Origin of the sequence: Arthrobacter dokdonellae (assembly GCF_003268655.1) — a bacterium.
GTDB classification, from domain to species: Bacteria; Actinomycetota; Actinomycetes; order Actinomycetales; family Micrococcaceae; genus Specibacter; species Specibacter dokdonellae.
Genome location: NZ_CP029643.1, coordinates 57,672 through 115,342, shown reverse-complemented (window position 1 = coordinate 115,342; position 57,671 = coordinate 57,672). Strand labels below are relative to the sequence as shown.

The window sequence follows — 57,671 nt, the reverse complement described above, 5'->3', positions numbered from 1 at the left end:
TGAGAGGGCCACCGTGGGTGCCGATTTTGTTTCCGCCAAGAAACCTAGAAAGCGATCCCACGATGACCCATAATCATTCTGCCCTGACTTCCCTGATCTCGGAACTGCTCGCGGAGCCGGACCTCGCCCATGAGGACGTGTTCCGGCGGATGCTGCAGGCGGGCATGCAGGACCTGGTCGATGCGGAGGCGACCGCGAAGATCGGTGCCGGACGTTACGAGCGCACCCCGGAGCGGGCCACCCGGCGCAACGGCACGCGGGCCAAGCGGCTCGCCACCCCGGCCGGGGAGCTCGAGGTGGCGATCCCCAAGCTGCGGGAGGGCTCGTTCTTCCCCTCCCTGCTCTCCCCGCGCCGCCGGGTCGACAAGGCCTTGTACGCCGTGGTCTGCCAGGCCTGGATCGACGGGGTCTCCACCCGCAAGGTCGACCAGCTGGTGCGTGCACTGGGCAACGACACCGGCATCTCCCGGTCCACGGTCTCGCGGATCTGCTCGGAGATTGACGAGGCCGTGCATGAGTTCCTGGGCCGGCGCCTGGACCACACCTGGTTCCCGTACCTGTTCCTGGATGCGACGTACCTGGACGTGCGCGTGCGCGGCCGGGTCGTCTCCCAAGCCCTCGTGGTCGCCACCGGCGTCAGTGGAGAGGGGCGGCGGGAGATCCTCGGGATGGCCCTCGGAGATGCGGAGACGACCGACTTCTGGACCGAGTTCCTTCGATCCCTGCGTGAACGCGGTCTCAAGACCGCCACGGACGCCGACCCGCTGGGCGTGGCCGTGGTGACTTCCGACGCGCACGCCGGGATCAAGGCCGCCGTCAAAGCAATCCTGCCCGGCGCCGGATGGCAGCGCTGCCGCGTCCACTTCGCCCGCAACGTGACCCAGAAGCTCGGCTCCGCGCACTCCAAGCCGGTCAACGCGCTGATCTCCACGATCTTCGCCCAGACCAGCCAGGAAGCCGTCACCGCCCAGTACGGCCAGGTCACCGCGTCCTTGCGCGCGTCCTTCCCCGAGGTCGCCCAGATGCTCGAGAACGCCGAACCGGACCTGACCGCGTTCGCGGCCCTGCCCCGGGAACACTGGCAAAAGGTCTGGTCAAATAATCCCATCGAGCGACTCAACCGGGAGATCAAGCGCCGCGCCGACGTCGTGCAAATCTTCCCCGACCGGGACTCGGCCACCCGCCTGATCGGCGCGGTCCTGCAGGAACAACACGAGGAATGGCAGTACGGCGAACGCCGCTACCTTTCCGAGACCTCCATGCGTAAACTCATCCACATTCTTCACGACACCGAGCCGGCCCACCCCGGCCTGCTCCTGACCGCCTAAGGGACACCGAGACGATGAACACGACACCGAACTGGCACCCCTTTGGCCGCCCCCGCGCCGAAGACCTCGCCCTACTCGCCGCCGGCGAAGAAACCGGCTGGTGGGACGAAACCGGCCGCCCCGCGCCCTTCCCCGAGGACTTCCTCGACCCCAACGCCGGATGGACCACCGACCAGGACACCGGAATCAACCCCGCCACCAACGACCCCGAAAACCCATCCTTCTAACCACCAAAAGGAAACAAAAAATTACACCACGTAATGGGACTTGACCGTCTCAATTTATCTGGCCAAGCCGCAGGTCAGCATGGCCAAGTAAATTGAGACCGGACATCCCATCTCAGTTTTGTTGGCCAGAATCTCAGTTAATCTGGCCACCTACGGTTCGAGGCTTCCTGTCTCACTCAAGTTGGCCACGGGTAACAGACGACTTCCCGGTCCTCGCAAGGGCGATCAGCTTGCGCCACCAGCCGGAACGCATACGGAATGGCCAACAAAATTGAGACGACTGCGGCGCGACGCGTCTCAATTTATCTGGCCAAGCCGCAGGTCAGCATGGCCAAGTAAATTGAGACCGGACACTGTCACGGCTCATTTATCTTGACGCGTGCTCACCGATCGTGACGTACCCCGGGGTTTTTGCTCAGGTATCGTGACACATGCCGTCAGCGTATCTCATACACCATGACGCAGATTTGCCGAAAGAGAACCCACGGCCCGCCCCGGCACAAGCCTGGTGAACACCGCACCGACCGAGGGACCCCTCGCAAGAAAGCCCAGCCCCTCGGCCTCTGACCCGAACTTAAAGACGCACTGCGGCGGTTTGCGTCATGTTGAATGAGACGACCTTGCCATGATTTCTCATCCAACATGACGCGGCCCCTGGAACCACGTGCCGTGTGCGTCATGATGGATGAGCAATGACACATATTTTTGGCAAAAAACTCAATTGCCATAACGATCTACGGATCATTGAGCACTGGCGTCCGTTTTTTGGTGGCGTAGCCCCAGGCGGTAGTGATCGTCTGGGTAGTTCAAACTCAGGAGCCGTGGTGTCCCCGAAGTGACGGGATCCGGTGTGTGCCGATCGCGGCGAGGTGGCGCTTGCCTGTCGAGGTCCTGCTGCCCGTCATGATGTCTGGCCGTCGCGGCTGGCGTATGGGTCTGCGATGCCGATGTATTGGGTGGTGGTGTACTCCGCGATGCCTTCCATGCCTCCTTCGCGGCCGAGTCCGGATTGTTTGACGCCGCCGAAGGGAGCGGCGGCGTTGGAGATGACGCCGGCGTTGAAGCCGACCATGCCGAAGTCGATCTGTTCGGCCACGCGCAGGAGCCGGTTGAGGTCGCGGCCGTAGATGTAGGAGGCCAGCCCGTATTCACTGGCGTTGGCGAGCCGGATGGCGTCTTCTTCGGTGGTGAAGGTGGTGACAGGGGCGACGGGGCCGAAGATTTCCTGGCGGAGGATTTCGGCATCGTTCGCGACATTAGCCAGGACGGTGGGCGGGTAGAAGTATCCGGGACGGTCAAAGGGCACACCGCCTGTGACGGCTGTTGCTCCGGCGGTAACGGCGGCGGTCACCAGGGCGTGAACGTCGTCGCGTGCTCCGGCGTCGATGAGCGGGCCGACCTGGGTGTCCGGTTCGGTGCCGCGGCCGGTGGTCAGGGCGCCCATGGCGGCGACAAACTTTTGGGTAAACTCAACAGCCACGGACTCCTGGACCAGGAACCTGTTGGCGGCGGTGCAGGCCTCGCCCATGTTCCGCATTTTGGCGGCCATGGCGCCTTCCACGGCCTTGTCCAGGTCTGCGTCCTGGAACACGATGAACGGTGCGTTGCCGCCCAGTTCCATGGAGGTGCGGAGCACGTTTTGTGCGGCGTCGGCCATGAGGCGCTTGCCTACCGGGGTGGAGCCGGTGAAGGAGACTTTTCGCAGGCGCGGGTCCGCAAGCAACGGGCCGGAAATGCCGGCAGCGTTGGAGGAGGACACCACGTTCAGAACGCCCGCGGGCAGGCCGGCTTCGAGCATGGTCTGGGCAAACAGCTGGGAGGTCAGGGGCGTGAGTTTGGCGGGTTTGAGGACCATGGTGCAGCCTGCGGCGATCGCGGGTGCGACCTTGCGGGTGGCCATCGCCAGCGGGAAGTTCCAGGGGGTGATGAGCAGGCACGGGCCCACCGGTTTGTGCTGGACCAGGATCTTGTTCTTGCCCTCCGGGGTGGTGAGGTAGCGGCCATGGTCGCGGACCGTCTCTTCGGAGAACCAGCGCAGGAACTCCGCCCCGTAGGTGACTTCCCCGCGGGCTTCTGCCAGCGGCTTGCCCATTTCCAGGGTCATGAGCAGGGCGAAGTCCTCGGCCCGTGCCGTGACCAGGTCGAAGGCGCGGCGCAGGATTTCGGCCCGTTCCCGCGGCGCCGTCCGCGCCCACGAGGCCTGGACGGCGTCCGCCGCGTCGAGGGCGGCGACGGCGTCTGCGCTGGTGGCAGAGGCCAGGGTGGCCAGGACCTCGCCGGTGGCGGGGTCGTGGACGTCGAAGGTACCGCCTTCGGACGCTTCACGCCACTGTCCGTTAATGAGGAGGCCTGTGGGCACGGAGGCGAGGAGCTTTGCTTCATGCCCGGTGATGACGGTCCCAGTGGTCGTTGTATTTCCTTCAGGCACTTGGCGCTCCTTCTAAAGTCCTTGTGGGTTGGTCATTGTGGCGGCTGCCACGGTCCGGGGCACCGGCACGGTACCGCTCTCGTGCGATTCTGGCGAAAAGTGCCCGGGAGCGTGCCGTTGGGCCCAGTTCCGGGTTGCCGTGACGTCATTGCGCAGTTGCCCGGTCAGGGCGTTCATGCTTGAGAAGCTTTGTTGTTCCCGCAGCTTGGCGGTCAGGGTGACAGTCAGCTGCCGCCCGTAGAGGTCCTCGTTGAAGTCCAGGAGGTGGGCTTCGAGCAATTTCCTTCCGGCCTCGGCATAAAACGTTTGCCGTCGTCCAATGGAAACTGCTGCCAGCCAGGATCTTCCAGAGTCTGTCCGGACCACCGCAGCCCATACCCCGTCCTCGGTTTGGTCGTCAAGGAGCGGGATGTTTGCGGTGGGAAATCCGACTGTCCTGCCTCGTTTGTCCCCGTGTTCGACGATGCCCTGAATGACTGTCATGCTCCTGTTCCGTGCCGGTCTGGTGGTACCGGGGCCGCCCCGAGGACCTGATCCAGCCACGTGACGCGGTTGCTGAATCGCCTGATCTTCGACTGCGCCACCCAGCGGAAGGTGTCGTGTTCGTCATTGACGCTCAGCCTGCGGTTCCGGGCGCTGGCCGTGAAAGTGTGCACCAGCCACGGACTGCCGTGGCTGTCTGGCAGGAGTAGCGGCGTCCCCTGCCGGAAGCCGACCAGGTCGTTCTCGGCAAGCCCTGTTTCCTCCCGAAGTTCCGTGAAGGCCTGCTCTTCAGGAGAGGTTCCAGGCTCAAGGTATCCGGTGACGCAATGCCAGAGTCCGCGGTCGTGTCCGACGGACTGGCTGCGCTTGAAGAGGGCGATCCGTCCCCGCCACTCAACGATGACGGCCACGACGGTGCGGGGCGGGCCTTCCGCGGGTGCGCGCTCTCCGCCTGCCCGTGACAGCGGTGCGATGCTCATGGTCATCCTCGTCCGGTTCGGTTGGTGTTGGGTGGATGCGGCGGTGCTGCATGGCCGTGGTGGCCCATTGCTGTTGTGGATGGGACCGGTGGCTCCCCTCTGCTCGTCGGGGAGCCACCCGGTCTTAGAGGGTTTGCCCGGTGGCGCTTCGATCGAGCATTTTGTGTCCCGAGAGGCGCGGGCGGCGGTGGGTGGCCAGGTAGACGACGGTCGCGATGGCGGCTGCGACGTAGTAGGAGAGGTCGCCGATTTGCGGGAAAGCGGCGGCGATCGGGCCGGTGTAGATCGAGGACATCCAGAACGGGGATGAGAGGACGACGCCTGCGGCCCAGGCAACGAAGCCCCATTCGAATTTTCTGCTCTTGTCGAAGAGTTCACGCAGGCCTCGTTCGGTCCTGCGTCCTCCAAAGAGGTAGTCACATACGAGGACGGCGACATAGGGGGCGATGCAGTAGGCGGTCAGGTTCAGGAAGGCGGTGAAACCTGCGTTGAATCCTTCCTGGCCAAACAAGGCCACGAGGTAGGAGGCCACGCAGATGACGACGACGGCGGTGTGTCGTTTGACGGGTACACCCATAGTCTGGATGGAGATGGCGCCACCGTAGACGTTCAGGAAGTTCTGCGTGAAGGAGGACAGGGCCACCACTCCGAGACCGACGGCGGCCCAGGGGCCCATCAGCTCCTTGAGCGCGCCAATGCTGTCGCTGGCTGTCGCGGTTGATCCAAGGAGGGTGCCAAGGATCCCCATCCACACCAAGGTGATGAAGTTTCCCAGCATCGTTGCCCGGCTGGCGCCACGCCTGTTGCCGGGGGTGTTCGGCAGGTAGCGGGAGTAGTCGGAGGCGAAGGGCATCCAGGCGACGATGAAGGAGAAGAACCAGCCGAAGAAGGTGATCCATCCGCCGATGCCGTCAAAGCCCTTGGCTGAGGGGTTGAAATGGTTGACGATGTGTCCATTGGCGGCTGCCACGACGGTGATGAAGACGAAGCCGATCACCAGGACGAAGGAGAGGATGCGCTGGAGGAAGTGGATCAGGTTGTACCCGATGACAGCCACGCCGAGTTGGATTCCCATGAGCACCAAAGCGGAGAGCCAGAACGGGATATCAGTCAGCAGCGAGATTGCCTTGCCCCCGAGGATCACGGTCACCGCAGCCCAGCCGACGCCGGCGAAGACATTCACATATGCCACCGGGAACAGGTTGCCGATGAATCCGAGGGGTCCCCGGCCCTGCATCTGCTGCGGGACGCCCAGCCGGACGCCCATGGCCGAGAGGTATCCCATTCCCGCCGAGGAAGTCAGGCCCGCGAGGACGATGGCCAGGGCCGCGGCCCAGAAGGGCAGACCGAAATAGGCGGCACTGAAGCCAAGGACGACGATGGGGAAATTCATGCCTGCGGCGAACCAGAGGAAGAACTGGGAGCGGGGCCTGCCATGGCGTTCCACATCCGGGATGTGCTCGATGCCGTAGGGCTCGATCTTGGTGAGACTGTTGCGGTACCCGCGGTCTTCGGCGACACTGTCTTCGCCGGCGGTGCGCATGGTGTCTGCGTTCATTGTTGTCCTAAAGTTGGATGCGCACCCTGGTGCGCTGCTTACGAGCAGTTTGGGCCGGCGCGGCTGGTTCCTGTCCGAGGGTTTGCCAGCCGCGCCGGAACTTAGAGTTCAGCGAGTTCTGCGCTGTCATAAAACCGGCCGGCCTTGTAGACCATGGGTGGCGTGTCGGCGATCTCGGCGTGCCGGACCCGGCAGATAAAAACTGTGTGCGTCCTTGCCTGGAATCGCTCCTGGATCTCGGCTTCAAGGGATGCGGCCGAGCCGTCCAGAAGTGGGCTGCCTTTCGGGCCCTCATGCCAGTCGAGCTCCGCGAACTTGTCCTGGGCCTTGGAAGCGAAGACGCTGACCGTCTCCTTCTGTTCCGTACCCAGAATGTTGATGCCGAGGTGGCTAGAGGAGAACAGCGCCGGGTAGGTGCTCGAGCTCTTCTGCACACAGACGAGCACGAGGGGCGGCTCGATGGAGACTGAGCAGTACGAGTTCGCTGCCAGTCCCTTGGGGGTTTCGCCGTCCATGGTGGTGACCACAGTGACGCCGGTGATGAACTGGCGGTTGAACGCCTTCATCATGTTTACGTCGAGCTCGGGAAAGTCAACGCCGGCCCCACCCTCCGGCGCGGCGATGCCGCGCAGGGGGCGAATCCCGAGGGCGGCCAGCAGTTCGCTCCCGTCCCACGTCACGGTTTCCCTGGTGATCCTTCCCTCTTTGAGAATCAGGATGTTGGAGCCCCTGGTCTGAACGCTAAGTCCTGTTGCGGGGACGCCGAGGTAGTCGCGGGTGTGGGTGCCCGTGGACGTCCAGAAGACGGCCACCGTTTCCGCACCCTCGACGATGTCATCGATCGTCGTGCGCAGGTCCGGGAAGGCTTCCCGCACTGCGGCGATCTCTGCTTTGAGACCAGTAATGTCGACGGTTGCCCCCGTCGCCTTGCTGGTGCGCGTGTAGTCAGCTGCCATGAGGCCGTCTAAAGCGTCGAGTTCTCCCTGGTCCCAAGCGGCGAGCCAGGTTGACGTGATCAGCGGTTGAAGAGTCTGTTGCATACCAATGACCGTAAGGCAGGTCACATCACCACGTCAACCAAAATGAGAAAAAACCCTTAAACAGCGGGATTGTAGAGAAGTTAGAAGAAAGGCACTTTCTCACTTGACGCCCTTCTTGCATGCAACATAGGCTGACATGCATGCAAGAAGAATCGGTACTGACTGTTGAAGTGGACGGGCGCGAGGGCCTTTTGGAGAAAATCCGGAGACTCGTCCTGGGAGGCGACTTCCCGCCTGGCGCGGTGCTGCCGGAGGCTTTCCTTGCCCAGGAATTCGACGTCAGTCGCACTCCGGTACGGGAAGCCCTCAAGCAGCTTCAGAATGAGGGGCTGGTGGAGATACGGCCGAAGGTTGGAACCTTCGTCCGTGAACCGACCCACAGGGAGATCATCGAGCTGTTCCAGCTCAAGGAGTCCCTGGAGGGCCTCGCGGCATCGCTGCTTGCCCGCCGTGGCCAGACACCGGAACTGTCCACCCTCCGCCTGAACCTCGAAGAATCCGAAGCCGCGGTCCTTACGAGCGACAGCGGGGCCTATGCCCGGCTGGTACATGAATTTCACTGGACGATCGTCCGGGGCTCGGACAATCTCAAACTAGCCGAACACTATGAGCGGCTCATGAACCAGCTCGCGTACCACCGGCTGGTCCTGCGCACTATTGAGCATCCGGGCAGGCTCGCAGCATCCACCCGCGAGCACCGCGCCGTCCTGGAAATGATCGAACATAAAGACCCTTTCGGCGCCGAAACCGCCATGAGGGACCACGTCCATGCCTCCTCCCGAGAGGCTCTCTCCGAACCGGAGCGGTCGCTCCGGAACTGAGCCAACCAAGAAAGGAAGCCATGCGCTTCTCCAACTTTCAGGCCCTCGGCGGCTTCAGGTCCGTCCGGCATCCCAACCAGCCCGCGCTGCCCGGGACCAAACGATGAACGATCAGGGCTTGGGTATCCGCAAGATTGCCTATTACAGCGAGGAGATCCTGCTCGAAAACGGCCTCTCCCCCGCCGTCCCGGCCGTCCGTTCCACGGCGGCGGCCGTGGTTGCCAACCCCTGGCTGGGCGGAAAGGCCACCGATGATCTAAACGAGGAAGTCATCCGGCTCGCCCCGGTCCTGGCACGTAAACTCACCGACGTTCTGACCAAGGAACTCGGGGGCGTGGAAGCAATTCAGGCCTTCGGCAAAGCGGCGATCGTCGGCGCAGACGGCGAGATTGAACACGGCGCGGCCCTCATCCACACACCGTACTTCGGCAACCTCGTCCGGGAGTATTTCGACGGAGAATCCATCATCTGCTTCGCCGACGACCGGGCCGACGCCGGCGCCCCGCTCGTGGTACCCCTTTGGCACAAGAACGCCGCCGCCACCCGCACGCACTACCAGACCATCACTGCCCGGATCAGCGACGCGCCCCGGCCCGGCGAAATCGTCGTCATCCTCGGCGCCTCAACCGGGCCCCGCCCGCACTCACGCATCGGTGACCGGATCACTGACCCCGTCGTCAAAGCAGACACCATAGGAGAACTAATTTCATGAGCATCCGCAAAATCGTTACCCTGACTGAAGACATCCTCATCGAAGGCGGCCGGGACGTCACGCCGAACGCACGGGTCGCCGTCGTCGCGGCCATCATCAAGAATCCCTGGGCCGGCAAGGGGTTCGTCGAGGATCTCTCCGCCGGGATCGACGACAACGCCTCCGACCTCGGAGCACTGCTGGCGCCCCGCGTGCTCGAAGCCCTGGGAGCCACGGCCGAGGCGTACGGCAAGGCCGCCATCGTGGGCCTGAACGGTGAAATCGAGCACGGTTCAGGACTCATCCACACTCTTTCCTTTGGAAATCACTTCCGCGACGCCGCAAATGCCACAACGCTCCTGCCGGCCGTGGAAAAGCGCGGGCCCGCCGGTGTTGTGTTTGACATTCCCCTCAAACACATCACCGACGCAACCATCCGCTCCCACCACCAGAGCATCGAGGTCCGGATCAGCGACGCTCCCCATGCCGACGAAATCGTGATCGCCCTCGCCGCCGCGGCCCAGGGACGCCCGCAGCAGCGCCTCGCCGCGTTCACCACCGAATCGAAGTAGGCGGCGCACCGGTGAGCCGCGCCCGTGTAGCACTGATTCACGGCGTCGGTCTCGACGCGACGATGTGGGCGCCCCTGCGCGAATACCTCGAACCGGAATACGACGTTCAGGTCCTCGAGCTCCTGGGGCACGGAAGCCGAGAGGCTGCGCCCGAAGGACTGACCCTGGCCGATCTCGCTGCGGACGTCGCCGAGCGCCTCGAACCGGGCACCCATGTGGCGGGTTTCTCACTGGGCGCCCTCGTCGCGCAGCATCTGGCCCGGTTTCGGCCCGATCTGGTCGCCTCCCTGGTCTGCGTCGGATCGGTTTGCGACCGTACGGCGCAGGAGCACGCCGCGGTGATGATGCGGCTGAACTCGGCAGCATCCGATTTTCCCGCGACGGTGGAGGCATCAATCCGTCGATGGTACCCGGACGGCTCCCCCGTCACGGCTGAACAGGTCGAGGCAACGCGGGAAGTCCTGCTGCGCAACGACCCGCGATCCTTTTTGGCCTGCTACCGCGTCTTCGCCACGGCAGACGCAGAAATGGCGCCAGAACTCCCTCGAATCGCCGTGCCATCCCATGCCGTGACCGGTGAACTGGATCCGGGATCGACACCGGCAATGAGCGCCAGGCTCGCCGCGGCCATCCCCGGCTGCACGTACTCCGTCATCAAGGGGGCACGCCACATGATGCCGGTGGAGCGCCCCCAAGAGCTCGCCAAAACCCTCACTGCTTTCTTCAAGGAGCATCCACATGTCCACTGATCGCCGCTACGAGCATTTCATCAACGGGGACTGGGTCCCGCCGTCATCCGGGGAATACTTCGACAGCACCAACCCGGCCACCCTGGACGTGCTCTACAAAGCCGCACGTGGTAACGAAGCCGACGTCGACCGGGCAGTTTTAGCCGCGGCGGCAGCCTTCGAAAAATCGACGTGGCGGGACCTTAGCCAAACCAAACGCGGACACCTGCTTCGCCGTCTGGGTGACCTTGTCGGTGAACACGCGGACGAACTCGCACGCATGGAATCCGAAGATAACGGAAAACTCCTGCGCGAAATGCGCGCCCAGCTCGCCGCCATGCCCGAGTACTACTACTACTACGCGGGCCTGGCTGACAAAATCCAGGGCGACACCATTCCGGGTTCCAGCCGGGCCATGCTGAACTACACCCTTCGCGAACCCCTCGGAGTCGTCGGTGCCATCACGCCATGGAACTCGCCGCTGACGCTCACCACCAGCAAGCTTGCACCAGCCCTCGCGACCGGCAACACCATCGTGATCAAACCCTCCGAATACACCTCCGCCACCGTTTTGCGCTTGGCGGCGCTGGCCGACGAAGCCGGATTCCCGCCCGGCGTCATCAACGTCGTCACCGGCTTCGGTGCGGAAGCCGGAGCCGCGCTCGTTGAACACCGCCGTCTGGCGAAAATCTCCTTCACCGGCAGCACGGCCACAGGCGCCCGCATCGCTTCATCCACCGCGTCCCGCTTCATCGGCTCGACGCTGGAACTGGGCGGCAAATCCCCCAACATCGTCTTCGCCGACGCTGACATCGCCAATGCCTCCATGGGAGTGGTGGCCGGCATCTTCGCCGCGGCCGGCCAGACCTGCATCGCCGGCAGCCGCGTCTTCGCGCACAAGTCCGTGTACGACGAACTCCTCGAACGGGTCACCAACCGCGCCCGGAGCATTGTCATCGGAGACCCGCTCCTTGACGCCACTGAACTCGGACCGCTGGCCTTCCAGGACCAGCGGGACAAGGTCGCCAGCTACGTCGATCTCGGCGTCTCCGAAGGCGCCACCGTCCTGACCGGCGGCGGGCGTCCAAACACCGGCCTCGACGGCTACTTCTTCGAACCCACCGTGCTGACCGATGTGGACAATTCCATGCGCGTGGTCAGGGAAGAGATTTTCGGGCCCGTCGCCGCGATCATGCCGTTTGAAACAGAAGAAGAAGTCCTCCGGCTCGCGAACGACACCAGCTACGGACTGGCCGCCGGAATCTGGACCACCAACCTCTCCAGGGCACACCGAATGGCCAACCGTCTGGAAGCCGGCACAATCTGGGTCAATACCTACCGCACCATGTCGCCACAATCACCCCGGGAAGGCTTCAAGACCAGCGGCGTCGGAGTCGAGCACGGCATCGAAAGCATCCACGAATACACCAGGGTCAAGAGCGTCTGGATCAACACCGACGAATCACCCCTCGCCGACCCCTTCATCATGAGGAGCTGACCACCTTGCCTCTTATCGAAGTCTCGATCGCCCGGGGCCGTACCCCTGAACAGCTCCGCTCGCTCATCAATGAGCTGCACCACGCCGCCGAAAACTCAGTAGGCGCAACACCCGAAAACACCACAGTCATAATCCGTGAAATCGAGCATGAACACTGGTCTCGCGGTAACCAGACCATCGCCGAACGCAACGCCCCAACCCAGCAGGCGGCACCCACCCAGGAAGTGGCGGCGAACATCGCCGCAGAACAAAGGAGTCACTAATGCGCTTTTCCCTCTTCGCCCACATGGAGCGCTGGGACGAGACCGTCTCGCACCGCGAATGCTTCGAAAACCTGACGGAACTCACCCTCATCGCGGAAGCCGGAGGATTCAGCACCGTATGGATTGGCGAGCACCACTCGATGGAGTACACCATTTCCCCCAGCCCCATGCCCCAACTTGCCTATCTTGCAGCGCGCACGTCGCGCATCCGGCTCGGCGCCGGCACGATCATCGCGCCCTTCTGGAACCCGCTCCGCGTAGCCGGCGAGACCGCCCTCCTGGATGTCATCAGCAACGGCCGCATGGAAGTGGGACTGGCACGCGGCGCCTACCAATTCGAGTTCGACCGCCTCATGGGCGGCATGTCCGCGGTCGATGGCGGCAAGCACCTGCGCGAGCTCGTCCCGGCGGTACGCGCGCTCTGGGAAGGTGACTACGCCCACGACGGCGAGATCTGGCAGTTCCCGACCTCCACCAGCGTCCCCAAGCCTGTGCAGAAGCCCACCCCGCCCATGTGGATCGCCGCCCGTGACATCTCCTCGCACGAGTTCGCCGTCGCCAACGGCTGCAACGTGATGGTGACACCGCTGATGAAGGGCGACGAGGAAGTCGAAGACCTGGCGAACAAGTTCAACACCGCTGTGGAAAACAACCCCGACGTCCCCCGCCCGGACCTCATGGTCCTCCGCCACACGCATGTCCACGCCGCTGACGAGCCCGAGGGATGGCGGCGGCCGGCCGAAGGCATCCAAAAGTTCTACCGGACGTTTGACGCCTGGTTCGGAAACAAGACCACACCCAAGAACGGTTTCCTCGAGCCCAGCCCTGCAGAGAAGTTCGCCGACCGCCCGGAATTCACGCCCGACTCCCTCCACCAGACCGCGATGATCGGCACCCCTGACGAAGTAATCGAGCGGCTCCGCCACTACGAGGCACTCGGCGTAAACGAGTTCAGCATCTGGGCAGACAACAGCCTCACCCATGAGGAGAAGAAGCGCTCGCTCGAACTCTTCATCAAGCATGTCGTACCAGCCTTCCAGGAGCAGCCCGCCACCGCGGCACGCTGATATCAACCAACGGCCGAGTCACCAGACTGACTCCCGTGAGCTGCAGGCTGGGCGTCGGTTCCTGGATGAGCGGACCGGCCCCAGCCTGCAAGGCACCGACGGGCACGAGCAAGCTGCGTGCACCCCACGCGATCAAACGCCCTTGCTCCCTCCCCACGGCAACATCCCGGCCTGACACTGTGCAGGCGGCTGCCTGAGCGAAGAGATAACGCGCTGGCAGTTCACGGCACACCATTTTCCGGCGGATAGGCCCTCTCAATGACGAAGGATTTCAAGAATGCATCGAATTGAGAATCCCCGGGGCCTGCGGGTCTCGCGGCAGTGCGGCGTCTTGCCGCAGAAAATCTGCTTCGCTGCGAAAAGGTGACGATCGGCCCTCGATTCTCACAAATAGTTCTCGAAACGGTATAGTCGAATCAACACTCCGAATCGAGTTTTGAGAAGAGCACACCCATGACCGCGCACCGCATCGGCTACGCCAGGGTCTCCACCCGTGACCAGAACCTTGACCTCCAGATTGACGCCCTGAAGAAGGCCGGATGCGACAAAATCTACGAAGACACGATCAGCGGCACCAAGTCCCAACGCCCCGGCCTTACTCAGGCACTGGACACCCTGCGCGACGGCGACACCCTGGTGGTGTGGAAGCTGGACCGCCTGGGCCGGAGCGTGAAAGACCTCCTGGACTTCGCCGGAGGCCTAAACAACCGCGGCGTAGGCTTCGTCAGCCTCACCGACACGATCGACACCACCACCGTTTCCGGGCGCTTCTTCTTCAACGTGATGGCATCCCTGGCCCAAATGGAACGGGAACTCATGGTCGAACGCACCCAGGCAGGGTTGCAGGCCGCACGCGAACAGGGACGGGTCGGTGGCCGCAAACGCATCATGACCGAGGCCAAGATCCGCAACGCCCGAAAACTCCTCAACCAGGGAACACCTCCCCGGGAAGTTGCCAACAGCCTTGGCGTCTCGGTGCCGACCCTCTACCGGTGGGTCCCGGCAGCGGGCGCTGCTGAGCCTTCAAAGCAGTAGTTCTTGCTGGTTGGTGCAGAGGACTATTGAGCAGAATGCAACTCCGTGCAGGGCACTTCTGACATTTCTGTGTCCATACTCGTCTGCACAATCCCAAAATTCCGCGGGAGGGTGTGCAGCCGGCTTCTGAAAATATCCAAAGTCGTCTACAAACTCACTCACGCTCCAACTTTCCGGAGCGCTTCAATACCTGCAGCCCTCCTGGGAGAACGTATCGGTTTGCGGCCGATGGTCCGTCCCAGCTGGATCGCCATCCAGGTCTCAGCTTGGGACTCCTCAAACACAGAGCGATCCTGTTCCAGGCTCTCCCCCGCACGGCTGCCACACCGGTCTTCTATGCATCGATACATGTCTACACTGTCGGCATGGCCCTTCCCCAGAATCCCAGTTTCAATGCCGCCCCAGACGTTCTTTCGTCGAAGGCTTGGCCACCTGGAACAGTGTGGCACTACACCACGGCGGCCGGGCTTGCAGGACTTGTCGGCGACCATGTGCTTTGGGCTAGTGCGACGGCTTTCATGAACGACCTCCAAGAAATGCACACGGGAGGGTCCATGTTCCGGGAGCTCGTCCAAACCCACTTGAAGGAAGTGGACGCGGATATTCGAGCGGACTTTAGTTTTCTAGTCGAAACTGCACTGCAGAACGATCGATACAGGACCTTCATCGCATGCGCTTCGAAGGAACCCGACAATCTCACCTTGTGGCGGAACTACACGGGCAGTGAAGTAGGGTTCGCAGTAGCTCTCGATGGGCGCAAGTCCCTACTGATGCGGCGTCAGCGACCGGTGACGGAAAAGATGATCGATCCCCTTGGCTTCCTTGAGGAGGAAGACAAGCAGCTAGTGCGTGACCAGGCGGCAGGGGTGTCCGGACAATTCGGCTGGAGTCCCGCCGTGTACTTCCGTGCCGAACAAGCCAAGATCGCATGGGAGGCTCTTCGCGGCATTGAAGCCGCAGCTCTCCCTCAAACAGAGGGCACAGAGGGCACAGTCCTCGAAAATGACTGGCTGCATGCCTTTGCCAATGTAGCTATGGCATTCCCGACGTTCAAGAATACTGCGTTCAAGGACGAAGCGGAGATGCGCATCGTCTGCGGGGCTGCCATACACGCCGACCTTATGTACCTCAAGCACCGTACCGGCAGATACGGGATAATCCCGTATGTTGAGCTTGGGCTTCCGGAAGACCCCTTACGAGACCTGGGAGACGGTCCGGAGCCGATGGGGGAACTCCCGATCCTTGGAGTGGCCGTCGGCCCGACACGCTACCAGGAAGAAGCCATCGTCGGGGTCAAGGAACTGCTTCGGTCCCACGGGCACCAGACAATCGCCGTCATCGGGAGCCGCACACCTTTCCGTTCCTAGCCTGAGCGGGAGCATACGAACGCACAAACAACTGTCGCCAAGGAGCATTTGTGGAGAGTTCAAAACACACACCACCGGACCTCACCTAGCGAGGATCGCGAAGAGAGTCCGGCACCTGGCGGAGTCCAGACAGCTGATAAATCGGTACGGCAATTTGCCAGCATTCTCTCAGTGGAAATGTATTATAAGTGAATGTCATTTACAGGTTCTAGTCTTCTTGGCGTCTTGTCGCGCCTGACAGATATTTCGTTAACTGCCGCTGACTATCGAGAAGGGGGGATCGAGGTCATCGAGGGGCGAGTCGTAACCGGATCCATTCTCCCTGTTCGCGGAGCATTGGCAGTCGGTGGGAGTTTTGTGGCCGTGTTGCGAGGTGTCAACCCTGTAACGGGGCTATCGCTCAACCGACACGCAGAGGACTTTATTGTGCCTTTGGACAATATTCACAATGTCACGATTGGGGGGTTCCGCTCAGATGCACTAGGGAATTTGCCGCAAGCCCCCGGTCTCAGATTGACGGACGGCCCGGCGACCATTCAAATTGCAAACTCTTCAGGGCGCTCTTCAACGTTCAAGCCAGCGTTGTTCGACGAGTCATATTGGAGTCTGATCAATCACTTGGGTGATTTGCTCACCTCACGGTGAGCCCCTTCCAAGTAGGCCTCTCTGCTTTAGAAGGCGGTCTGGCCTCCACGGAATAGTCGTTTGCGCTAAGGATTCTGTTGTTTGCGGCATGGTTCAGGGATTGCTGGTAGCAGGTGGTGGTAGACGGATGGGGCGCATTCGCTGGTGGTGAGTCTGGCCCGGGCGGCCGCGACTGGGCAACGAAGTGGAGGACAACAACCAAGTCGCTAGGATTTTAATAGACAAGGCGTATTACGCTCGTTCCCGTTCTGTCAGCCAGATGGCGTGGTCCATGTGCGTGACTGTCTTTCCTAGTCTTGTGCGTTGATGGACCTCCGGCACCACGGTTCTGGCCAGCTTGGAATCCACTGAAACATCCAAACTCTCGGAGTCGGCCACACGTTGGACTGCTCTGATAATCCACGTGTCCGGCTGGGTGTCCGGGTAACCCAGCATCATCCCGAAGTAATTATGCGTGACCGTCCCCAAACCTGAACATGCTGGTAGGCGTCTCTCCGCGCCTGGTTGTGGTGGTCGTACTGCTCGTGCGTGTACACCCCGGTGGAGACATAACGGCGGCCCCTGTGCAACGGGTTTCCACTCGCCGCATCGGGGCCACCGTGGCGCAGCTACTGCTTACATTACTCGAACAGCTGGTGGTACCGCCCCAGTCCGACGCAGAGGATTTGTGGTCCAGGACGTCCAGATCACGCCGTCCGCGACGCCCATGCTGACGGCGTTCCGGCTGGCCGTACTGTAGAGCGGGCAAAGTCCTGGACGACGCCGTTGCGGGTATTGGTGATGCCACCCCGCAATTTCCATGAATTGCGGTCTCAACTCAGCCGAAGTTTTTGGCGGTTATACCTGGTAAGGCGAGCATGATAATTATGAAGCTGAGGCTCAATGCAACTATCGACAAGACCTGGCCGGCTAGAGCTAATCCTCTACCGGGAGTTGCTGCTGGCAAGTGCTTCAGCGCCTTCGCTGACTGCACCCATCCAACAATTCCGAGCGGTATAGAAACGATGGGAAGGGTAGTGAATAGGATGGCAACGAGGCCACAAACGAAGCCAGGGGTTCGTCCTGGTACATTCATGCTCGACTTGGCCGGGCCCTGGGCATAATTGTCCGTCCACCGCGAGCCGTCCCACCATCGTTGCCGTCCCACGGCGTCTGGATACCAGCCAGCTTTTGGTCTCGACTCGTTGTTCGTCATATTTCCTTCTATTCAGTAACCCATACACGATCGGCGGACTCGCGCCGCATCGGTCTAGAACGGCGACTTGTTACCAAAACCTCTGTAGTACAGTTTCCAACTTCGCGTGCCCGACGACTTGATGAGCATAAACCTATGCTGAAGCTCCCAAAATCCCTAAAATAAGGCGCCGACGGCCCATCATTTTAGGCTGACACTGATCGTCGTTGTCAAAACCGAAGAAGCACGCCCGTGCTAAGGTGCTAATGCCGCCATAAGCACATGCCCTTCCCTTACGACAGTGTCAGGCTGCTACTCAAGCCAGGAATCGGGAACATGACAAGTCACCTGAACGCCAAGTGCAACGCACCACCTCATGACTCGCCACCGGCTAGTATGAACGGAAGGTTGGACGCCTTAATATAGTGAGGCATGATTTTCGGATTGGGGAACAGCAGCATGGGTCTTATGGATGGTGCAGTTAATGGAATGGCTTCACGCCTAGTTCAAGTGGGCTACAGCCCAGAGGAGGCATTCTGCCTAGGGCAATCCGCCTAAATCAAGGAACACAAACGCGCAGCAGGCGTTCCCCCGACGGTAATGAAACGCCAAGATGTGTCACGTGAGATCAATCTGACACTGGCGAGGCTCGGCAGTTTTCCAATGGGTGTTGAAGCACACCGCCAAAGAATTATTCTCTGGGAAAAGGTCTTCGGGCGCGGTTCGTGGCATGAGCCAATTGATCCCGACGAGATCTACATCAATCAGGCCCCTCCACATACGCAGGCAAGTTCACCTGAATCCCGTAAAACAGCCAGTAATTTGAGCGAACAACACAAAGAATTCAAATTCATCTTGCCCGGTCAAGATGGGATGTACTCAGATGCCTATGCGCAGGTACTAGTAAAGGCTGCTGAATCGGAGTTGTATCAGCGTGCCATGAATGACGGCTACACAATTGCAGCAGACTCCGTTCAAGTACAAATAATCGACATCAACGAGATGCGCCAACAAGGGCACGACATGCAGGCCATAGGCATGGGAGAATCCGTATACTTGGCAGCTCATGTGACGGGTGCGGGTGCCCGAAACTAATAAGAGCGCCCGCATCTCAGCCAGTGCCGTTTTTCGAAGGCGACAGTCCATGCGGAAAATGGCCGCTCATCCAAAATGGCCTGGCTGTCAAAAACGGTCGATTTTGCATGTATTCGGACATCATCTCAAATGGACGTTGCTAGGAGCAGCGGCTCTGTCGGTGACATGAGGTATGTTGCCACTATGACGACATGGCCACGCGACAACTGCAGCGGTCCCGGCGGCGGACTCTCCACGGGCCCAGGCGGCGGAAGGTCGACTGGTCCCGGCGGCGGCGCCTCGACCGGGCCTGGCGGCGGACTCTCCACAGGCCCTGGCGGCGGAATGTCGACCGGGCCTGGCGGCGGACTCTCCACAGGCCCTGGCGGCGGAATGTCGACCGGGCCTGGCGGCGGACTCTCCACAGGTCCCGGCGGCGGAATGTCGACCGGGCCTGGCGGCGGACTCTCCACAGGTCCCGGCGGCGGACTTTATACGGGCTCTTGCACGAACCCGTATCGGAGCAACTGGCCACCGGCCCCTCAATTGTTCGCCTTCTTGAGACGGTCGGGTCGCGGCAATATCGCCGATCGTCTTGAACAGAAGGGATGGAAATAGCGCATGTGATCCCGCGCCCAGTGACCACGGGGTCGATAGAATGAAACCCATGACCGATTCCGGCGATCTTGCCATTCTCGACGACTACGGCGTTCTCCTCGACGCCCTCAAGGACCGGGTGCGGTCAGCACAGGCGCAGGCCCGCCGAAGCGTTAATACACAGCTGATCGGCTTGTATTGGTCCATCGGCCGCGACATACTCACCCGCCAGGAAATGGATGGGTGGGGCAGCGGTGTCATTGGCCCGAATTATGTGCAGCTGCACATAACATCGGGCAGCTTCAGTTCTACATAGCCCTGGTCGAGGACCGGCTCCGCAGGGAAGCCCATGCCCCGACCGTGGGAATTCTCGTCTGTGGCAGCCACAAGGACCACACCGTCCGCTACGCACTCAACCAGTCCGGGGCCCCATGGCCGTTTCGAGCTACACCTACGAGACACTGCCCTCCAACGAAAAAGCAGCCCTGCCCAGCGAGAATGATCTGGCCACGGCCCTGGATTGGGCCCAGGAAACAGCTCCCCAGGACTGACGACGTTTGCAGGAATCGGCTACCTGCGCCATGCCGTCAACACGGCCAGCCTTTGGTCAAACTTCCCCTGCGGGTCGTTTCGACTGTTGTCCCGGGCACAATCATCCAGCCCTGGATCCCTGAGGGCGGCGTTACTTCTTCTTATTGTCTTTCGCTTGCGGTTCAATCCGAGCAATAAGAGCATCCTGTGTCTGCTGAAGCGTGGTGACGGTGGCGCGGGCTTCGGCGATCTGGCTCTTCATTGCCGCGATTTCTTCGGCATGCTTTCGATCTGCAACGGCCAGCTGATCGCGGGCCTCAGCGGCAGCAGCAGCGTTGTCGCGGGCGGCCTGGTTGCTTTCCTCAACCTGGTTTTTTAGTTCTTTGACGGCCTCCTGGTGGGTGCGGGCGGCGGTGTCGAGGTCGGCGGCGAGTTCGTTGATTTCACGGTCCTTGTGGGCCTTCTCGTCCCGCCAGGCCTTTTCAATGATGGCGTGCTCGGCCGTGGCCGTGCTGACTGCCTCCGCCCAGACGGTCCCGGCGAGGCGCAGGGCCTGCTCGGTGATGGTGGCCGGGGTGGCAGCGATCTTGGACCCGGCACTGTCACGCTCCGTCCGCCACTCCTTCAGATACCTGGTGGCGTCGGCGTTGGACACGCCGGCGGCTTCGCGCACGGTGGCGACCGTGGGGTTCTTCTCCGCGCTGATGCGCTCGGCGGCGGCGTAAACGCGATCCTTGACTGACTGCTCGGCCATGGTGGCCCCCCTTTGGTAGTAATCGTAGTAGTAGTAATACTACTACGATTACTCCTAGATGAACGCGACTCCACCACATGGATTCGGGGACCCCCCCTTGGTGCGTGCCCGCCGTGCCAGCGCAGGACACTCTCTGGGGCAGCTGCCGCAGCCTGCTTAGCGGGTTCCCATGGCCAGGGTGGGCGTCCCGTCGACGGTCGTCAGTGGGTGGAGGCCGCGGCGGGTGTAGATGGTTTTGTGGCTGTCGCTGCGTGCTTCGGTGTACAGCGGCGTGTCGGCCGGGACGGCACGGTCTATGGCCGCCCTGGCGAAGGCCAGGCCTTCGCGGGTTTGCGGGAACATGGCAAGGTAGGAGACCTTGTAGACCTCCCGACCGGGTAGGGTCCGTCTCCACTGCCAGATGGCGGCCGCGTTCCGTGCGGAACGGCGGGGGTGCATCTCCCACAGCGCGGGAATGACGGCAGGCAGCAACAGGAGAAGGACCATGATCCCGACTCCCCCGCCGGCCGTCATGACCGCCAGTAGGACCTTAAGCCCGCCCTTGTCCGCTGTGGAGATCCACGCTGCCACTGTAATGGACACCACCGCACAGACTCCGGCCAGTGCGAGCCACCTCCACAGGATTGGTGGTTTCTTGTGCTCGATGGCGATGATCGCTCTCGTCTCCCAATGCCACAGCCGGCCGGTGCAGGCCACCAGGGCAAGGGAGTACAGGTGCATCAGATAGAGTCCCCGGGCGCGGCGGCGAATCCGGCTCTTGCTGGACTCGGCGCCGGCCTTGGTGGACTCGGCCGCAAAGGCCTGATCGGTCGTCCATGCCAGGCGACAATGTCCACCAGACGGGCAGGAAAACCAACCACCCTCACCTCATATTCTTAATGGGTAGTGGTTCTGCGCCGGTAGATGCGGGCTTCGCGGGGCCGCAGTCGCGTTGGCCCGCCAGGGCCGAGACCGTCGGGGTATGTGGTCATGACCAACTGGTTCCAGTCCGCGGCATCCAATGGAACTTCCGGCTCATTATCGGAGAAATTGGCGACGACCAACAATTGCTCACTGCCGTGGGTGCGAGTGAAGGCATAGATGGTTTCGTCTTCAGGCAGGAGCATCTCAAAACTGCCCAGCGATACAGTGTCGAGGGCATGGCGCAGCCCTATAAGCCGGCGGTAGTGGTGAAAGACTGAACCGGCATCGTTTATCTGGACAGCGGCGTTGACGTCGACGTGGTTCGGGTTGACGGGCAACCATGGGGTCCCCGTGGTGAAACCGGCGTTGGTGGTGGCGTCCCACTGCATGGGGGTACGGCTGTTGTCTCGTCCCAGATGGCGAAGGCCGGCCAGGATCGCTTCCGTGTCGCCGGTATCTGTTTGGGCGATTCGGTAGCTGTTGTAGGCATCGACGTCGTCGAAGTCCTCGAGGGTTTCAAAGGGATAATTGGCCATGCCCAGTTCTTCGCCCTGATAGATGTAGGGTGTGCCTCGGTGCAGGTGGAGTACCGTGGCCAGCATCTTGGCCGAATGCTCCCGCAGTTCAAGGCGTGCCGATCCGAATCGGGAAACAGGTCGTGATTGGTCATGGTTGCCCCAATACAGGGAGTTCCAGCCGGTGCCAGCCAGCGCATCCTGCCAGCGGCCAAGGGTGCGTTTGAGGTCAGTCAGCCGCCATGGAATCGGATCGTAGCGGCCCGTGCCGCGGTCGATATCCATGTGTTCGAACTGGAAAATCATGTCGATCTGGCTGTTGTCGGGATTCGTGTATCCGGCTGCATCGCTTGCGACAGTGCCAGGCATCTCGCCGACAGTGAGCAGCACCTTGTCCGTGGAGCCGTTGACTTCGCGGCGCATTTCCGCCAGGAATTCTCCTAGCCTGGGGCCGCCGGCGAACAGTGCCCCCGCCTCGAAGTGTGTCGCGCTGGTCTTGGTGGTGCTGTCTGCCAACGGGTATGTCTTGGAGATCAGGTTAATGACATCCATCCGGAAGCCGTCCACACCCCGTGCCAGCCACCACCGCATCATGGCGTACAGTTCCTGGCGCACGTCCGCATTCTCCCAGTTGAGGTCTGGCTGTTCCTTACAGAAAAGATGCATGTAGTACTCGCCCGATTCTTCGTCAAGGGTCCACGCCTTTTCACCAAAGAATCCCACCCAGTTTGTTGGTTCGGCCCCGGGCGCGCCCGGGGTGTGGCCGGCCCGGGCGGAGCGCCAGATATACCAGTCGCGTTTGGCGTTGGTGCGGTTCTTACGAGACTCAGTGAACCAGGGATGCTGGTCGGAGGTGTGGTTGATGACGATGTCTGTCATGAATTTCATGCCTCGGGAGTGGAGCCCGGCAATAAGTGCGTCCAGATCATCCAGCGTGCCAAACATAGGGTCAACGCCGCGGTAGTCGGAAATGTCGTAACCGTTATCGACCTGCGGCGAAGGATAGAACGGGGAAAGCCAGAGGACATCAACGCCCAGGGACTTGAGGTAGTCAAGCTTGGCGATGACTCCGGGGAGATCGCCGATGCCGTCCCCATTCGAATCGGCGAAGCTTCGGGGATACACTTGGTAGACGACGGCATTGCGCCACCATTCGGTCATTGCTTGTCCGGGCGAAGTCACGGGGGTCCACTCCATCATGTTAGGGCGACAGTGGAAACTGCCGCTGGCCAAAGGAAAACTATTTACTGATGCGCTTCACTACTTGTCGCTGAATCCGAGGACGCCGTGCTTGGGCGGCTGGTAGGGGATATCACCGTGCCCCGGTTCGAGGCCGGGGCCTCATCGGCAGCGGTGCCGTGTTCGGGCCAATTGCGCTCGAATCTTGTGATAGGTGTGTCGGGGGATCCGATTGGGGAGAGGGGACCCGTGGCGGGTCGTACGCTGATGCTTCTACTTGCGCCGCTTGCACCGTGGTTGGCCAGTTTCGAGACTCACCGGTGGTTCTTGCTTGGCGGTTCCAGTATTCCTCCCCGCCCCAGAGGGCACGGAAGGCATACTGATCGCTGCCACGGCGGGGAAACGATTCGAATTTTTCCCTCACGGGATTCCAAGGGGGCCAAGTTGCCGGCGTATTTCATCGATAGTCTGGAGAATTGTAATCGTTTCCGACCTGGGCATGAGTGGAGAGTCGCGGCGGCCTTCGGCGACCATGTCGGCGAAGGCGGCTATTTCGAATGCCAGTCCCTGGTGCCCATGGATGCGGTTGGCGTCCCACACGCGTCGTTGACCGTCGCGTCCGATAACCGCTATCGGTTGGGGGGTGTAGAAATCACCGGGCACTTCAATTCGCGCCTCGGTTCCGCTAATGGTGGCGGTTGTTGGCGATTTAGCGAAAAGCGTTGTGCTGATGCTGGCATGTCCTCCGCAGGCATTGACCAGCGTTGCCGAGACCTGCCCGTCTACTCCCGTACTTGTTCCCTTCCCTGCCGCGTGAACGGCTACCGGCGTACCGTGAACGAATGACGCCAGAGATATTGGATAAATCCCCAGGTCCAGCAACGCTCCACCTGCGAGGCTGCGATTGAAGAGCCGGCTCGCGGGATCAAAATCAAAGTATTGGCCATGGTCTGCCAGCGTCAGAACAGGTTGGCCGAGAATGCCGTCCTCCAGAATCTGCTTGATGACGTCGTAATGTGGCAGGAATCTGCTCCACATGGCCTCCATCACGGTCACTCCGGCTGCATCGGCGGCGGCAAAGACTTCTCTCGCTTGGTCGGCGTTTTGCGTGAACGCCTTCTCTACCAGTACGTGCTTGCCTGCCGCGATGGCTAGGAGGGCATGGTCGCGATGTTCGGAATGCGGGCTGGCAACATAGACAATATCCAAGTTGTCGTCATCGACCAGCGCCTGGTAGCTGCCGTGTGCTTGATCAATTCCGTGTGCTAACGCGAATGCGCTCGCTCGGGCGTGGTCGCGGGATCCGATGGACACCACCCTTTGCCGGGTGTGGGTACGGGCGGCCGCCACGAAAAGACCAGCGATTAGGCCTCCCCCGATGATCCCCCAGCGTAGCGGTGGCGCTGAGCGCGGATCCGGTGTCCGGGGCTCCGGGAGCGACTCTGACAGCTGCTTCACTGGGTACCCCGACGTCCGGGAGCGATGTGTCCGGAAACAGGCATGAGAGCATGCATTCTCATTTGACCGCTCCGGCCGTGATGCCCTTGGTGAGAGTCCTTTGAAAGATCAAGAAAAAGATCAGCGTCGGAAGCATGCCCAGCAGGGCCGCCCCGGCCGTGGTGGTGGGGTCGCTGGTCATTTCACCTTGGAGGGTTCCCATGGCCTGTGTGACCGTCTGGTTGGAGTCGGAGACCAGCATGACGAGCGGGAGAAAGAACTCATTCCACGTCCAGATGAAGAAGAAGGTACCCAACACCATCAAAGTTGGACGGATAATGGGCAGAACCACGCGGAACAGGATGTTAAGTCGTCCGGCTCCGTCAATCTTGGCCGCTTCGAGGATCTCGCGTGGAAATGCGGTGAGTACAGAGGCGACAAAGTAGGTTCCAAACGCGCTTTGCAAAACGGCGAGAACGATGATGATGGATGCCTTGGTGTCATAAAGCCCGACCTCTTTCGACAGGTAGTAGAGCGGGTAGACCAAGGCTTCCTGGGGGAGCGTGAGGCCGATCATGAACAGGGCCAACAGGACCCGATGCCCCCGGATCCTGCCGATGCCGATCGCGTAGGCATTGAGCAGGCTCAGGATGACGGCGGACACGGCGACAGCCGTGCTGATGACGACGCTATTGACCAGTTTGTTTCCGAAATCGACGTTCTCCCAAAATGAGATGATTCCTTCGAACGATAATTCCCGAGGAAGCCCAACCGGCCCATTTGCGGCGTAGTCTGCGGCTGACTTGAAGGCATTGAGCCCGGCTAGGAAAAACGGAATGAGTGTCAGAAGAAGGACCACCGCCAAAACGAAAAGGACACACCAGGCGGCCATGCCGCGCTTTGGTCGTCTCTTGGCGGCGTGCAGAGTTTCGGTTGCCTTCGTTGGCTTCAAGGAAGTGCTAGTAAGTGCCATGTCCTCAGTGCTCCTGACCTTTGGATTGAACTTTGAGGAAAATCATTGCCAGGATGATGATCAATATGGTCATCACGGTGGAGATGGTGGAGCCGTAGCCGACCTGGTTCTTGGAGAAGAAGTTCTGCCACGCAAAATACGACGGGACGGTGGTGGCGTTGCCTGGGCCGCCCTTTGTAAGAACAAAGATCGGCGCGAACACTTTGAGCGCTGTGATGGATGTTGTCAGCAACACCACGTAGATTTCAGGCTTGAGCTGGGGAATGATCACGTGGAAGAACCGCTGGGGCCAGGTCGCACCGTCCAGTGAGGCTGCTTCTGTCAGCGAGGGATCCGTGCGGGCAAGTCCGGCCATGAACATCACGAGGCAGTAGCCAACTTGAAACCACACCATGACCGCCATAACGGCCGCCAGGGCGGTCGAGGGTTGTCCCAGCCAGTTAGATTTGAGTGCACCCAGGCCGGCACCGTCAAGGACGCTGTTGAGGACTCCGCTGGAGGGCAACAGAATCCACCCCCAGAGAATGCCGACGACTGTCACCGGCAGAATCTGGGGCAGATAGAAGCCTGCACGAAAGAAACTGGCAATCCGTGGGCCGAATTTGCTTCCGATGAAATCAGACAACAGTGCTGCGAGAAGGAGTGAGATGGCTGTCGGGACGAGGGCCATGGACACGATCATCGCAATGCTATTGAGAAAGGAGACCCAGAAGTTGCCGTCTCTAAGGAGCCGGATGTAGTTGTCAAAGCCGATGAATGACGGACTTCCGATGCCAGCCCATTTTGTGAAGCTGAGGATGATATTGGTGACGAAAGGGATTGCAACGACCAGAAGCAGGCCGACCATCCCGGGAATCAGGTAAAGCGAGTATCCGCGTCTACTACCAATGGCACGCGAGCCTGCCGTTAACCGTTTCGAAGATCTTTTCATGCGGTTTTGGAATCCTTCCTGGCCGAGGATCTCGGGGGCCGGTCTGGCCGAACCCCCGAGCATTGGCTACTTCAGTTGTGACGCGTAGTCCTCGTACGGCTTGGAAATGGTGTCATTGAATTCCTTGACCGTCAGAGCTCCCGTGAGCAGGCCCTGGAGTGCTTTGACTTGCTGGTCGTAGTAACCCGGGGCTGGCCAGTCCGGGTAGTAGGCAAGGCCATCGCTTCCCGCGAGGGTTTTGAAGGTGGTTGCTGCGGCACGGCTGTGCGTATCAGTAACGGCTGCAGGGTCGGCTGCAACGGGAACCCCACCGGAGTTGCCGAGGAGGTTTTGATTCGAGGTTTCAAGAGTGCGGTTAATGAAGTCGTATGCCAGGTCTTTGTTCTCGGACTTTGAGGGGACGACCCAAATATTGCCTCCCGATCCGGCGGTAAGCTTGTTTCCTGGGAATTGAAACTCACCCCATTGAAAGTTCTTTACCCCGGTTTTCAGCTGGCCGTCGAACCAGGATCCAGACACCATCATTGGGCTAGTACCCGAAGTGAACGCATTGAGCATGTCGGTAGCCTTGATGCCTGTGGAATCCTGACTGAAGTATCCCTTCTTGCCCCAGTCAACCAAGGTCTGGGCGGCAAATGTCCACGCCTTGTCGTTGAAGTTGACCGGTCCCTTGAACAACTGGAAGTTATCAACCCAGCTTCGGTCTGCTTGCGAGAGCGCCAGCTCATACCATAGGTGGTTGGCCCCGTATTCCGCACCGGACATCGTCAGTGGCGTAACGCCCTTGGCAACGAAGGCATCCATGGCCGATTCAAGTCCAGCCAACGTTGTGGGTACCTTGACCCCGTACTTCGCGAACATGTCCTTGTTGTAGTAAACGCCAACGAATTCACCATAGTTGGGAACGCCGTACAGGGGTCCTTCGCCGAGCACGCCACGTTGGTCATAGTGTCCAACGGCGGCCACGCTGGGCGCCATCTTCTTATCCCAACCCTTCTTGGACGCAACATCAGTCAGATCGGTGAGCAGACCCGATTTGGCTGCGAGGCCCGCCGTGGCGGAGCCTTTCGCATACTCAAGGACATCCGGTGCGCTGCTGGAGTTCAGGATCATGGTGCCCGACTGCTGGATCTGATCAAAGCTCTTCTGTTCGAACTTGACCTTTACCCCCGGATGTGCTGCTTCAAAGTCCTTCAGAACCTGGGCAGACGCCACACCCATGGCACTATCGGGGGACTCGAACCACCAGACGGTGAACGTCTTGCCGGCATTGGATCCTCCAGGCCCTCCACAACCGGAAAGTGCTAGTACCGCAGAGACCGCCACAGCGGCGACAACGGCGGCACGGCGCCGGAAACTAGGAATCTTCACTGACTCTTTTCCTCTCAGTTGATCAAACGATCCATCGTTGGGATAGCAACAGGCGGGGGCACTGCGGATCGGACCATGCCCGCCGGCAGGACGCCCTCATACCAAATAGCCACAGCGTGATCTAGACACTTCACGCAAACGTTTGAGTTAAAAGATAATGGCATATGTTCACGGAGTCAAGGATAAAAAGTCATACTTTGCACGTGATATCAAGGTTTGGGTGACGCGGTGGTCTGCCGGTTACGGATCCCTTTACGCAAACGTCTGCGTGCATCCGCTATTATTTGAAACATGGTCAAGGTGGGGCAGCAATCAGTAAATATGGTGGACGTGGCCAGAGAGGCCGGCGTATCCGTAAGTGCAGTCTCCCGCGCCCTGGCAGGCGGGAAAGGCGTGTCAGAACGCACACGCCTTAGAATCCAGCAACTGTCCGAACAGCTTGGTTACGTGGTCTCACCCGAGGCTTCGAAACTTTCGAGTGGACGCACAGGACGCGTTGGACTTGTCACGCCAACCATCAACGAGTGGTTCTATTCGAGTGTCATCGCCGGCGTGGCGGCAGAACTCACCGCAGCTGGAATCGACGTGCTCCTTTACCCTCTCAACGACTCGGATGAGAGGCGCCGGTTCTTTGAAGACCTTCCGGCGCGGCGAAAAGTCGATGCGGTCATCAACATCGCTTTTCCCCTCACCGAGGAGGAGTGGGACCGACTCGACGTAATGGGGGTCCACGCCGTAGTCGCCGGAATTATTACGCCTGGGCGTCCGTCTGTCGGGGTAGACGACGAACTGGCGGCGCGACATGCCGTCAACCACCTGTTGGGTTTGGGTCATCGGCGGATCGCCATGATCAGCAGCATTGATCCGGAAGGCGCCCACTACACTGCAGACGTCAGTCGGGAGCAGGGATATCGAGAAGCATTGTCCAAAGCCGGCATTGACGTCGATGAGGAACTCGTAGTCCCCGTGCCATGGGGCATTGATGGAGGTTCGCAAGGAATGGACAAAATTCTTACGCTGCCACATCTGCCCACAGCAATATTTGCTTTCTCCGATGAGGTTGCCTACGGAGCACTCCAAAGCTTGCGTCGGTCAGGCCTCAGCGTCCCCCAAAACATGTCGATCATCGGGATCGACGACCACCCGATGGCGGAAACCATGGACCTTACAACCGTCCATCAATCACCATTCGAGCAAGGCGTACTCGCCGGCCGTCTCTCATTGAACCTGATGAACGGGGAATCTCCCGACCAGCAAATCGTCTGCCCCGCGAATCTGGTAGTTCGACGCTCCACTTGCCCCCCTGGGGACCTCTAGCAATCGACGTGGAATATCACCCTGGAACCGTCGTTGCGGTTTGCTCCACGTGCTTTGGCCAGGGTCAGGCCTCTTCGTCTGCCTGGATTCCGTCGGTGCCCACCCCACCGAATCCGCGTTCCAGCCGGTTTACATGGGCGAGCTTATGCCACATACCGTTCGGGATTCCCGGAGCGAATTGCCCGGTACGGGTACCAAAACAGGTTGGTACCCGCTGGCCGAGAGGGGACCTGGCATGGCCGGACGTCCATGGCTCACGTAGAAAATCGGCCGCCATGCCACCCATTCAACAGGCACCGGACCCCTTAGAATTTCCGTACCGATCCTCCTTGTGGGCACACATTAGAGTTCCTGGCCGCGATGGTGCTGGTCTCGATTGGCCCGGGCGGCTGCCCGTTCGCCTTGTTCCCTGGCCAGGCGTTGCACGGTGGTTTCCGGGCCTCGTGGGGCAGAGTGCTGGCTGGCATTCTTTTCGGCGGTGAGCTTTTCGATCTGGGACTTCAGCCGCGGTTTGGCGGTCGTCCCCGTCCCCGAGGCCGTCGTCTCCCGCCCGTCCCTCGTGCCGGTAACTACACGCTGGGAGACCTGGTGCGCAGCCTGGGCCCATTGATCCGGCACCGGGGTCGTTCGCGGAACTGCCACCCTCGTAAAGACGTCCAGCGCAGCCTCATGGCGTGGCATGATTTCACCCTGGCCGGGCATGCTGGCCTGGGCCATCGCATTCCACTCCCCCGGACCCACCCGATCAAAATCCAGCTCGAACTTCGACAGCTTGGAGATCTCGTGCAACACAGCCTTGGTCGTGCGGCCGTTACCCTCACGGAACGGGTGAGCATGGTTTATCCCCGCGAACGTGAATGCGCTCAGGAACACGAAGTCCTCGTGTTCAAGGTGGTCCCAGGACGAGGACGCCACCGTGCGCATGAGCGGGCGCATATAAGAAGGGATAAGGTCCTTGCTGGCGAAGACGGAGTCCTCCTTGGACATGTTCACGGTCCGGAACTCACCCGCCCAGGGATAGACGTCCTGGAACAAATGACGGTGCACGTCCCGCAGATAGGACACGTCCGGCTCCAGGGGGATCCGCACCAAACCCTCCAAGAGCTGCCGAGACCGCTCCCCTGCGAGCTCGTACTCGGCACTCTGGAGTTCCTTGAAATCGTGGATACCCAGGTTGTTGCGAAGCACGCCATAGCCAAGCCCGTTGACAGTCTCCGGGTAGAAGTAGGCCAGCCAGGCGTCATCCTCCGGTGAAGCCACTACCGGGCCGCCTTGGCGCGCTCCACCACGCGGGCCCTGAACGCATCGAAGCTCATCTCTCCCCGCGACCGTGCAGCCAGGTCCCGCACATGCTCGACACTCGGCTCCACGCCTTCGTGCCAGGCCGCAACAAGAGACTGCTCCACAGCTTGCGCCTGCAACGGCGTCAACGTCGTGAAAATATCCGGCCACCTCATACGGGCATTCAACGACTCACTCATCACGGCCTCCTTCCTCGCTGCTGCTACCATCACGCTACGCCGTGACACTGAACAGGCCGGCCAACCCATTCCGGTGACGCCTGGTTTCAACGACATCCACCGCGATATGTCGAAGGGCCCTTTGAAGGGTCCCGGAATCGATCGTTTCCGCCGGACCCCACACCCCGACAACCACGGACCACCCCCTGGCAGCACGTCCAGAGGAGTACCGGGCCTGCAGCGGCCACATGCCGGACAGTCTTTCCTTCGGCGGGTGGTTGGATGCCGGCCATGAGTGCCTCCTGGTTTGCCGTAGCGTGGCAGCGGTGGCGCGTGCTTCGGCGAGCCGGCCCCTGAAGCTCCACAACGCCTTCGCCATGCCACCGGCCAGCGACAGCCAACTGTCCACACCCCTCCCCAACAGCAGCCGCGTTGTCACGGGCAGTCATTTCCGTGTTCGGCGGTGAAGGCTTGCGCGGCTGTCCATGCCAGGGTGGGCGTGTCCCGCAGGCGGGCCCGTTTAACGTTCACGGCTCGCCTTGGTGCTCTCTGGTCTGTTCGGCCCGGGTGCGCTGTCCCGGACGCAGGCTCCCGGGGCTGGCCCCGTCCCAGGGCCGGCCGTTGTTGTGCCTGCGCTGCAGGCGCCTCACTTCCTTCAAAGTGGCCGCCTCAATCAACTCGGAGATGGAAGCGTAGCCTTCGATCTGGCCTGCGGCCAGGAAGGCTGCCCGGTGTCATTTTCAGAAGCTGACGGCACTAAATGTCAGAAGTCCTCTTCATTACCCCCCTGGTTGGCGGTCTTGTTGCCCTATGCCTTTGCAGCAACTTCGTCTGACAAGGTCGAAGCCTGTGCCCTGCCCGTCGCGATTTTGTTACTGTCCGGCCTGTTCCCCGCTGGTGGCGTCATCGGGCAGGAAGAGTGCCGCGTCTGTTCCTTGGCCTATGAGGACTTTGCTTTCAAGGAGGTGGATGGCGGTCGCGGTTGCTTCGAGAGTGCGAAGTTGCACATCCAGTGGATAGGCTTCGTGCGGCTGCCAGCTCCGCGGCCCTAATCGCTGTGGATAGCCCGCTTCCTTCCAGAAGCGGTTGATCAGGCGCCCAGCGGTGGTGCGGCACTCGGACAGAGTTGCTCCGAGCTCGTCAATGATTGTCCGTATCAGGCGAAACCAGATTCCGGCATGAACCTGTCGTCGGGGCAGGTCGACCGATCCTGTTGTCATGGCCTGCCAGGTCCGGCTGTCCATTGCCAGGGCCGTAACGGAGACTGGCCTCGGGGTAGGCGGCTTGCGTTCCCAGTCGGAGAAGTAGCTGGCAGCTTTTGCGCGCGGTTCAAGGAGGCACCCGTGGGCGGGGCAGCTTAGCGTCAACGAAAGCAACCACAACAATTGGTACGGGTACGGTGGCACTGAGGTCGCAATACATAGCGGGCACGCCCGGAGTGCTTGTCGTGAGGGAAGCCATGCCAGCCACTCGGAGATCTCCCGCGGGCGCCGCCGGCCTGCCTGCAACAGCACGGAAAACTGTCGGGTATAGGTCGTAAACGCCTCGGCGTCCGGTTCCGTCTGATCAATAAGCCAGGGCGCCCAGCCGCTGAGGCTCATCCTTTGAATCCGGTGTACGTCAACACCTGTTCGCTGTGCCAGCTCGCGAGCGAATCCAGTTGGCGGAAATGTATCCAGGTCCTTCGGCTCGCCCAGCCCAAATCCTAAGTCCGACACGAGATCGTCAAGGTTGGCATCGTAGCGAACGGCGATTCGTCGCAGCCATGACGAGAGTGCCTCGCCGGGGATCGGTGCAGGATGCACTGGCCAGCGGCGCGAATCGGTCACAGCAGTTGCTTTTCGAACAGCTTGCGCCGTTCGCTGGGCCCGATGTAATCGGCCATGGTCAGCGTCTTGCGGTTGATCCGCTCCTCCCCGCTTTCAACTGCTACAACCGCAGCTGCAGTCAGAAGACGGGCGAGCTCTCCGATAGTGCCCTCACTACGCGCAAGCAGGTACCGGGCCATGTCCTCGCCATCGATGCGGGATGGTGAGCGGAGAGGGAACGAGGCAGCGAAGCTGGCCAACAGTGACCGGGCTTCATCGCCCACCTCCCAGAGCGGCAAAACGAACGGTTCGAACCTGTTCTCCAGCTGGTCATCTGACCTCACGGCAAGGTATGCCTCACGTGTGCCGACCCCGACAAGGGGAATGTTGAGCTCGTTGCCCAAAAACCGCAGCAGGTTCAGGAACGCGCGTCGCGTCTCACCCCGCCCGGCCAGAACGTTGTGGAACTCATCGATCACCAACATCCGAACACCCACCTCACCCAGCAGGGCGAGTGCCAGACGCTCGACGTCGACGACGCGCTGCCGTGGCCGAAACGGCGCTCCAATCGCGGAAAGCAACGCTGTATAGAACCGAAGCTCGGTTGGCTCCGCGGGCATCTGCACGCATACCACCGGAATGTGCTCCCGGTCCGGCTCAGTCCTGGGCAGATGCTGACGGCGAAACCTCTCGATGATCATGGACTTGCCGTTATTCGTCGGCCCTATCAACAGCAGATTCGGCATGCGCTGCTTCCGTGGCCACCCGAGCAGGGTTTGCAGCCGGTCCACGGCCTCGACGGCCTTCGGATACCCAATCCAGCGGTCAGCACGAATCTGATCGATCCGTTCGGAAGCCGACAGCCGAGCCGTCGCCTGCACAGCCGGGTGCAGATGCGGCAGGTGATCGTCGGCAGTCACCATTGTTCAATCTCCTCAAATGGGACCGCAGGTTTGGCCGCGCCAGGTTCCGGCGAAGCGGCAGGAGGTGTCAGTAGCGGCGGCGCAGACGCCTTTCCCATGGTTCCGGCATGGTTGCGGCGTTCGGCTTCGCGGCGGGTCCGCTTGGTCGTCTTCTCGGCAGTCTCGGAGATATGGCGCATCTGGTCGATCATTCTAAACAGCGCGGCCTCATCAACCTGAGCAGCTCCGCGTTCGTGCAGCCGGGTAAGTGCCTGCCGGTGCTCCCACACACTTGCCGCAGGGTTCGATAGCGTCCGGTACGGAACTTCGATGTACTCGGTGCCCGCAGGGTCCAGCACCCAGATCCGGCTGATGTCGCGCGGGTCCCTGCGGATGATGAACCGGGCCAGGCTTCCGCGGCGGCTGATCCAGGGTTTCAGCGCGTTGGCGAAATAGTGCACATGGTCGATGACAAACCCGCTCCGCGTCAGCTTCCGACGAATCACGGGTAGAAAGTCCACCAGGAACGCCGTTGGATTCGACGTGACTGCCGGTTCGCCGGCCGCGGCGACTCCCTCGGCCCACCGTCCGGCCGGAGTCTGCCCCAGGCCGCCGTGCACGGTTCCGTGATACGCCGCCACCGCCAACGCCAGCCACTTCTCCAGCTCGGACAGGGTCAGCGCGGCCATCTTCTCGGAGTCATACCCGCCGCGTTCGGCCGGGTTCGAGAAGGTTGTGCCTGGCAGTTCGTGAACCTTCCCCATGGCCGTGCCGATGAGACGTTCGACGATTCCGCCGTAATGCGGCCGGCCCAGCGGTCGGTAGTCCAGTTCGATGCCATGTTGCCCGCACCCCCGTGTGAGTGCTTCACTCTTGAACTCGGCGGCGTTGTCCACATACAGCGCCTTCGGCTTCCCGCTCATCGGCCAGTCCGCTTCGACCCCGAGCCGTTCGAGCCACGGCCGCTTGTCACCGGCGGCGTGGGCCAGGCATAACCCTACCGAGACCGCAGACGGCGGTTCCAAGGTCACGACCATGCCGATGATGCACCGGCTGAACACGTCGATGGCCACCGTTAAATAGGGTCGGCCGATCGGCCGGCGTTCATGCTCGTCGACCACGATCAGGTCAATGACCGTGTGATCGATCTGAACCTGGTCCAGGATGGACGCGATCGCCGGGACTTTGTCGCCTGCCGACTGCAAGGGCCGGACGCTGTCGGCGCCTTCCCGTCGTCGGCCGATCTCGACGGGATTCATGCGGGCAATCCTCGCTGTCACCGTGTTCCGTGCCGGAGCAGGCAACCCCCGCGCAGCACAAACGCGGGCAATCTCGCGGTGCAGCGAGGCCACACTGCGCTTCTGCCGCGTCATGTACCGCTTGCGCACCAGCTCGCGAATGACCTGTTCCACCGGATCCGAGAGCCGGTTGCCTCCCTTACCCCCGTCGGACCGGTGGCCGCCAAGATCAGTCGCGAGACCACTCCCCTGCCGGTAGCGCTTCAACAGCAGATACACCCGCCGCCGGGAAATTCCCAACTCGACGGCCGCTTCGTCGGCAGCGACCAGCCCAACGGTGTCGCGTTCCGCGAGTTTGCCGATCACTTCGGCCCGTAACCGGGCCTGTTCCCACGCCGTGTCTGACATCGTCAGATGGCCCGCCGACCCGATCCGATCCGGCCCCTTGTCCATGCCTGTCTCCCCTTTGAGAACAGAACTATTGAGCAACAATGACTTTAGTGCATATGAGTACTGAACAACCAGCGTTCAGAAGCTGACGGCACAACCCCGGCAACACCGGGATCGGCGTGCCGTCAGCTTCTGAAAATGACAAGGTGTGTCATTTTCAGAAGGTGACGGCACTAAATGTCAGAAGTCCTCTTCACTACGCCTGTCATTTTCAGAACGGATAGCACCCGGCTGGGAATCCCGTCGCGCATTAATGACCGGCCCAGTGCCGAAGGTACTTGCCACATCCAGGGCCACGCCCGCTCCCCATGGGGTCGTCATCGGCTAAGAAGGAACCTCACCACAGTAGCCGGCGACGCCGCAGCGCCAAGTCTTGGACCATGGGGCCCATGCCGCACCTGTCCACCGATCTCGGTCGTTCAATAAAGGGAGTGGCCAATCTATTGGGGGACGGGTGTCCACTCACAAAAGACTTGATCGGAGCCCCTCCTGACAATCGCACGTAGCAGCTCGCTGCCAACCACAACACAAACTACCCGGATGCAAGGTTGTCTGAGCACATGACAACACCCACGGTCTCCCGCCCCGCCCGGCAAGGGGCCCTTGCATGAATATCCTGTTCCGCCCCCATTTTCAGCCGTGAACTGTGAGAGTACAGTCAAGCTCAGATCATCCCGTGCATGGGAGGGGCAACGATGCCTGATTTCACCGATTCCGGCGCACGTACCGGTGAAGCGGGCGAAGGCCATGCCGCGCCCCCTGAATCCAACCCGCCGTCTCCCACCACTGCTGGTGCGCAGGGAAAAGATGAAGCCTGCAGCGACGCCCACGGAACCGACGCAGTCCGCAGGGAAGCCATGAGCCACACCCATGCCGCATCAACGGGCACGGCACTCCAGAGGCTGGGAACCATCCGGGGCGTGCTTTGCCTGGTCGTTCTTTTGGCCCTGACAGGATGTTCCGGATCGCAGTCGGGCAACCCCGGCGCGCAGCAGAGCCCTTCCCCCCTCCCGGAACCCTCGCCCACTCGCTCCCTGGAACCCTCACCAATCACCGGCATGACAGCACGGCAGCTCCTAAGTGAGTGTGGCCTCGGGACGCTGGCATTCCACCAACCGCAGGGAGTCACGGAAGGGCGGCACTTCACATTAAGCGTGGCCGTCACACCACCCGGGTCCACGGCAAATCCTTCCGCCGCGCTACCCCCCGCGCCCGGACCCGTCATCACGAAATACCCGCAGTTGTGCGAGTTGGTGACGCCGGTCCTCACGAGCTACCCCATTGGCGACTTCACCATAACGCCGGCCCCAGGACAATCGAATCCCCAGCTCCTCTCGGCGGACCGGGCCACACCGTGGAGCTGGGATGTTCTGCCTCTAACGCACGGGCCGGCCGAACTCATTTTGAATCTATACACGTCCATCGCCAACGTGCCGGTGTTTATTGAACCCACGACGTATCAGATCAATGTGGCGGTGGCGCCCGTTTATGAATTCTCGAACTTCATCAAGGACTGGGCGGCGCCGCTGGGCATTGGCGTGCCCAGCGTCGTGGCGGCCGCCGGCGCCCTGTGGCTGTGGATCAAGAAGCAGCGCAAAACCCGTCAACGCCCTCAAAAGCAGCAAAAGGCCCACCAACGGAAATAACACATTGTGAACGGGGTGTACGGGCCTTCAGCGGCAACGGAACGGACATCCACAGCAACTCACAACAGTTAGCGGTTTACATGGGGCTTTGGTCGATTAAGGGCGTGGAACAGGTGAAATTCCCGACAGCGAGGTGGGGGGGGTGGCCCCGGCCGTCTGAACTGAAGGGAGACCCCCCTGCCGGGGCCCGGATAAAGCCGTTATGCGCCGCACCTGTTCCAACGGTGGCCCTTGCGTCAGGGGTTGTGGCGCTGCGGCGGCTGCGTGTCGGCGCGTTAGGCTGGGCCTATCCACCATGACCCATCGGGAGGGATAAGACCAGAATGCAGGGCGACGACGGGCCCCACCCCGAGTGGGATCAGCTCTACGCCGCAGGCGTGCCCGCAACCCGCATCGCCGAACTGGCCGGGGCAAAGGTGCCCACCGTGAAGAGGCACCTGGAACGCCGTCGCGCCCTGGACCCGGAACTCGCCGCCAAACACAATGCGGCACCACGAAAGCCCGGCCGCCAGTGGCACAGGCGCCTCCTTGAACTCCGGGACTTCATCACCACCCACGCCCGCTACCCCGCCATCCACGGCCAAGAGACCGGCGAAACCTCCCTCTACGGTTGGCTCCGCGCCCAGCGCCACGCACTGGTGACACAAACACTGGGCTGGGAACGGGCCAGGGAACTCGGCGAGCTCCTCGGAGACTGGGTCACCACCGACCTCGAACGAGAACAAGACACCCAATGGCGCCAACGCCTCGCCGACGTCATTGCATTCGTGGCCGGGCAGGGAAGGCTCCCCCGCCACCGTCCGGTCACAACCCAGGCCGAAAGCTCACTCTCGATCTGGCTCCAAACCCAAAACAACCACGCCCACCACATGCGCTTGGCACAATGGCGGCTCGAAGCGCTGGAGGAGGCCGTACCCGGGTGGAGAAAACCTCGGCACCGGCAGCAGAACACTGGCATCGACACGCCCTGAACGTCCGTGACGCCGAACGGCCCGCAACATACATGCCGTCCCACTCCGGATGTGCCCGTTGGAGCTGGTTGTTCGCTTTGGCGTGAAGATACGCTTTGCGGGCCATTGACGCGTGTTCCCTGGCTTGGCGAACCGGGTTGCGTCTAGATTTTGAACCAGGACTGACTTTAATATTTCTGTCCAGACAGTATTATTGTCTCTTAAGATGTGCGCGGATGGCCTCGTCCAGGAAGTCAACGACCGTCTTGCCATGTTCGGCAAGGTAGTCGTCCAATTCGTCTCGAAGACTGATTTCGATTTTGGACGAGAAGGGCTCCATTCGTCGCTTGGAACGTGGCCGTCCAGGGCCCAGCCTGACTCCCCCTCCAGTCCCGGCAGGGCCGATTGCGGAGTTCCGGACTGGTTCCTCCGGTTCATGGGCCAAGGCTGCTGCGGATATGTTCGCGGATTGCTGTGTCAGGGTTTCGACTACGTCTGCCGCTGGCGCCTTACGAATTGAAGACTTCCTGTCGATGGTTGCCATTATTTTCCTCTATCCAAGCGGCGTGCGTGTTCAACGAATATTTCGGTCAGTGCCGCAGCTCCAGGTCCCGAAAGTTTGGTAAGAGCAGTTCTGGAACTGACAGAGTCCTGCATTGCCGTGCGCTGTGGTATGACCGGCAGGATCACGCTGTCACCGTACTCAGCTTGAAGCTCGCTGATCTGGTATGAATGTTCTCCCGTCAACGGCGCGCTGGTCTTGTTGATGACGATGCCCGAGAATTCCAGGCTTGGGTTCAAGTGAGGTAGGGAGGTCACTTTTTTTACCGTTTCGAGAAATTCAGTTACACCCCGCACTGAAAAAGCCGCGGCTTCGGTGACGGCGAGTACGCGGTTGGCCCATATGAGGCCGTTGAGCGTAAGCCGACCCAAGGCGGGCGGGAGGTCTAAAAGGATGTGGTCGTATGGTTCAAGTTCGACCGAGTTCCATGCTGATGTTTTGAGGCGGAGTTCCGGAGTCATTAGAGTTTCAGATTCGATGCGTGACAGGGATTCAGAACCTGGAACTGCGTCTATTCCCGTCCATGAAGTGCGAACAATGGCCTGGCCAAGCGTTCCGGCCTCCCCCCCGTAGAGGACATCAAAGATATCAAATTCCCCTTCGGCTTCCAGCGCTGTAGTCGCGTTAGCCTGCGGATCAAGGTCCACCACGAGGACGCGCCGCCCCAACAGACTTAGTCCCATGGCCATGCCAAGGGTCACTGACGTCTTGCCTACTCCGCCTTTGCGGTTTCCGATCGCTGTAACCACTGCTGCCACGGGCTTCTCCTTGGTTTCTTTATGTCCATAATGACAGATGTACGTCAAGCAATCAATTTAGACGTATGTCAGTCAATATGGACGTATTTACGACCATCTTTCAATACGTCATGACATAATTATTTATTTTGTAGTCCGCTGAACTCAACCCTTGGGATGGTCGGTACCGGAGTCTGCGATTACCCTGCATCACCGGGGGCGGCACGCCAGATATGTCAATCAATACGGATGTATTTACGACAATCTTTCAATACGTCATGACAGAATTATTTATATTGTAGCCTACGTGAACCCGGGCACTGGGATGGTCGCTACGGGAGTTCACGTTTACCGTGCATCACCACGCAACGGGGGAGCGGCACATTGGATGACAACGCAACATGTCTAGGCGGGCGCCGTTGAGGACCTCGACGGGATCCCCGGCCTGCGTGTCCCTGCTCGACAGCTCCCGGTCCTCCTGGAGCTGGCCTGAAGTGACAGGCATCCATGTCGCCCGGCTCGCGGAGAGTTCTCGAGCGTCTTGAAACCCTTGGCTATGGGAATTGAGGCATGGGTCTGTAGAGATGACCTTCGAAGTCGCCGCGCTTGCTTGAAATCTAGGCGATTGGTCGAGGAGAACCGTGGAGTAAGGAGGTGCCTTGGGAAGCTCAAGCTTTTCAAGACACCCGCTGATGCTTACCTGGCACCCCGAGCCAGCTTTAGGAGTACCGGGCCCTGAGTGGCGCCCGGGCGGCTGGGGGAGCGGTGGGCCTCTGGACCGTGTCTGTTTGACCGGCTAGGATCGAATATATAAAAGAATTAAAAAATTTAGTCGCATGTAAAGAGGTGGCGTGCAAAACCCATTCAAACCCACGGCCGGGGCCCGCCCGCCGCTGCTCGTGGGCCGGGAAGACCTCCGCCAGGATTTTGCCGAAAGCCTGGAGAACGGACCGGGCGCACCAGGGCTGCTGTCCATTTTCTCAGGCCCCCGGGGCATCGGGAAAACTGTCATGCTCGGGGAGATCGAGGACGAGGCCATTGAACATGGCTGGATTGTCATCTCCGAGACGGCAACCTCCGGGCTCGTGGCCAGAATCGCCGACGCTGTCCGCACCGCTTCCGAGGAACTCGGGGACGGGCCGGCCGGGCGCCGTGTCACAGCCCTGACGATCGGGCCCGTCCGCGTGGACACCCAACTGCCACCACCGCGCGAAGTCCACTGGCGCCGAGGGGTGACCGAGCTGCTCACCACCCTGGACGGGTTCGGAACCGGACTGCTGATCAGCGTCGACGAAATCCATGCCGTGGACCGCAGCGAGCTCGCCGAGCTGGCCGCCGTCGTCCAGCACCTGATCCGGGAAAACCTGCCCGTCGGCCTCGTCATGGCGGGCCTTCCCAAAGCCGTCGAGGACCTACTCTCCGAAGGGGTCTCCACCTTCCTGCGCCGGGCCGAACGGTACGACCTGCACGCCACCTCCATCCCTGAAGTGAAAGCGGCATTCCGGGAAACCTTCCAGGACAGCGGAGTGGACGTCGACGACGAGCACCTCGACATGCTGGCCACCGCCACCGGCGGATACCCCTTCCTCATCCAACTCGTCGGCTACCACGTGTGGAGCCAGGCCCGGCGCACCGGAGGACCGGTGACCGACGCCGTCCTTGAAGCAGGGCTGTCCAAGGCGCGGCGGCGGATGGGTGCGACCGTCCTGCAGTCCGCCTATGGGGCGCTGTCCGCAGTGGACCAGTCCTACCTGCTGGCCATGGCCGAAGACGACGGACCCTCCAGCACCGCCGCGATCGCTGAACGCCTCGGCGTGGACCTGGTCTACGGCGGCCAATACCGCCTGCGCCTCATCGCGGCCGGCGTCATAGCACCCACCCGCCACGGATACGTGGACTTTGCCGTACCCACCTTCCGCGAATTCCTCCGCAACGCCCCCGCATACGGGCTGCGACTACACCCGCCCCGCCGGCCAGGAACCCGAGGCCAAACAACACAATAATTCACGATCAAGGCCCATCAGGCCCCCGGCGACGTCCCCAAACCCGGACCGGGAGGCCACGGAGGCCTTGGCAGCAACGGGGGACTTGGCAGCAACGGGGGACTTGGCAGCAACGGGGGACTTGGCAGCAACGGGGGACTTGGCAGCAACGGAACAGGATTGAACGCCAAGCCCACGTTCCCGGCCATACTCCCAAACCGGTACTCCCAAACGTCCAGTGACGCCCGGCACTGCTGAAGGTGGCCTCAGGGGCAATCCAGAGGCCTTGGACGGATGTCTGGGCAGACGGTTTCGCAGCCGATGCCGCATTCCCCGGCCAGCGCTGCCTCGGGTGCCCCCGCGCCGGGACGCCTGGCCAGTTCGATCAGGGGCAAGCGCTTCGGGGCATGCCCCTGCTGCCCGGACCCCTCCCCACATTCCGGCCCTATGCGGCGGCCCACCCCTGGCCGCCGGCCGCCAGCCCGGGGTCCCAGGGGTCGTATTCGTCGCGTTCGGCGTCGAAGAGGTCCTCCTCGCGGATCTCTTGTTCCATGTGGCGTTCAAGGTGGGCGTGCCACTGGCGGCGTTGGGCCTTGACCAGGCGCAGCTGGGCCTCGTAGTCCTCCTGGACACCCAGCCAGCCCGCGATGGTGCCCAGGTTCGTGGCGGCCACCACCCGCCAGGACCCCTCACGGCGTTCAACCATGGCCAGTTCGGCCAGGGCGGCCAGTTCCTTGGCCACGGTGGGCCGGCTCATCCCGGTGGCACGGACGATCTCCGCCGTGGTGGGGCAGTGGCGGCCGCGCTCCACCGCCTCGTACACCAGGGCCGCCGGCGCCCCCAAGGCCCTAAACACAGGCCGGATCCCATGGATCTTCCCCTTGCGCCAGGCCGTCGCGGCAGCAACATCCCGCCACTGTTCCGGGCACCCCAAAAGGTAGCTGTCAGCCCGCTTCCCGCGCGCGTCCTCCACCTTGCCCAGCATCCCCCCGCTGAACCGCACCAGCCGCGGCAACAACCTCGCAACCGTCCCGTGGTGGGCCCCCATGGCCAGCGCGAAAGCCCGGCACCCCACATCCACCAACAGGGTCTCCTTCGCCCGCGCAAACCCCAGCACCGCACGGATCAAAAACCGCAGCATGATCCCCTCCCGCCCCGTCCGGGCCAGGCGCTGGTCCAGGACCGAATACAACACATTCTCCAAATCATTGATCTCCGCCAACACCGACACCCGTGAACGCGAACCCGCAGGCCCCCCGCCGTGGGTTAAGGACGGCTCTGTGTCGCTTTTATTGCCATGGCCGGCCCCGGTGGCGGGGGGGTGTTGTTTTTGGCCGACCCAGGCGGCGGCGTTCGCCCACTCCGTAGGCAGCAGCCTCTCCCGGCGGGCGGCGGTGCCGTAGAGGGCGGCCAGGCCGGCGAAGTCGGTGTCCAGGCGGGCCTGGACCTCCGCCAGGCCCAGCTGCCAGGCGCACAGGTGGTTCAGCACCGCCATGCGCGCCTCCGAATCGCTGGCATACCGGTGGGTGTCATAGATCCCCGTCCGGGCGACCTGGCGCAACACGGACCCCGCCAAAACCCGGGCCTCGGCACCGGCGGCCGGCGAACCAGCCCCGGCCAGCGCCTGGGCGCCAGGGATGTGGGCGGCCTGCCGCCTGGCAGCAGTAGTAGCAGCAGCGGCAGCGCGTGCACGCACTTGGCGGATCGGGGCAGCCAGCGCCTTCCGCAGGGCCGCCACGGCCTCCGGCGGGTTGCGCCGGCGCAGCACGTCATAGGCCTCGGCCAGGGGAGTGTCCAGGACCTGGTGCCCGTTCCCGGACTTGTGCATCGACCCGGGCGGGCGGATGCACCCGTCGGTGACGTTTTGGTGCGGGCCCGCATCCAGGCTCGGGAACCGGGCGCCCAGGGCCTCCACCAGCTCCCGCGCCTCCCCGGCCGGCAGGCGCTCGGCCAGGGGGACATAAAGATGCCGGCCGCCACTGGGGGAGTGGTCGGCCACAAAACGCAGCCCGCACGCGCCCAGCAGGGCACCAATCGCGGCCGCGTCGGCATCCACCACCGCCTGCAGGGCCTTGGACGTATCAAGGTCCAGGCACAGCGTCGCCACGGAACCATCCACCCCATGGACCATCACCGCCACCGGACGGAACGGCAGCGCCCGGCTGATCGGCGGCGGGGCCGACCGCGGACGCGGATACTTCCCCTCCCGGGTGGCAAACCGCATCACCGGCGCCCCCGCAATCAAGGGCGCCAGCGCAGCCCAAGCCTGCGCCGGGGTCCCGGAAGCCGGCGACACGGAACACGTGTCGGCGCAGGCGCATGTTCCCGAAAAAGCGTGTGCGTGTATGATGGAACCATTCCTAAGCAAGAGCGGGCATGACAAAGCCGCTGTTGTCGAAGTAGCTACAAACCGGGAATCTTGGCGGATACAGGTTTTTAGCTACAGATTGAGTGCCAGGCAAGGCCCGCAAGTTGCGGGCCTTTTGCCTTTTAAGAAGCCTTCGCGATAGGCAAAGCCTCCTGATATTTGAAGTCGTCGATATCCGTCCAAAGCGGTAGTCCCCGCTCGTCCAGAGCGATGCTATGGAGGAGTCTCTCGGTTGCCTGCCCCTTGGATAGGCCCATGTGATCAGCTACGCGGTTGACGAGATCCTTGGCGCCCGGATCAACATCAACCTTCAAGGTGACGTTGTCTAGCCCGGTTCCACGGTCACGTCTGTGAATCGGTCTGGTCATAGAACAGACATTACTCGTACCAGTACCGTTAAGTCTGGCGTTCGAAGTGCGCGTGTCGCGGACCTGGCGAGAATTCACGTATCCAGTGAAACATATGTTTCAGTGAATACGCTACCTGGGGCATGCTCCGTGGGAAACTTACTGTAGGTGCCAACTATGAGTCTAGGGAGGTTCTGTTGTCGTTAGGAACGACTCTTGTTTGCATCGGTATCGCTGCGGCTGCAGTTGCCCTGCTTGTGGACGTCCCAACCTTGCTACTTCGTAGAAAGGCCTTGGGCGCAAAAATGGGCGGCGTCCCAGTTCTGGTGGACCGAGTAGATAATTCCGGCGATGGGGCATTCGTAGTAATCGGCCCCTCGAGGCTCTCCAACCACCCTGGAGAAATGGTTCTTTGGGATGCATCGAAGGTTCACTCTGTCTTATTAGGGCCTCCGAGACCGGCAGCCGAAGGCAGCGACCTGGTGCGACGAAGAGTCCAGTCCCAACCGCCGGCGGATCTCCACGCTTGGAATGTCGGCTTTCTATACGGTCACATAGGACAAACTCCGGCTGACGTGGGCCTACCCTTTGAAGACCTCACGCTAGGGGCGTGCGACTTTCCAGCGTGGATAGTTCGTTCCCCCCTGGCACAGACGAATTCTGAACGGTGGGCAATCCATATTCATGGGTTGGGTGGTGCCCGTAACCAGGCCCTACGAGGTTTGTCAGTGTTTGCCCGCAACGGGTTTCACTCTCTGGTTCCTACCTATGATGTTTCCTTGGATTTGAGGGGCCGTCGAAAGCAATCAACGCTGGGCCTTCGTGAATGGCGTGCCATTGCTGAGGCTCAGGACTACGTCGTGCGCGAAGGTGCCACCCAGATTGTGTATGTTGGTTGGTCTTTTGGGGCTTTACTTGCCCTGCGCGTTCGTCAAGAAAAGCTCTCTCACCTGGTCAAGGGGCTTGTACTCGTATCCCCGGCATTGGACTGGCACAAGATCGTTCCACAGGCCATGGGCCGTGCTGGACTTCCTGGGTTCATCGTCCGTGTGGTCATGGCTCGATTTAACGGTGTCATTCCGCGGTGGGGCGACCCGAAGTCGGCCTGGGAAGGAGAGAATCACTGCGTTAGCGGAGCTGCTCCCGTACCTGTGCTGATAACCCACGGAACGGCTGATGCAACCGTCCCTTTGGGGCATGCACGTGAATCTATTCAAGGATTCAAGGGTCCTGTGCAATTCGTTGATTTTCCAGGGGCCCAGCATGGCCTTGAATGGAACTCAAACCCAGCCCTGTGGGAATCTACAGTGGACGGGTGGTTGAAGTCCCTTGGCTCCGGAGAGCACCGTCCTGCGGCGAGCAACGAACAGTTAGGGGAGGGTTGTGAGTAAGCTACCCAACGTTGACAGCGCAATGCTGTCACTCCAGCTGCCAGCTGCCATTGAGCTACCTGATTTGCTGGCTCGGGTGGAGGCTGTCTACGGGAAGAAACTGCAGCTCACTCCGGTCAGTGGCAAGGGGTGGGGCAGGACAACAGGATTGTGGCTAAATGCGGCGGACGTGGGCTTCATTCTCTATCGCACCTGCGATCCGGTGCTCTACCAGGAACACAGCATCTGCCATGAACTTGGGCACATAATCCTGCGCCATACAGGGTGTACCGCACTAAACGAGAAATCTGCCAAGAACCTGTTTCAAACAGTGGGGAGAACTCGGGGCGTGATTTCATTGCTAGCCCGTGGCAACGATGTGAATATTCAGGAGCTGGAGGCCGAAGCAATCGCTTTCAAGCTTGCCGAAAGACTGCACCCTCCCTACCGGGAATCCTCAATTGATGAGGTGTTTGGCTTATGAAACTGCTACTGGCAGTACTGCTATGCACCACCTTCGTTCTTCGCACACCTGCAGCTCTTCGGAGCCCTCGGGCGAGGGCGTCCTGGGCTGCGACAGGTCTGGGCGGATTCGGCCTGCTCATCACAGACACTTTTGCCCCGTACACCGATGTCGACCAATGGCTAGGAGGTATGAACTTTGCCCACTTGATCAGAAGTCTGTTGCTAAGTTCATCGGTCTGGTTCCTCCGTTCGTCAATCATCCAGGCAACCGGAGCCGCACTGGATCGGCAGCACGCCTGGAAGTACAGCCCACTAGCCCTATTAATCTCCTTGGGTGCTATCACGTTGCCGTTTATGCTGGCCGACACGACGGGATCAAGCGGCTCGTTTGTCACCGAACAGGGAACGCAGCTTGGTGTGTACTTATATGCTGCGACCTACATGTTTTTCGTCGGGCTAATTTGCCTGGACATTGTTTTCCTGCTGCGCGGCCGTTGGCGTAGCTGGCTTGGGATGATGCGAATCGGAGCCATTGCAGCTGTCATTGCATGCCTTGACGAAATTATCTACGCCACAGCCGTTTGGGCCTCAATTGGCAGCCAATTATTTCTTTCTATAAGCTTCAAGGCATTCAACGTTGTGTATCTGGGAGTGGCCTTTATCATTCTCAGCTTGGTCATGCTGGCGATCAAGCCCGTTCAGTTGGTCCAACGTACTGTCGCTGCGCTGTTGGGACTAGCCGTTGCCCGATGCGCCCGGAAGAAGTCCCGCCCGAAGAGCGCCAACGACCCCCAGGAAGGACGGCTCATTGATCCCCGAACGACGGTCTACAGGCACGTTATCGCACTCAAAGACATGGAGGCCCAAGAGGGCATTCCATTGGGGCCGTTCACAACTCGAATCCTTAACGCAGGGGAACGCATTCTCACGCGACCCGCGCCAGTTCAGACGCAAGATAATTATCGTATGGGGGAGAAATGACATCTGAAAAGGGTGACGACGGTAGGAATGTGACTGATCGCGAGATCGTCGCACAAAAGATCGAGCTGCTTCTTGACGTCATGCGGGCCAGGGGTCATGAACCGGCAAACTTCGCAGAGATTCAAAAAGAGATGGCCAAACGGGGCGTCAAACTGTCCCGGACGCGATGGTTCAGGATTCGCAAGGGTTCCTCCGACGGGCGCCCAACCCCTGACCTGTTACGCGCCTTGGCGGACTACTTCGACGTCGACGCCAATTACCTCCTTCAGCGTGACGGCCAAATTTCAGCGCGCGTGGAGGCCGAGTTGAACCTTCTCAATGCACTTAAACTCATGAATGTCAGTGACGTTGGGGCTCGGACAGTAGGCGATCTAACGCCCGAAGCCCTCAACGAGATTGCAGCAGCCATCAATCAGTTCAGGAAGCCGAACGAGTAGAGCAGACTGACCCAGGCAACAAAAAGCATCCAACTGAAACATATGTTTCAGTTGGATGCTTTTTGGGGTATCCTGCTTACTGGAACAGTAGTTTCAGTAAAGGAACCGAAGGCTTGTCGACACTGCAGAGCTTCCCCGCCAGCATAAAGTCGCCGTCGCGCGATAATCTGCCTTCGATCGCAGGCACGTCAACGCCGCAGGCAGTCACTGACCCGAAACGTATCGAAGATATTCGGTAGCCAGGTGACGTACTCGCTGAAGATCGATGGAATAGATCACAGTCCGTCCATGCCGGCTTCCGGCCGGGGGAGTGGTGTGCACGATGCCGGCACGCTCAAGAGCGGCGAGATGCCGATTGAGGCTTGGCCTGGTCATGTCAACACCTTCCATCAGTTCCCCGACGGTGGAAGGCCCCGTTTTAGCAAGGTGGCGCAAGATGTCAGCCTGGGCCCTGTTGCCCATATGAGCGATGGCCACATCAACCTCCGGAGGGAGCGAGGGCATGATCAGGCGTGGCATGTACCTATCTTGCCCGAAATATCGAAAAGCAAGGTTACCCTGCTTCCATAGTCTATTACTAAACGATAGAGTCAGAAGAAATGAAGCCGACGAAGGTGGGTACTTTGGATGAGTGAGAGTGTGAATTTCCCGGGCGCCCGGCGTGCGGGCGCGTATGTGGAGACAGATGATGTCCCCGAGGCCTTGCCGATTCATGGAGCAGAAGTCTTCGTGGGCGGTAGTGGGGCCATTGTCGCACCGGATTGGGAGCCGGCGGCGGAGATTCCCGCAGCCGCTCCGGGCACGGCAACGCATGCCGGTGAGGCTGCAAAGGTTTCCGCCCCATCACCTGGCGTCAGGACGGTTTCCATGCCGGCGCCGGCAGAAGCTGATGACGATGACGAACCGCTCAAGCCGGCGACCGAAGGGATCCGGGGGTTCCTGAACCGCGTAACGGGTGGTGCGTTCAGGCTTGGGCCGTCTGTCCGGGAGGCGGAGAAGCGGGTGTTGGTGGCGGTGCAGGAGGGCTTTGAGGCGTTGATCCGGCAGTCCACCTGGACGCGTGGCGTCGGGATCCTGGTGGCGAACAAGAAGGGCACGGCGGGGAAGACGCCGGTCGCCATTTCCCTTGGAGGCGTGATCGCGGCCATTCGTGGCGGGTCGGTGGCCATTGCCGAGGCTGCCGATGACCGCGGGCAGCTCGCCTACCGTGCTGAGGGCGACCCGCAGCTGGGGATGGGCGAGCTGGTGTCCAACATCTCCACTGTGCGTACGCAGTCGCAGCTGCGCGGGTACACGGTGACGCAGACGTCGTTCGCGTCCGTGATCGGATCCACGCCCAGGTGGCGGGCCCCGCTGACCAGGCAGAACGTGCTCGATGTCGCGTCAATCGTGGATGAGCATTTCACGGTCCGGGTGTGGGATACCGGCAACCAGTACAGTTCGGGCCCGTTCTCGGCCGCGGTCGACACCTCGGACGTGCTGGTGATTCCCACAATGAATTCCATGGATTCGGTTTTTGATGCCCTGGAGCTGCTGGAGTTCCTCAAGGCCCAGGGCGGGGACGCGGCCCGTCTGGCAGAAACCGCGATTGTCGTGCGGCTCTCCGACGGCCGGCCGGAGTTCAAGGCTTCCCGGGTGAAGAAGTACTTCACGGACCAGGGCATTACGGAGGAGCGGATGTATTCGCTGCCGTTCGATGCCCATATTGCCGAGCGCGGGGCGTTGACGCTGGACAGGCTCGCCCCGGCGACACGGCAGGCATTGACGGCGGTTGCGGCCGGTGTGGTGTCACAGCTGAACGTGAACGTGTTTGAGAAGGATCAACAGAAGCAAAATCATGAAGGGCAGAAGCGATGAGTGTGGTTCTTTTGACGGCGGTGAAGGCTTCGGTCGCTGTGCGGGCGGGGGTTGAAGCGTGGGGCGGGCCTCGGCCGATGATTGACAACCCGTTTCCCGGGGTTCCGAACTTCACGGTGTTCGGGACGAGCTTCACCCAGTGGTGGCAGAAGCTGTTCGCGGCGGCGTGGGCGCTTGGGATTGTGGTTGCCGGGTTCTACCTGATCGTGGGCCTGGTGGCGATGGCGAAGGCTGACGCGAACAACCCGCACGCCCACGCTGAGGGCAAGAAGAAGGCGGCGGGTGCCGGTGTCGGGTTGGTCTCCCTGGCAGGGCTGGGCGTGATCCTGGGCGCGATCCTGTTCCTGGCCACGTGATGGTGTCCCGGAACACGGAAGGCACGGCCCGGGGCGGGTTCCCGCGCTGGTCCTTCGTGCTGCTCGCCATCGTCCTGGTTCTTGCCGTCGTGGCGGGGGTGAGCATCTGGTACCAGTCGCACCCGCCCAAGACGGCTGCTGCCCCTTCACCGAGCACATCGGCGGTCCCGGCGACCGTCGGCGGGGACATTCCGAACGGGTGCCTGGCCGGCAAGGACACCTCCGCGGTGGCCCTGATCACGGCCCAGAAGAAGGCACCACACACGGAGGCCGGCGCTGTCGGCCTCGCCGCCGCCTTCAGCCGCTGGGCAAGCCAGTATCCTTACCCGTCGGCTGCTGATGCGACAACGGTAGTTGCCTCGCTGGCGAGTAGCGATGCGGACGCCGCCGTCAGAGAAATTCCTTCACAGATTGCGGCCAAGAAGCCCGCAGAAGGTTGGGCCTCGGGCGGGGTTTCGTTTGCCGAGGGCCGGTACATCGTTGAGGACAGCACACCGGACAGGGTGAAAGTCACCGTCGGCGGTGCAGGGATCAAAAATGGCCTCCCTATTCCCGATTACAAAGTGCTCCGGACCTTGGGCCTGGTCTGGCAAGGCGGTATCTGGAAGTTGCAGACCGCTGGTGCTGACCGGACTGTTGAGGATTTGTTTACCAATGGTGCGGCGTTGGCTGGGGGTTGCTGACCATGTTTGGTTCGTTGTGGGGCCTTGGTCCGTTGCCGGCAGTTGATCCACCTTCAGATGGCGGCTCGGGCTCGGGGATTTTTGACGGTATCGCCGGCGCCATCAGCCATGTTTTGAAGCCGGTGACGGACACTGTTGGTGCTGTTGTGGGGTTCGCAACGGATCCGTTGGGGGCGATTTTTCAGGCGACGCGTGATGGCGCGCAGGGGTTGGCGAAGGATCTGCTGCCGGCTCTTTCACATGCGACGGAACCGGATTTGGGTGCGGGCTGGTTTATCCAGGCGTACGCGATCAGTTTTGCCCTGGCCATCGTGGTGTGGGGCTTCTTGCTGCTGTTCCAGTTCGTCTCGGTGGCGCGGGGGTCGATGGCGGGGGAGCAGTTCCTTGACGTGGTGCTGGCCCGTTCGGCGGTCTTCTTCGGCGGTGCCTTGTTCGGGCCCTTGCTGGGGGTGATGCTGGTGGAGACGCTGGGCGCCTTGACGGATTCGCTGATCAGCTGGGGTGTTGGTTCTTCCTCGGAGAAGATGCTGTCCTCGATGAACACGATGCTCGCGGTGGATGAGGCCGCGGTCCCGGGCGGGGTGATCGTGGGCATTTTGTTGATGATCTGCATGATCCTGGGCCTGGTCCTGGTGATGGTCATGCTCGTGGTCATGCTCGTGACCTTGTACTTTTCCGGCGTGGTTTTTCCGCTGGGCATTGTGTGGTTCGCCTCGGCGAAGCATGGGTCCACGGCCCGGAAGATTCCGTTGTTGTGGTTCGGGATTCTGGCCTGCCATCCGCTGTTGTTCTTCCTGTTGGGCGTCTCGTACAACATGATTGCCTCCTCCAGCAATTGGATGCAGTGGTCCGAGGGGTTGCGGACCTTGATGAACATCCTTACGACGTTCATTGCCCTGGTCGTTGCGGGCCTGGCCCCGCTGATGTTGATGAAGTTCGCCCCGGTGCTGCCGGCCGGGATGGGTTCACAGGCGGGCCCGTCGATGAGCGCACCGCAGTCCAAGGAGTACGGTCCAAGGGATCTTTCGTCCGTGCGGAAACAGAACCGGTCCAACTCCCCTGAGGACGCCGGTCCCGGGCCCGGGGATGCCGGGCACGACGACCCTTCCGGGCAGGACGGGGCGCCTGCCGGCCCGGAGGGCGGGTCGTTGATGAAGAAGCTGCGGGACTTGAAGGGCCAGTCCGGTTCCGGGCCGGCCGACGCCGCCGCGGACACCGCAGGTGCTGGTGCTCCTGCAGGTGCTCGTGGTGGTGCCGGGAAGCCCGGGGCCGGCATGGGCGCCAAGCCGGGCACGGGCGCGACCCCGGGCACGGGCGCCGGGGCAGGGGCGGAGGCCGGTGCCGGCGCGGGGGCTGGTGCTGCGGAGGGCATGGCCGCCGCCGGTGCCGCCGAGTCGGCGACCGGGGTCGGGGCTGTGATTGGCCTTCCGACGATTTTGGCCGCTGGTGCGGTGGTGGTCGGGCAGAAGGCTGTTGAGGGTGGCAAGGCTGCGGCGCGGGCCGCCGAGGCCGGCGGGCAGTACGCCGCTGAGGGCATGACTGACGGGACTGGGCAGGGCTGATGGGACGGGGCAGGGCTGGTGGGTAATCGGTTTATTGGTGGGGAATCGGCCCACCGGAGTTTCTTTGGCGGCATCCGGTCCAAGCCGCAGGTCATCGGGCTGATGGGCTGTGCCCTGCTGGGTTGGGCCGGGGTGATGTGGGTGGGCTGGCCGGGCCTGGTCCTGGCGGTGGTGCTGGCGTTGGGCGTGTTCGCTGCGACGGTCACCACGCACAACGGGTCGTGGCTGGAACGCCGGGAACGCCGGCAGCGGTGGAAGGCACGCCTGGCCACGGGCACGGACCGGTTCCTGCCGTACTCGGCACAGGCGTGGGAGGAAGCCCACGCGGCGGCGGCCGGCATTCGTTCCGGCAGGGGGCGGGCGAAGGCGTTGGCGGCGGTGCGGTCCCGCCCGGATGGTGCGGACGGGATGGGCTGGTTGCAGGCGGCGGCGAACATGCCAGGCATTGCCTGGCATGTTCCGGCGGGTGAGGAGGCGTACCTCTCGGTCGCCTTTGAGGTCTCCGGGCAGTTGCGCGGGGCGGAGTCGTCCCGGCGGCAGGAGCAGGCACAGGCCGGCTTCGGGGCCTTGTTGGCCAACCATGCGTCCCCGTCGTCGCTGGTCTCCGGTGTCCAGTTGATCACGCGGGTGTTGCCGCCGGATTTGGCGTTGAACGAGGCATGGGTGCAGGAGAACCTTTCCCCCGATGCGTTGGACGCCGCGGTCGCCTCCTATCAGGAGGTGTTGACCCGGACGGGGAAGAACACCTTTGTCCAGCGCCACATCCAGGTGCTGCGCTGGCCGCTGGGCGGGGATTTCCTCGCGGCCGCGCAACAGTACGGGCCGGGCCGGGATGGCTGGCGGGCGTTGATGGGCCAGGAAATTGACTCGATGGTGCGTGCCCTGCGGGGCGCGCAGCTGGGCGTGGTGAAGCCGATGAGCGCCCGGGGAGTGGTGGCGATGATGCTCCACCAGCAAAACCCGTCCCGGCCGCCGTTGATGGTCGCCGGGGTGTCCCCGCGCCGGATGGGCTTGGCCTCCCGGGATGACTGGAACGCCCACTGGGTTCAGGGTACGGATCCGTTCACCGGCGGGGAGGTGGTGTGGGGGCACCGGACGGCGATGATCACCGCCTCCCAGATGGAGACGGGGGAGCGGAGCCCGTACTGGCTGCTGGCGTTGTTGCACAATGCCGGATCCGGGGCCCGGACGCTGTCGTTCCAGCTGGAGCTCGTCCCGGCCGAACAGGCCCGGTTGCTGGCGTCCAAGGACGTGGTCCGGGATATGGCCGCGGTGATCGCCAAGCAAAACAAGGGGCAGCTGGTGGACCCGGGAACGGATGTGAATCTGCGCTCGGCCCGGGCCCGTGGCACTGACCTGATGCCCGGCAGTGGCCAGCATGGGGTGAATTGGGTCGGATTCATCACCATTTCGGCCCGGACGCACAAGGACCTGACGAAAGCGTCCCGCCGGCTGGCGGAGACGGCCGCGAATGCTGCTGGCGTTCAGAAGCTGGCGTGGCTCGATACCTACCAGTCGGCGGCCTCGGGAACGACATGGCCGATTTTCCGTGGCTTGAAACCGGCGAAGCCAACACCGGGGGCGAAGTTGATGAACCGTCTTGCCGGCAGGGTCGAGAAGGAAGAGAAGGTTACCTGATGGGTGTGGTGGAGAAGGTCGCGCAAAAGGGTGCAGCCGAGCAGGGTGCGCCGGTGATCCCGTTGATGGAGGAGGCCCAGGGACACGTTAGCGTTGACGGCCCCCATGCCAAAAGTCCTAGTGCCAAAAGTCCCGGTGCCAAGGGCTCCTGGATCCTGCGGGTGCCGTTGTTGCGGGTCTTTGCGGCCCCGGCCGCGGCAGAGGTGGAGGCGGCCAAGGATGCCGGAGCCGGGCTGGGGGAGTGGACCCCGTTTGAGGAGCAGGGATCCATGTTGCGGGTGAAGAAACGCAGGGCCGCGGCCGGGTTTTACGCCCCGGCCATGCCCGGGGCCCCGTCAACGACGCGGCAGGCCGAAATCCTCAACACGGCGTTGATCGCAGCCCCGACCGGGGTGGCAGGTGTCGCCGCGGGGCGGGACGTGCTCTCCCAGACAGCGATCAGCAAGGACCCGATCACGGACTACAACGCCATTCCGCGCCTGGTGACGTCCACGAACGTGCTGGTCATCGGTGATGTTGGTTCCGGGAAATCCTCGTACACGAAAACGGTCTACGTGTTGCGGCCCTTGATCCTGCGTAACCGCCGGGCGGTGGTCATCGATAAGAAGAACGAGGGCGGGGAGGGCGAGTACGCCGAGATTGTCCGCTTCCACACCGATGCCGGGGATCTGCGGGCGGGCCGGGTCAATGCCCCGGTCCGGTTTGCCCTGGACGGGTCCGGGGTGCGGTTCAACCTGTTGGATCCGGCCATTTCCGGGGTGAACGATGACGGGATGAACAATCAGCTCGTCTACCTGGACACGGTGCCGGCACTGATGCGTGGCGGGCAGTCGAGCAGCGCCCGGGAGCGCAAGGCGATCCGGCTGGCGTACCGGGCGATGATGGCGGAACTTGAAGGTGTGCGGACGCCGACGACCGCGGATCTGCATGCCCGCCTGGGCCTCATTGACCCGCACGAGCCCAGCCTGGCCGGTATCTCCGCCGGGGAGTTGGAGAACCTGCACCAGGCCGGCATGGAAATGCGGTACTGCTTCAACGAGCTGCTGGAAACGTACGGGTCGATCTTCGACGGGGAAACCTCGGCGAGTGTGCGGCTGAACAGGCTGTTGACGTCCTTCGATATTTCCCAGCTCCCCGACACCGGCCCCTCGATCCCCATGGTGATGGGCCTGGCGAACCTGTGGCTGCTGGGCACCGTGCGCCGGGACCGGGGCATCAGGACCAACGTCCTGGTCGAAGAGGCCGGGCACATCCTCGCCGGCCCGATGGCGGTCCAGCAGCGTTCGAACATCAAGCTTTCCCGCGGGCTGGGGTTGAGCAACATTTACAACATCCACAAGGGCGCCACGGACGTGGCCCCCGGTTCCCCGGGCATGGCCGTGATTGAGGAAGCCCAGACGGTGCACATCTTCCGCCAGTCCCGCCCGCAAGCGGCCGCCTGGTGCGTGGAGACGTTCGGGCTGAACCCGGACACCGCGGCCGACATCATGCGCCTGGACAACGGCCACCACTTCCTCAAAACCGGGGCGGACACGCCCGAGATTGAGATTGAACATGTCCGCTCTTCCTGGGAAGTGGACATGACCAACACTGATGGCGCCCTGACCGAGCGCCCCGACGCCGGCTTCGCCGAAGCCGGATAGGAGGAAAGGGGCATCATGAGCGAAGAAATCACGTCGGTAACGAAACATACGCCGGCCGGGTCGGCGGTGGCCTGGGCGAAGTGGCGGATCGGGATCACTGCCGGGATCGGTGCCCTGTTGTGGCATCTGGCCCTGGTGCTGACGACGGGCATCGGACTCAGCGACATCGGAGCGACGTGGCAGGCATTCCTCTCCGGGGTCAAGAGCGCCCTGACGGGCACGCACAGCGGTTCCCCGGTCGGGGTGGGGAGCAATCCGGCGGATGCCTGGGTGTGGCCGGTGGTGGTGTGGGCGGTGCTGATCGTCGCGGTCCTGGCCGCCTGGATCGGCGCCCTGTTTGCCTTGAAGGCTTGGCGTGCCCGGCGTGCCCGGGCCCGGACGGGGGAGAAGGGGTTGAGCACGGCCAGGGCCCTGCAGAAACGCATCACCGGTCCGGAAGGCGCCATGCTGGCACCGGCCGTCTACGTGCTGGAGGGCCGCCGGATCGGGATCCGCACCGAAGACACGGCGTGCACGGTGGCCCCGCCCAAGTGGGGCAAGACGACGTTCATGGTCGCCGGCCAGGTCGTGGACGCGCCCGGGTCCGTGGTCACCACCAGCACCCGCCCGGACGTGCTGCGCCTGACCGTGGGCGTGCGCAAGGAACTGGGGGAGGTGTACGTGGCCGACTTCGACGGACTCAGCCAGTACCCGCACAAAGTCCGTTGGGACATGGTGGCAGGCTGTGCGGATCCGCAGATCGCCTCGGAACGGGCCGCGGCCATGGTGAACGCGATGCCGCGCACCGGGGCCCCGTCCTCGGCCGACCGGTATTTCGATGCCGGCTGCGTCATGATCCTGGAGGCCCTGCTCCACGCCGCAGCGTTGAAGCCGGGCGGCTCGATGCGCGACGTGCTGCGGTGGTCCCAGAACTTTGACGAGCACGAGCCGGCGAACATCCTCCGTGCCGATTCCCCGAGCGTGATGACCTGGGCGGGAAACCTGGATGAGTGGTGCCGGACGAACAACCCGGACACGATCGGTAACACCAAGACCACCCTGGGCAAGATCACCGGTCCGATGAAGAACGAAACCGTGCTCTCGATGCTCTGCCCGGAGGAGGGGGATCCGGGGATCGACATCAATACGTTCACCGATGCCCCGAACACCCTGTATTGCCTGACAAGGGTGTCGATGAACGCCTCCACTGCTCCCATCGTCACGGCCCTGGTCGAGTCCTTGGTGCAGGCCGCGATCCGCAAATCCGGCAGTACGCCCTCCGGGAAGTTGGAGACGCACATGTCCGTGGTCCTGGATGAAGCGGCCAACACCTGCGCGCTGCCCTCGCTGCCCTCGCTGATGAGCGAAGGTGGCGGTAACGGGATCCACACCTCCGTGTATGTCCAGACGTATTCGCAGCTGGTGAACCGGTGGGGTGAGGAAGGGGCCGAGACGATTTTTGATTCCGCCGCGGCCAAGACCGTGTTCGGCGGTATCTCCGATGTGAAGTTCTTGACGAAGATCTCCGAGCTGATCGGCAGGCACTGGGTTGAACACACCTCCTCCTCGTCCTCCACGGGCCAGGACGGGGTGCCGACGGTGAACGTCTCCAAGTCCATGCAGCTCGATGTGAAGATGCGCGTCGACGAGATCCGCAAGCTCCCGCAGGGCAAGGTGTTGCTGATGTACAGGGAGCTGGAAGCCGTGGTCGACGTCGTTCCCTGGTGGGAACGCCCGGACCGGGAGAAGTTCAAGAACTCGCGCACCTGGTGCCTGGGACAGGAAGGCATCAGCGCCGAAGGAGCCGCCCAGGCGGCCGCAGCCGAGAGCGCTGCGGAAGCAACCGAGACGGTCAGCGCATGATCGCCGAGCCGCCTCCGGAAGAAGAAGCTCCGCGCGAGGATGAGTGGCTGCCGCCGGAAGACTACCCGGCGGCCACTGCCGGCAGGCCAGCCAGTGGGCCGACACCGCCCGGCGCGGAGGCCATTCCGGACATCCTGGACCGGCTGGCGAACGTGGAAGAAGTCGCCGGGTACGTCTATGAGGAGCTGAGCAACTACCCGGCCGGCGGTCCATGGTTCTGGAAAGAATTGAACCTGAAACAGCGCCGGGAACTGTGGGTCGAGCTCGGCGAGTTCGTGACCTGGCTACAGAACCGGATCCTGCGCCACTGGTCCAACACGGAAGGGTCGATCGCCCCGTGCTGGTACCTGCATCCGGATGCGGTGGAGCAGTTGACGGCCCTGATGATCGCCCACAAGGCCGCCTACCGGGCGAAGTCGAAGAAGCCCAGCTTCGAGCTCACCGAATGGTTCACCCGCGCCCTCTGGCCCACCATGGAGGCATTCACCCGCCGGGCAACGTTTAAGAGCTGCCTGAGCGAACGCGAACACCGGCCCTCCTCCGGTGGGATCGTGCTGGACGACGCCAGCACGGCGTTCCGGGACTTCGTGGCCCAGGCCACCACCGAACCGGCCACGGCCGCGGTCCCACTCCCGCCACAGTCCAACGATGGGGGAGCCGGTGCGTAAGGGTCTGCTGGTGCTCACCGCCGTGTCGCTTCCGGTGATCTTCCTTCTCGGCCTGCTGGGCGTGGCCTTGATGGGGGCTGGCGGATCCTCGGCCGCAGCCTGTCCCGCCTCCGCCTCCAGCACGGAACCGGTCAAGGCCGGCACGATCCCGAACGGGTGGGCGGCCCTGGTGGAGAAGGCGGCAGCCGATTCCGGCGTGCCGTCCTCGGTCCTGGCCGCACAGCTGGAGACCGAGTCCGGATGGAATCCCAAAACGGTCTCCCCGGCGGGCGCCCAAGGGCTGTCCCAGTTCGTCCCCGGCACGTGGGCCAGCTACGGCGGGGGCAAGGATCCGTTCGACCCGGCGGCCGCGATTGCCGCCCAGGGCGCCTACATGAAAGCCCTGCTCGACCAAGTGGGAAAGCTGGCGTCAAGTTCGGGCCAGCCAGCCGTGTCCCTGGCCTTGGCCGGGTACAACGCCGGGGTGGGCAGGGTTTTCCAGTACGGCGGCATCCCCCCGTACCCCGAGACACGGAACTATGTGGCGAAGATCCTTGGCCTGGCGCAAAAGTACGCGCAGAACGGCGACGCTCCGGCCAAGAGCGTGGCGCCGCCGGCCAGCTGCACCGGTCTGTCGGTGTCCAACGCATCGGTCTCGAAGGCCGGCGATGACTACCCGTGGCCGGGCGCCCCGGTCGGTGTGGACAACCCGGCAACGCATTTCAATTACCGCGAATGCGTGGATTTTGCCTGG

The 57,671-nt window shown here is 62.1% G+C and carries 52 protein-coding genes and 1 pseudogene (1 of these 53 only partly in view); 31 read left to right on the top strand and 22 right to left on the bottom strand.

The genetic code is table 11. The features are described 5' to 3' along the window. Positions 1 to 62: 62 nt before the first annotated feature. Positions 63 to 1,328, top strand: a complete 1,266-nt coding sequence (locus tag DMB86_RS19980) for an IS256 family transposase (protein ID WP_113719080.1) — start codon at positions 63 to 65, stop codon at positions 1,326 to 1,328. A gap of 14 nt (positions 1,329 to 1,342) precedes the next feature. Next, positions 1,343 to 1,555: a hypothetical protein gene (locus tag DMB86_RS19975; protein ID WP_113719079.1), complete on the top strand. Its 213-nt coding sequence runs from the start codon at positions 1,343 to 1,345 to the stop codon at positions 1,553 to 1,555. A 901-nt stretch (positions 1,556 to 2,456) separates the two neighbouring features. Here the strand turns inward: DMB86_RS19975 and DMB86_RS19970 are convergent. The 5 genes from DMB86_RS19970 to DMB86_RS19950 form a co-directional block, all read right to left on the bottom strand. Further along, positions 2,457 to 3,983, bottom strand: coding sequence for an NAD-dependent succinate-semialdehyde dehydrogenase (locus DMB86_RS19970; protein WP_227878804.1), 1,527 nt, complete (start codon positions 3,981 to 3,983; stop codon positions 2,457 to 2,459). Between the two features lie 12 nt (positions 3,984 to 3,995). After that, entirely contained in the window at positions 3,996 to 4,466 is a 471-nt protein-coding gene (locus DMB86_RS19965; protein ID WP_113719793.1) for a riboflavin kinase, read from the bottom strand. Beyond that, complete coding sequence (locus tag DMB86_RS19960) at positions 4,463 to 4,945, bottom strand: NUDIX domain-containing protein (RefSeq protein ID WP_171814627.1); 483 nt, start codon at positions 4,943 to 4,945, stop codon at positions 4,463 to 4,465. The genes DMB86_RS19965 and DMB86_RS19960 overlap by 4 nt, the downstream gene beginning before the upstream one ends. A 124-nt stretch (positions 4,946 to 5,069) precedes the next feature. After that, positions 5,070 to 6,503 (bottom strand): purine-cytosine permease family protein, encoded by a 1,434-nt coding sequence (locus tag DMB86_RS19955; RefSeq protein WP_113719791.1) that lies wholly within the window; start codon positions 6,501 to 6,503, stop codon positions 5,070 to 5,072. A 101-nt stretch (positions 6,504 to 6,604) separates the two neighbouring features. Further along, positions 6,605 to 7,543 carry a flavin reductase gene (locus DMB86_RS19950; protein WP_113719830.1) on the bottom strand — a complete coding sequence of 313 codons (939 nt, stop codon included), beginning with the start codon at positions 7,541 to 7,543 and terminating at the stop codon, positions 6,605 to 6,607. 140 nt (positions 7,544 to 7,683) lie between these two features. Here DMB86_RS19950 and DMB86_RS19945 point away from each other — a divergent pair, with 140 nt between their 5' ends. From DMB86_RS19945 to DMB86_RS19905, 9 genes are all read left to right on the top strand, one after another. Continuing rightward, complete coding sequence (locus tag DMB86_RS19945) at positions 7,684 to 8,364, top strand: GntR family transcriptional regulator (RefSeq protein ID WP_113719829.1); 681 nt, start codon at positions 7,684 to 7,686, stop codon at positions 8,362 to 8,364. Positions 8,365 to 8,467: 103 nt separating this feature from the next. Next, positions 8,468 to 9,076 (top strand): amino acid synthesis family protein, encoded by a 609-nt coding sequence (locus DMB86_RS19940; protein ID WP_113719790.1) that lies wholly within the window; start codon positions 8,468 to 8,470, stop codon positions 9,074 to 9,076. Then, positions 9,073 to 9,627, top strand: a complete 555-nt coding sequence (locus tag DMB86_RS19935) for an amino acid synthesis family protein (protein ID WP_113719789.1) — start codon at positions 9,073 to 9,075, stop codon at positions 9,625 to 9,627. Before DMB86_RS19940 ends, DMB86_RS19935 begins: the two co-directional genes overlap by 4 nt. A gap of 11 nt (positions 9,628 to 9,638) precedes the next feature. Next, positions 9,639 to 10,376: an alpha/beta fold hydrolase gene (locus tag DMB86_RS19930; RefSeq protein WP_113719788.1), complete on the top strand. Its 738-nt coding sequence runs from the start codon at positions 9,639 to 9,641 to the stop codon at positions 10,374 to 10,376. Then, complete coding sequence (locus DMB86_RS19925; protein ID WP_113719787.1) at positions 10,366 to 11,853, top strand: aldehyde dehydrogenase; 1,488 nt, start codon at positions 10,366 to 10,368, stop codon at positions 11,851 to 11,853. The genes DMB86_RS19930 and DMB86_RS19925 overlap by 11 nt, the downstream gene beginning before the upstream one ends. A 5-nt stretch (positions 11,854 to 11,858) precedes the next feature. Then, positions 11,859 to 12,116, top strand: coding sequence for a tautomerase family protein (locus DMB86_RS19920; RefSeq protein ID WP_113719786.1), 258 nt, complete (start codon positions 11,859 to 11,861; stop codon positions 12,114 to 12,116). Then, the gene (locus tag DMB86_RS19915) at positions 12,116 to 13,183 is read left to right on the top strand and encodes an LLM class flavin-dependent oxidoreductase (protein ID WP_113719785.1); all 1,068 of its coding nucleotides are present in this window, start codon (positions 12,116 to 12,118) and stop codon (positions 13,181 to 13,183) included. The genes DMB86_RS19920 and DMB86_RS19915 overlap by 1 nt, the downstream gene beginning before the upstream one ends. A gap of 453 nt (positions 13,184 to 13,636) precedes the next feature. Then, positions 13,637 to 14,218 (top strand): recombinase family protein, encoded by a 582-nt coding sequence (locus DMB86_RS19910; protein ID WP_113719784.1) that lies wholly within the window; start codon positions 13,637 to 13,639, stop codon positions 14,216 to 14,218. A gap of 266 nt (positions 14,219 to 14,484) precedes the next feature. Then, complete coding sequence (locus DMB86_RS19905) at positions 14,485 to 15,585, top strand: hypothetical protein (RefSeq protein ID WP_129545616.1); 1,101 nt, start codon at positions 14,485 to 14,487, stop codon at positions 15,583 to 15,585. A 1,462-nt stretch (positions 15,586 to 17,047) separates the two neighbouring features. On the opposite strand, the gene DMB86_RS19895 is transcribed toward DMB86_RS19905, so the two are convergent. Beyond that, the gene (locus DMB86_RS19895; protein WP_113719781.1) at positions 17,048 to 17,425 is read right to left on the bottom strand and encodes a DUF2510 domain-containing protein; all 378 of its coding nucleotides are present in this window, start codon (positions 17,423 to 17,425) and stop codon (positions 17,048 to 17,050) included. A 594-nt stretch (positions 17,426 to 18,019) separates the two neighbouring features. Here DMB86_RS19895 and DMB86_RS20440 point away from each other — a divergent pair. The 3 genes and pseudogenes from DMB86_RS20440 to DMB86_RS21370 all read left to right on the top strand — a co-directional run. Next, the gene (locus DMB86_RS20440; RefSeq protein ID WP_129545615.1) at positions 18,020 to 18,499 is read left to right on the top strand and encodes a hypothetical protein; all 480 of its coding nucleotides are present in this window, start codon (positions 18,020 to 18,022) and stop codon (positions 18,497 to 18,499) included. Positions 18,500 to 19,145: 646 nt separating this feature from the next. Next, complete coding sequence (locus DMB86_RS21285; protein ID WP_129545614.1) at positions 19,146 to 19,391, top strand: DUF1016 N-terminal domain-containing protein; 246 nt, start codon at positions 19,146 to 19,148, stop codon at positions 19,389 to 19,391. Continuing rightward, positions 19,367 to 19,438: pseudogene (locus DMB86_RS21370) on the top strand (hypothetical protein); the annotation flags it as partial. The gene DMB86_RS21285 and the pseudogene DMB86_RS21370, both read left to right, overlap by 25 nt. A 319-nt stretch (positions 19,439 to 19,757) precedes the next feature. Here the strand turns inward: DMB86_RS21370 and DMB86_RS19870 are convergent. The 7 genes from DMB86_RS19870 to DMB86_RS19840 all read right to left on the bottom strand — a co-directional run bounded on the left by DMB86_RS19870 (position 19,758) and on the right by DMB86_RS19840 (position 27,669). After that, positions 19,758 to 20,360, bottom strand: coding sequence for a DNA-binding protein (locus DMB86_RS19870; protein WP_113719779.1), 603 nt, complete (start codon positions 20,358 to 20,360; stop codon positions 19,758 to 19,760). A gap of 156 nt (positions 20,361 to 20,516) precedes the next feature. Then, on the bottom strand, positions 20,517 to 21,080 hold the full coding sequence (locus tag DMB86_RS19865) for a hypothetical protein (RefSeq protein ID WP_113719778.1): 564 nt from the start codon (positions 21,078 to 21,080) through the stop codon (positions 20,517 to 20,519). Between the two features lie 155 nt (positions 21,081 to 21,235). Continuing rightward, entirely contained in the window at positions 21,236 to 22,960 is a 1,725-nt protein-coding gene (locus DMB86_RS19860) for a glycoside hydrolase family 13 protein (protein ID WP_227878803.1), read from the bottom strand. A 417-nt stretch (positions 22,961 to 23,377) separates the two neighbouring features. After that, positions 23,378 to 24,415 carry a Gfo/Idh/MocA family protein gene (locus DMB86_RS19855; RefSeq protein ID WP_171814626.1) on the bottom strand — a complete coding sequence of 346 codons (1,038 nt, stop codon included), beginning with the start codon at positions 24,413 to 24,415 and terminating at the stop codon, positions 23,378 to 23,380. Between the two features lie 58 nt (positions 24,416 to 24,473). Then, a complete protein-coding gene (locus tag DMB86_RS19850) occupies positions 24,474 to 25,367 on the bottom strand; it encodes a carbohydrate ABC transporter permease (RefSeq protein ID WP_113719776.1) in 894 nt (297 codons plus the stop codon). 4 nt (positions 25,368 to 25,371) lie between these two features. After that, entirely contained in the window at positions 25,372 to 26,214 is an 843-nt protein-coding gene (locus DMB86_RS19845) for a carbohydrate ABC transporter permease (protein WP_227878802.1), read from the bottom strand. Positions 26,215 to 26,364: 150 nt separating this feature from the next. Then, entirely contained in the window at positions 26,365 to 27,669 is a 1,305-nt protein-coding gene (locus tag DMB86_RS19840) for an ABC transporter substrate-binding protein (RefSeq protein WP_227878801.1), read from the bottom strand. Between the two features lie 291 nt (positions 27,670 to 27,960). Here DMB86_RS19840 and DMB86_RS19835 point away from each other — a divergent pair, with 291 nt between their 5' ends. Then, the gene (locus DMB86_RS19835; protein WP_227878800.1) at positions 27,961 to 28,986 is read left to right on the top strand and encodes a LacI family DNA-binding transcriptional regulator; all 1,026 of its coding nucleotides are present in this window, start codon (positions 27,961 to 27,963) and stop codon (positions 28,984 to 28,986) included. 342 nt (positions 28,987 to 29,328) lie between these two features. Here the strand turns inward: DMB86_RS19835 and DMB86_RS19830 are convergent, their stop codons facing one another. The 6 genes from DMB86_RS19830 to DMB86_RS19805 all read right to left on the bottom strand — a co-directional run bounded on the left by DMB86_RS19830 (position 29,329) and on the right by DMB86_RS19805 (position 34,847). Then, complete coding sequence (locus DMB86_RS19830) at positions 29,329 to 30,246, bottom strand: Fic/DOC family protein (RefSeq protein WP_171814625.1); 918 nt, start codon at positions 30,244 to 30,246, stop codon at positions 29,329 to 29,331. Then, a complete protein-coding gene (locus tag DMB86_RS20700) occupies positions 30,246 to 30,467 on the bottom strand; it encodes an antitoxin VbhA family protein (RefSeq protein ID WP_171814624.1) in 222 nt (73 codons plus the stop codon). Before DMB86_RS20700 ends, DMB86_RS19830 begins: the two co-directional genes overlap by 1 nt. A 506-nt stretch (positions 30,468 to 30,973) precedes the next feature. Beyond that, a complete protein-coding gene (locus DMB86_RS19820) occupies positions 30,974 to 31,165 on the bottom strand; it encodes a ParB family protein (protein ID WP_171814632.1) in 192 nt (63 codons plus the stop codon). A 153-nt stretch (positions 31,166 to 31,318) separates the two neighbouring features. Continuing rightward, a complete protein-coding gene (locus DMB86_RS19815; RefSeq protein ID WP_113719773.1) occupies positions 31,319 to 32,275 on the bottom strand; it encodes a TniQ family protein in 957 nt (318 codons plus the stop codon). Next, complete coding sequence (locus tag DMB86_RS19810; RefSeq protein ID WP_113719772.1) at positions 32,272 to 33,177, bottom strand: TniB family NTP-binding protein; 906 nt, start codon at positions 33,175 to 33,177, stop codon at positions 32,272 to 32,274. The genes DMB86_RS19815 and DMB86_RS19810 overlap by 4 nt, the downstream gene beginning before the upstream one ends. Beyond that, entirely contained in the window at positions 33,171 to 34,847 is a 1,677-nt protein-coding gene (locus tag DMB86_RS19805) for a Mu transposase C-terminal domain-containing protein (protein ID WP_113719771.1), read from the bottom strand. Before DMB86_RS19805 ends, DMB86_RS19810 begins: the two co-directional genes overlap by 7 nt. A gap of 692 nt (positions 34,848 to 35,539) precedes the next feature. On the opposite strand from DMB86_RS19805, the gene DMB86_RS20435 reads away from it, so the two are divergent. Next, positions 35,540 to 36,490, top strand: a complete 951-nt coding sequence (locus tag DMB86_RS20435; RefSeq protein WP_129545613.1) for a hypothetical protein — start codon at positions 35,540 to 35,542, stop codon at positions 36,488 to 36,490. A gap of 323 nt (positions 36,491 to 36,813) precedes the next feature. Further along, a complete protein-coding gene (locus DMB86_RS19795; RefSeq protein WP_113719769.1) occupies positions 36,814 to 37,461 on the top strand; it encodes a hypothetical protein in 648 nt (215 codons plus the stop codon). 522 nt (positions 37,462 to 37,983) lie between these two features. Here the strand turns inward: DMB86_RS19795 and DMB86_RS19785 are convergent. Beyond that, complete coding sequence (locus DMB86_RS19785; protein WP_227878813.1) at positions 37,984 to 38,760, bottom strand: ParA family protein; 777 nt, start codon at positions 38,758 to 38,760, stop codon at positions 37,984 to 37,986. Between the two features lie 830 nt (positions 38,761 to 39,590). Between DMB86_RS19785 and DMB86_RS19780 the strand changes: the two genes are divergently transcribed. Further along, entirely contained in the window at positions 39,591 to 40,742 is a 1,152-nt protein-coding gene (locus DMB86_RS19780) for an ATP-binding protein (protein WP_113719767.1), read from the top strand. A gap of 424 nt (positions 40,743 to 41,166) precedes the next feature. On the opposite strand, the gene DMB86_RS19775 is transcribed toward DMB86_RS19780, so the two are convergent. Further along, positions 41,167 to 42,945, bottom strand: a complete 1,779-nt coding sequence (locus DMB86_RS19775; RefSeq protein WP_227878812.1) for a winged helix-turn-helix domain-containing protein — start codon at positions 42,943 to 42,945, stop codon at positions 41,167 to 41,169. Positions 42,946 to 43,579: 634 nt separating this feature from the next. Between DMB86_RS19775 and DMB86_RS20430 the strand changes: the two genes are divergently transcribed. The 4 genes from DMB86_RS20430 (at position 43,580) to DMB86_RS19750 (ending at position 46,689) form a co-directional block, all read left to right on the top strand. Then, positions 43,580 to 44,827, top strand: a complete 1,248-nt coding sequence (locus tag DMB86_RS20430) for an alpha/beta hydrolase family protein (RefSeq protein WP_335645042.1) — start codon at positions 43,580 to 43,582, stop codon at positions 44,825 to 44,827. Continuing rightward, positions 44,820 to 45,290, top strand: a complete 471-nt coding sequence (locus tag DMB86_RS19760; RefSeq protein ID WP_129545611.1) for a hypothetical protein — start codon at positions 44,820 to 44,822, stop codon at positions 45,288 to 45,290. Before DMB86_RS20430 ends, DMB86_RS19760 begins: the two co-directional genes overlap by 8 nt. Positions 45,291 to 45,460: 170 nt before the next feature. Then, a complete protein-coding gene (locus DMB86_RS19755; protein WP_113719763.1) occupies positions 45,461 to 46,252 on the top strand; it encodes a hypothetical protein in 792 nt (263 codons plus the stop codon). Next, positions 46,249 to 46,689 (top strand): hypothetical protein, encoded by a 441-nt coding sequence (locus DMB86_RS19750; protein ID WP_113719762.1) that lies wholly within the window; start codon positions 46,249 to 46,251, stop codon positions 46,687 to 46,689. The genes DMB86_RS19755 and DMB86_RS19750 overlap by 4 nt, the downstream gene beginning before the upstream one ends. 204 nt (positions 46,690 to 46,893) lie before the next feature. Here DMB86_RS19750 and DMB86_RS20695 read toward each other — a convergent pair whose 3' ends face one another. Next, on the bottom strand, positions 46,894 to 47,208 hold the full coding sequence (locus tag DMB86_RS20695) for an ArsR/SmtB family transcription factor (RefSeq protein WP_171814622.1): 315 nt from the start codon (positions 47,206 to 47,208) through the stop codon (positions 46,894 to 46,896). 348 nt (positions 47,209 to 47,556) lie between these two features. Between DMB86_RS20695 and DMB86_RS19740 the strand changes: the two genes are divergently transcribed. From DMB86_RS19740 to DMB86_RS19700, 9 genes are all read left to right on the top strand, one after another. Further along, entirely contained in the window at positions 47,557 to 48,546 is a 990-nt protein-coding gene (locus DMB86_RS19740) for a MinD/ParA family ATP-binding protein (RefSeq protein WP_113719760.1), read from the top strand. A gap of 77 nt (positions 48,547 to 48,623) precedes the next feature. Next, positions 48,624 to 48,902 (top strand): hypothetical protein, encoded by a 279-nt coding sequence (locus tag DMB86_RS19735; RefSeq protein ID WP_227878811.1) that lies wholly within the window; start codon positions 48,624 to 48,626, stop codon positions 48,900 to 48,902. Between the two features lie 56 nt (positions 48,903 to 48,958). Beyond that, positions 48,959 to 49,585 (top strand): hypothetical protein, encoded by a 627-nt coding sequence (locus DMB86_RS19730; RefSeq protein WP_129545610.1) that lies wholly within the window; start codon positions 48,959 to 48,961, stop codon positions 49,583 to 49,585. Between the two features lie 209 nt (positions 49,586 to 49,794). Further along, positions 49,795 to 51,147 carry a hypothetical protein gene (locus DMB86_RS20425; protein ID WP_129545609.1) on the top strand — a complete coding sequence of 451 codons (1,353 nt, stop codon included), beginning with the start codon at positions 49,795 to 49,797 and terminating at the stop codon, positions 51,145 to 51,147. An 18-nt stretch (positions 51,148 to 51,165) separates the two neighbouring features. Further along, on the top strand, positions 51,166 to 52,785 hold the full coding sequence (locus DMB86_RS19720) for a hypothetical protein (protein WP_113719758.1): 1,620 nt from the start codon (positions 51,166 to 51,168) through the stop codon (positions 52,783 to 52,785). Then, positions 52,785 to 54,428 carry a P-loop NTPase family protein gene (locus DMB86_RS19715; RefSeq protein WP_113719757.1) on the top strand — a complete coding sequence of 548 codons (1,644 nt, stop codon included), beginning with the start codon at positions 52,785 to 52,787 and terminating at the stop codon, positions 54,426 to 54,428. Before DMB86_RS19720 ends, DMB86_RS19715 begins: the two co-directional genes overlap by 1 nt. 15 nt (positions 54,429 to 54,443) lie before the next feature. Further along, positions 54,444 to 56,270 carry a type IV secretory system conjugative DNA transfer family protein gene (locus tag DMB86_RS19710; protein WP_113719756.1) on the top strand — a complete coding sequence of 609 codons (1,827 nt, stop codon included), beginning with the start codon at positions 54,444 to 54,446 and terminating at the stop codon, positions 56,268 to 56,270. Next, positions 56,267 to 56,938, top strand: coding sequence for a hypothetical protein (locus tag DMB86_RS19705; RefSeq protein WP_113719755.1), 672 nt, complete (start codon positions 56,267 to 56,269; stop codon positions 56,936 to 56,938). The genes DMB86_RS19710 and DMB86_RS19705 overlap by 4 nt, the downstream gene beginning before the upstream one ends. Next, on the top strand, positions 56,931 to 57,671 hold the 5' portion of the coding sequence (locus DMB86_RS19700; RefSeq protein WP_113719754.1) for a transglycosylase SLT domain-containing protein. It continues 345 nt past the right edge of the window; 741 of the gene's 1,086 nt are visible here — the first part of the coding sequence; the start codon lies at positions 56,931 to 56,933; the stop codon falls past the right edge of the window. The genes DMB86_RS19705 and DMB86_RS19700 overlap by 8 nt, the downstream gene beginning before the upstream one ends.

Bases quoted from the DNA above. Each gene is read 5' to 3' on its own strand.
- DMB86_RS19715 (WP_113719757.1), top strand. From the start codon at position 52,785: ATGGGTGTGGTGGAGAAGGTCGCGCAAAAGGGTGCAGCCGAGCAGGGT.
- DMB86_RS19975 (WP_113719079.1), top strand. From the start codon at position 1,343: ATGAACACGACACCGAACTGGCACCCCTTTGGCCGCCCCCGCGCCGAA.
- DMB86_RS19845 (WP_227878802.1), bottom strand. From the start codon at position 26,214: ATGGTCGGCCTGCTTCTGGTCGTTGCAATCCCTTTCGTCACCAATATC.
- DMB86_RS19965 (WP_113719793.1), bottom strand. From the start codon at position 4,466: ATGACAGTCATTCAGGGCATCGTCGAACACGGGGACAAACGAGGCAGG.
- DMB86_RS19755 (WP_113719763.1), top strand. From the start codon at position 45,461: ATGAACTTTGCCCACTTGATCAGAAGTCTGTTGCTAAGTTCATCGGTC.
- DMB86_RS19950 (WP_113719830.1), bottom strand. From the start codon at position 7,543: ATGCAACAGACTCTTCAACCGCTGATCACGTCAACCTGGCTCGCCGCT.
- DMB86_RS19895 (WP_113719781.1), bottom strand. From the start codon at position 17,425: ATGACGAACAACGAGTCGAGACCAAAAGCTGGCTGGTATCCAGACGCC.
- DMB86_RS20700 (WP_171814624.1), bottom strand. From the start codon at position 30,467: ATGAGTGAGTCGTTGAATGCCCGTATGAGGTGGCCGGATATTTTCACG.
- DMB86_RS19865 (WP_113719778.1), bottom strand. From the start codon at position 21,080: ATGCACCTGTACTCCCTTGCCCTGGTGGCCTGCACCGGCCGGCTGTGG.
- DMB86_RS19910 (WP_113719784.1), top strand. From the start codon at position 13,637: ATGACCGCGCACCGCATCGGCTACGCCAGGGTCTCCACCCGTGACCAG.
- DMB86_RS19705 (WP_113719755.1), top strand. From the start codon at position 56,267: ATGATCGCCGAGCCGCCTCCGGAAGAAGAAGCTCCGCGCGAGGATGAG.
- DMB86_RS20435 (WP_129545613.1), top strand. From the start codon at position 35,540: ATGCCTGATTTCACCGATTCCGGCGCACGTACCGGTGAAGCGGGCGAA.
- DMB86_RS19915 (WP_113719785.1), top strand. From the start codon at position 12,116: ATGCGCTTTTCCCTCTTCGCCCACATGGAGCGCTGGGACGAGACCGTC.
- DMB86_RS19810 (WP_113719772.1), bottom strand. From the start codon at position 33,177: ATGGTGACTGCCGACGATCACCTGCCGCATCTGCACCCGGCTGTGCAG.
- DMB86_RS19980 (WP_113719080.1), top strand. From the start codon at position 63: ATGACCCATAATCATTCTGCCCTGACTTCCCTGATCTCGGAACTGCTC.
- DMB86_RS19740 (WP_113719760.1), top strand. From the start codon at position 47,557: ATGCCGGCGCCGGCAGAAGCTGATGACGATGACGAACCGCTCAAGCCG.
- DMB86_RS19735 (WP_227878811.1), top strand. From the start codon at position 48,624: ATGATTGACAACCCGTTTCCCGGGGTTCCGAACTTCACGGTGTTCGGG.
- DMB86_RS19835 (WP_227878800.1), top strand. From the start codon at position 27,961: ATGGTCAAGGTGGGGCAGCAATCAGTAAATATGGTGGACGTGGCCAGA.
- DMB86_RS19945 (WP_113719829.1), top strand. From the start codon at position 7,684: ATGCAAGAAGAATCGGTACTGACTGTTGAAGTGGACGGGCGCGAGGGC.
- DMB86_RS20430 (WP_335645042.1), top strand. From the start codon at position 43,580: ATGCTCCGTGGGAAACTTACTGTAGGTGCCAACTATGAGTCTAGGGAG.
- DMB86_RS19935 (WP_113719789.1), top strand. From the start codon at position 9,073: ATGAGCATCCGCAAAATCGTTACCCTGACTGAAGACATCCTCATCGAA.
- DMB86_RS19795 (WP_113719769.1), top strand. From the start codon at position 36,814: ATGCAGGGCGACGACGGGCCCCACCCCGAGTGGGATCAGCTCTACGCC.
- DMB86_RS19925 (WP_113719787.1), top strand. From the start codon at position 10,366: ATGTCCACTGATCGCCGCTACGAGCATTTCATCAACGGGGACTGGGTC.
- DMB86_RS19775 (WP_227878812.1), bottom strand. From the start codon at position 42,945: ATGCGGTTTGCCACCCGGGAGGGGAAGTATCCGCGTCCGCGGTCGGCC.
- DMB86_RS19805 (WP_113719771.1), bottom strand. From the start codon at position 34,847: ATGGACAAGGGGCCGGATCGGATCGGGTCGGCGGGCCATCTGACGATG.
- DMB86_RS19960 (WP_171814627.1), bottom strand. From the start codon at position 4,945: ATGAGCATCGCACCGCTGTCACGGGCAGGCGGAGAGCGCGCACCCGCG.
- DMB86_RS19710 (WP_113719756.1), top strand. From the start codon at position 54,444: ATGAGCGAAGAAATCACGTCGGTAACGAAACATACGCCGGCCGGGTCG.
- DMB86_RS19955 (WP_113719791.1), bottom strand. From the start codon at position 6,503: ATGAACGCAGACACCATGCGCACCGCCGGCGAAGACAGTGTCGCCGAA.
- DMB86_RS21285 (WP_129545614.1), top strand. From the start codon at position 19,146: ATGACCGATTCCGGCGATCTTGCCATTCTCGACGACTACGGCGTTCTC.
- DMB86_RS19870 (WP_113719779.1), bottom strand. From the start codon at position 20,360: ATGGCCGAGCAGTCAGTCAAGGATCGCGTTTACGCCGCCGCCGAGCGC.
- DMB86_RS20695 (WP_171814622.1), bottom strand. From the start codon at position 47,208: ATGCCACGCCTGATCATGCCCTCGCTCCCTCCGGAGGTTGATGTGGCC.
- DMB86_RS19750 (WP_113719762.1), top strand. From the start codon at position 46,249: ATGACATCTGAAAAGGGTGACGACGGTAGGAATGTGACTGATCGCGAG.
- DMB86_RS19850 (WP_113719776.1), bottom strand. From the start codon at position 25,367: ATGGCACTTACTAGCACTTCCTTGAAGCCAACGAAGGCAACCGAAACT.
- DMB86_RS19940 (WP_113719790.1), top strand. From the start codon at position 8,468: ATGAACGATCAGGGCTTGGGTATCCGCAAGATTGCCTATTACAGCGAG.